This is a genomic window from Sphingomonas folli, from assembly GCF_019429525.1.
Classification (GTDB): Bacteria; Pseudomonadota; Alphaproteobacteria; order Sphingomonadales; family Sphingomonadaceae; genus Sphingomonas; species Sphingomonas folii.
Genome location: NZ_JAHXZL010000014.1, coordinates 111,504 through 161,498, shown reverse-complemented (window position 1 = coordinate 161,498; position 49,995 = coordinate 111,504). Strand labels below are relative to the sequence as shown.

Genomic DNA, 49,995 nt, shown 5'->3' with positions numbered 1-49,995 from the left:
GCAGACGCCGTGGCAGGAGCTGCAGCGCGCGGTGGTGGGGCAGATGAACACCGGCGCGATCCTGGAGGGCGCGGAGAAATACCAGCGCATCGCCCAGACCATGGGCCTGCCGCGCGACAACCACTGAGGGGGCGGCGTGGCGGGGGCTGGCGGCGCTCGGCCGCCAGCGCCGTGCGTGCCGGCTGGCACCATCCTCCACTGGCGTCATCCTGCGCTTGCCTCAGGATCCGCCGTGCCGCAGCCGCCGCGGCCGCTGGTCCCGCGGCACGGTGGATCCTGAGACGAGCCCAGGATGACGGCAGGAGGTGAGGGCGCCGGGCCGTCTCACGCGACAGCGCGCGGGGCGAGCGCGCCCTCTTCGCCTTCGCGCCTCCGCGTGAACATGATGGCTCACGCGAAGCCGCGAAGACGCGAAGCATGGAGACGCGGCACCGCCGCCGCAGGAGCAACAGCTTCGCGCCCTCGCGTCTTCGCGTGGGATGATCTCGCGAAGGCGCGGAGAGGGTCGTCTCGGGCCCGCGGCGTGCTGGTCACTCGCGAGGTGAGAGCGCCTAGAACGCGGGTGCTTCTCTCCTCCGCACCCGCCACCCACGAGAAGGGCGGCCGCGCAGGGCGGCCCTCCCACGTCTCAGCTCGATCCACGGCTTACCGCGGCGACGCCTCGCGCTTGCCGTCCAACCGGCGCGCCACACCCCAGGGGTTGGCGTCCGCGAGCGCCTCGGGCAGCAGCGACGCGGGCAGGTTCTGCAGGCTCACCGGGCGCAGGAAGCGGTAGATCGCCGCGCTGCCCACCGACGTGGAGCGGCCGTCGCTCGTCGCCGGGAAGGGGCCGCCGTGCACCATCGCGTGGCTCACCTCGACCCCGGTCGGCCAGCCGTTGACCAGGATGCGGCCGACGCGGTCGGCGAGCACCGGGATCAGCGTCCTGGCCTCGGCCTCGTCCGCGGCGTCGAGGTGGAGCGTCGCGGTGAGCTGGCCCTCGAGGCCGGCGATCACCTGGCGCACCTCGTCCATGTCGCGGCACGCCACCACGATCGAGGACGAGCCGAACACCTCATGCCCCAGCGCGCGGTCGGCGAGGAAGCTCGCCGCGTCGGCGCGGAACAGCGCGCCGACCGCCTGGTTGACCCCTTCGCCCACCTTGCCGCGGGCCACCGTCGTCACCGCATTGTGGCGTGCCAGCGCCTCGACACCCTGCTCGAAGCTGGCGTGGATCCCCGGCGACAGCATCGTCGCGGGCGCGCTCTCGGTCAGCGCGCGGCCTGCCGCGGCCACGAACGCGTCGAGCGCCTCGCCGGCGATCGCGAGCACGAGACCGGGGTTGGTGCAGAACTGGCCCGCGCCCATGGTCAGCGACTGGACATAGGCCGGCGCCAGCGCCTCACCCCGCGCTTCGAGCGCGTGCGGCATGATCACGACCGGGTTGATGCTCGACATCTCGGCGTAGACCGGGATCGGCTCGGCGCGGTCCGCCGCGATCTTCACCAGCGCCAGCCCGCCGCCGCGCGACCCGGTGAAGCCCACCGCTCTGATGCGGCGGTCGGCGACCAGCGCCTCGCCCAGCCGGTTGGTCTCGCCGGGCAGATAGGAGAAGACGCCCGCGGGCAGCCCGGCCTTGTCGACCGCCGCGCGGATCGCGCGCGCGACCAGCTCGCCCGTGCCGGGATGCGCCGGGTGGCCCTTGACCACCACCGGGCAGCCCGCGGCGAGCGCCGAGGCGGTGTCGCCGCCCGCGACCGAGAAAGCGAGCGGGAAGTTGGAGGCGCCGAACACCGCGACCGGGCCGACAGGGACGTTCATGCGGCGCAGGTCGGGGCGCGGCAGCGGCTGGCGGTCGGGCAGCGCGGGGTCGATCGTGGCGTCGAGCCAGTCGCCCTGGCGCACCACCTGCGCGAACAGCTTGAGCTGGCCGACGGTGCGGCCGCGCTCGCCCTCGAGACGCGCGCGCGGCAGCCCGCTCTCCTGCTGCGCGCGCTCGATCAGCTGATCGCCGAGCGCGACGATCTCCTCGGCGATGGCCTCGAGGAAGGCGGCGCGGTCCTCCGGCGCCGTCGCGGCATAGGACGGGAAGGCGGCGGCGGCGAGCTCGCACGCCTCGGCGACCGCGTCGGGGCCGGCCGAGGAGAAGGTCGGGGTGAGGGGGCTGCCCGCGGCCGGGTCGACCGCGGTGAACCGCGCCTCGGCCTGGCGCAGCTCGGCACCGATCAGCATCGCTCCGTCGATCATGGATATCCTCGGCTCTGGGGAATTAGTCGGACATATTTAGGCGGGGCGGGGAAGGGGCGCAACCCTGGTGGGTCCGCTGCCCTCCCCGCAGACCTTGTCCCCCGGCGAAAGCCGGGGCCTGGGCGGGGCGCTTTTTAGTCCCACCACGGCCTTCCCAGCTATTCCCCGGCCTCCGCCGGGGAACAGCTTGCTGGGGCAGCGGAGTCATCCCACCACGATGGTGGAGGAGCGAGGCAGCGCCTCCGCTTCAACCCCTCAGATGAAGCGGTTGAGCAGGTTCTCGATCCGCTCCTGCTGGCCCGAGCGCGGGCGCGGGTCGACGTTCTCGCGCTCGGCGAGGTCGGCGATCCCGGCGAGGTCGAGCGACGCCACCTGCTGGCCGAAGGCGCCGTCCCAGCCGGCGTAGCGGTCGCGCTTGATCGTGTCGAGCCGGCCGTCCTCGATCAGCTTGGCCGCGTTGAGCAGCCCCCGCGCCACGGTGTCGATGCCGCCGACATGGCCGTAGAACAGGTCGGCCGCGTCGATCGACTGACGCCGCACCTTGGCATCGAAGTTGAACCCGCCGGTGGTGAAGCCGCCGGCGCGCAGGATCTCGAGCATCGCCAGCGTCAGTTCCTCGACCGAGTTGGGGAATTGGTCGGTGTCCCAGCCGTTCTGCGGGTCGCCGCGGTTGGCGTCGATCGAGCCGAAGATGCCGAGCGCCGCGGCGGTGGCGATCTCATGCTCGAAGGTGTGGCCGGCCAGCGTGGCGTGGTTCGCCTCGATGTTGACCTTGACCTCGTTCTCGAGCCCGTAGCGCTTGAGGAAGCCGTACACCGTGGCGGTATCGAAGTCATATTGGTGCTTGGTCGGCTCGTGCGGCTTCGGCTCGATCAGGATCGTGCCCTGGAAGCCGATCTTGTGCTTGTGCTCGACGACGAGGCTGAGGAAGCGCCCGAGATTGTCGAGCTCGCGCTTGAGGTCGGTGTTGTGGAGCGACTCATAGCCCTCGCGCCCGCCCCACAGCACGTAGTTCTGGCCGCCGAGCCGATGCGTCGCCTCGAGCGCGTCGCGCACCTGCACCGCGCCGAAGGCGAAGACCTCGGGGTCGGGGTTGCTCGCGCCGCCCGCGGCAAAGCGCGGGTGGCTGAACAGGTTGGCGGTGCCCCACAGCAGCTTGCGGCCCGACGCGGCCTGGAGCTGCTCGAGATGGTCGACCGCCTCCGCGAAGAAGCGGCGATGCTCGGCGACCCCGTGCGCGTCCGCCATCACGTCGACGTCATGGAAGCAATAATACGGCACGTCGAGCTTGCCGAAGAAGTCGAACGCCACCTCGCGCTTCTGCGCCGCGGCGGCGCTGTCGTTGGCACCGGCGTGCCACGGGCGGCCGAAGGTGCCGCCGCCGAACACGTCCGAGCCGGGCCAGCAGAAGGTGTGCCAGAAGCAGGCGGCGAAGCGGAGATGGTCCTCCATCCGCTTGCCCAGCACGACCCGGTCCTTGTCGTAGAAACGATAGGCGAGCTCGTTGTCGCTGTCCGGCCCCTCATACTTGATCTGGGGGATGTCGGCGAAGAAGTCGGTGGCCATCGATAGCTCCTCTGGGGGGATATGAGAGTTCAGGGTCTGATGCGGGGATAAGCGTCGCGGAAGGCGGCGCGCTTGGGAGCGAGCCGGTCGACCAGCGCCGGGTCGGGTGCGACGACGTGGCTGACCGGCGGCGCGACGCAGATCTCGGCGGGCGTGCCGCCATCGACCGCGAGCTGCGCCAGCCGCGCCGCGCCCATCGCCGGGCCGACCTCGCCGCCCTTGAGATAGGCGAGCTCGACCTCGAGCGCGGCGGCGAGCGTCTCGCCCCAGTAGCGCGAGCGCGCCCCGCCGCCGATCACCGACAGCCGCTCGACCGCGGTGCCCGACTCGCGCAGCACGCGCACGCCGTCGGCCAGCGCGAAGGCGACGCCCTCGAGCACCGCCTGTGCCAGCCGCTCGGGCGTGGTGTCATGGTCGAGCCGCAGGAAGCCGCCGCGCACCTGCGCGTCATTGTGCGGTGTGCGCTCGCCCGAGAGATAGGGGAGGAACAGCTCGGGGCCGCTGCCGACGCCGGCCGATTCGGCGCGCGCGAACAGCTCGGCCGCCCCCGCGGCGCCGATCAGCCGCGCCGCCCAATCGACGCAGACCGCGGCGGAGAGATGCACCGCCATCTGGTGCCACAGGTCGGGCAGGCAGTGACAGAAGGCGTGGACCGCGGCCGCCGGGTTGGCGCGCAGCTCGGCGGTGGCGACGAAGATCACGCCGGAGGTGCCGAGCGACAGCAGCGCGTCGCCGTCCTTGACCACGCCGACGCCCGCCGCGCCCGCGGCATTGTCGCCGCCGCCGCCCGCCACCGGCACCTGATCCATGCCCCAGCGCTCGGCGATCTCGGCGCGCAGCGTGCCCGCGACGTCGCTGCCCTCGACTGCGCGCGGCATCTGCTCGCGGCTGAGCCCGGTCGCGGCGAGCAGGTCGTCGCTCCAGTCGCGCCTCGCCACGTCGAGCCACAGCGTGCCGGCGGCGTCGGACACGTCGCTCGCCTTCTCGCCGGTCATGCGCAGCCGGACATGGTCCTTCGGCAGCAGTACGGTGCGGATGGCGGCGAACACCTCGGGCTCGTGGTGCGCGACCCAGAGGAGCTTGGGCGCGGTGAAGCCGGGCATGGCGAGGTTGGCGGCGACCTCGTGCAGCGCGGGCGCCTTGGCCTCCAGCTCGGCGCACTCGGCGAAGGAGCGGCCGTCGTTCCACAGGATGGCGGGGCGCAGCGGGCGGTCGTCCGCGCCGAGCAAGGTCGCGCCGTGCATCTGGCCGGCGAGCCCGATGCCACGCACCGAGCGGCGCACCTCGGCGGGCAGCGCGCGGACCGCCGCCTCGGTCGCCTGCCACCAGGCCTCGGGGTCCTGCTCGGACCAGAGCGGGTGCGGGCGCTGCACGGTGAGCGCGGCGGTGCCCTGCGCGACGATCGCGCCCGCGGGGTCGATGACGACCGCCTTCACGCCCGAGGTGCCGATGTCGATGCCGAGGAACATGTTTCGCTTTCTGCCAGGTCGGATCGGTGAAGAGGATTACGCTTGCCCGTTCCACCTGCCACCCCGGCGAACGCCGGGGTCCAGGTGCGGGTCGGGCGTGGGATGCGGCGACGTCTCCCAACTGGACCCCGGCCTCCGCCGGGGTGGTGCTGGTGGTGCGCCGAGGGGGAGCACCGACTCACGCGCGCCGCCGCGCCTCACTTCACGAACGGGTCGATCGTCGGGATCGTGCCGTCGGGATTGAACTTGAGCTCGGTCATCTTGACGTTGCGCAGGTGGTTCTTCCCCGACAGCTGGGTGTCGGCGTAGAACAGCCACCACTTGCCCTTCCACTCGACGATCGAGTGGTGCGTGGTCCAACCCTGCACCGGCTCGAGGATGTGGCCCTTGTACGTGAACGGGCCGTAGGGCGTCTTGCCGATCGCGTAGTTGAGGAAGTGCGTGTCGCCGGTCGAGTAGGTGTAATAATATTGCCCGCCGCGCTTGAAGACCCAGGACGCCTCGAAGAAGCGCCGGTCGTGGTCGCCGCCCAGCACGGGCTTGCCCTTCTCGTCGAGGATCACCGCGTCGCGCGGAGTCTCGGCGAAGCTCTTCATGTCGGCGTTGAGCTTGGCGACCTTGCCGGTGAGCGCGGGCCGGTCGTCCTGCTTGAGGTCGGTGTCGCTGCCGTTGGGGTCGTATTTGCCGTCCTTCCAGCGCTGGAGCTGGCCGCCCCAGATGCCGCCGAAATACATGTACGCGGTGCCGTCGGTGTCGGTGAACACCGCCGGGTCCATCGAGTAGCTGCCCTTGATCGCCTCGGGCTCGGCCTTGAACGGCCCCATCGGGTTGGTCGAGGTGGCGACGCCGATGCGGAACGCGCCCAGGCCGTTGCGATCCTTGGTGCGGTCGCGCGCGGGGAAATAGAGGTAATAGGTGCCGTCCTTGAAGGCGGCGTCGGGGGCCCACATCTGCTGCGACGCCCAGGGTACGTCCTTCACGTCGAGCGCGACCGGGCCGACCGTGACCTTGCCGCCGGGCGCATCGAGCCGCAGCACCCGATAGTCGCGCATCGCATATTGGTTGCCGAGATCATCGTCCTTGGTCTCGGTCGGGATGTCGTGACTGGGATAGACGTACAGCTTGCCGTCACCCCAGACGTGCGCCGAGGGATCGGCGGTGTAGATCTCGCGCACCAGCGGCTGCGACAGATAGTGTCGCCCATCCGGCGCACGCTCCTGGTCCCAGCCGGCGGTCTCGGCGGTGGCGTTGTTGCCCGCGGCGGTGCTCTCACGCGACGAGCAGGCGATCAGCGGCAGCGGCGCGAGTGCGGCGAGCAGCAGCCGGCGGGCGAAGGGTAGGGGGCGGCGCATTCGGCAGGTCTCCTCTCGGTTCGCGACGGATCTTCGCCCGTGTCTCGGCAAGAGTTAGCGCTACCATGCGGCGGGCGCAACAGCTTTGATCGGGCGGTGTCATGATGATCGATCGGGCCGATGTCGATCCCCGCCGTGCAGTCCGCCGCGGCCGTCAGATGCCCGCGGCGTCGGAGAGCATGAGCCCGGCCGCGACGCCGCCCCGATCGACGCGGCGTCGCCGTCGACGAGGCGCCACCTTCGTCGTGTCAGCTCGCGGACGGTCAGGCCGCTCTTGCCGAACAGGCGCGCCCGGCCCGATAGGCGCGGGGTCGTCGGTGCGGCGGCGTGGCATAGGGGCGGACGCGATGGTAGCCGAGATCGGTGACGGGATGATCGGCAAGGGCGTGATGAGATTGGAGCACCTTCGCGACATCGCGCCGGCGGCGGGTGCGCGCGGCTCGGTCACTTCGACCGACGTCGCCGCCGAGACCGGCGCGCGCGACCATCGGGCCGCCGCGACGCGGGAGGGGGGGCTGTGAGCCTGGTCCAGCCCGGCGACCATGTCGCGATCGTCGGCGGCGGCTTCTCGGGGACGTTGCTCGCGATCAACCTCGTGCGCCACGACGGCCCGCGCGCGACGCTGATCGAGCGCCGTCCCGCGCAGGTGGCGCGCGGCGTCGCCTATAGTGCGGCGCACGACGAGCATCTGCTCAACGTCCGCGCCGGCAACATGAGCGCGCTGCCGGACGACCCCGACCATTTCGTGCGCTGGATGGAGCGCGCGGGCCTGGGCGACCGCACCACCTTCGTGCCGCGCAAGACCTACGGCCGATACCTGCGCGCCATGCTGGAGGAAGCGGCCGCCGCCAACCCCGAACGGCTGACCCTGGTGACGGGCGAGGTCAGCGCGCTCGACCGCGACGCCGACGGCTTCGCGCTGACGCTGGCCGATGGCGCGCGGATCGCGGCCGATGTCGCGGTGCTCGCACTCGGCAACCTGCCGCCGCACACGCCGCCGGGGCTCGACCCGGCGGCGCTGCCGGCGGGCTGCTACCGCGCCGACCCCTGGGCGGGGGACATCGCCGAGGGGCTGGGCGACGACGACGAGGTGGTGTTGGTCGGCACCGGGCTGACCGCGGTCGACGCCGCGCTGCTGCTCGACTCGGCGGGGTTCCGCGGTCGCATCCTCGCGCTGTCGCGGCGCGGGTTGGTGCCGCGTCCTCACGCCGACGGGGCGCCGCGCCCCGGGCTCAGCGAGCGACCCGGGGCGACGCTCTCGGCGTTGGTGCGCGCGGTGCGCGACCGCGCCGAGGGGATCGGATGGCGCGCCGCGGTCGACGAGCTGCGCCCGGTGACCCAGATGATGTGGGGCAGCGCCGACGTGGCGACGCGCGCGCGCTTCCTGCGCCACCTCCGGCCTTACTGGGACGTCCACCGCCACCGCCTCGCGCCCGCGGTCGCCGGGCGGATCGACGCGCTCGTCGCGGCGGGGCTTCTGCGCTTCGCCGCGGGTAAGCTCGCCGGCGCCGAGGCGGACGGCGGCCGCGCGCTGCTGCGCTGGCGCGCGCGGGGCGGCGATGCCGTGACGACGACGCGCGCGGCGCGGATCGTCAACTGCACCGGACCGCAGGGCGACCTGCTGCGATCGCGCGAGCCGCTGATCCGCCAGCTGCTCGCGGCGGGCATGATCCGCCCCGACGGCCTGCGCATCGGACTCGACGTCGACCGCCAGTCGCGGGTCCTCTCGGCCGACGGCACGATCGACGACCGACTCTATTGCATCGGGCCGATGACCCGCGGCGAGCTGTGGGAGGTGGTCGCAGTACCCGACATCCGCCAGCAGAACTGGACGCTCGCGCGCCGCCTCGCCAACGCGCAGTGGGTGGGCGGAGAGGGGCTGTGAGCGAGGCGGCCGTGCTCCCCGTGGGCCGGCGCGCAGGGTCGTGAGCGGGTCGCTCGATGTCCTGGGCTCCCGCCTCCGCGCGAGCATTGAGCCATACCCGCACGGCGCGGGTCGGCGAGCGCATTGTGCGGCGCGGCGGGATCACTTAGGCTGGCCGCTCGCCACCGGAAGACCGACTCATGACCGCGCACGCGCACGAATATCCCGTCCATGTCGCGGACGAGGACATCGACTTCATGGGCCACGTCAACAACGCGGTCTATCTCAAGTGGGTTCAGGCCGCGGTGATGGACTATTGGGAGCGCGTCGCGCCGCCCGAGGCGGTGGCACAGCACCTCTGGGTCGCGCTCAAGCATGAGATCACCTACCGCCGCCCGACCTTTCTCGAGGACGGGATCGTCGCCGAGGTGATCGCGGAGAAGGCGCAGGGCGCGCGCACCTTCTTCAGCACCCTGTTCAAGCGCGGCGAGGAGATCGTCGCCGAGGTGAGTAGCGTGTGGTGTTGCCTCGACGCCGCCACGCAGCGCCCGGCACGGCTCGCCAAGGACGTGATCGCTCGTTTCGTCGCGGAGCCCGGCGCCGCGCGCGGTTGACGCCGCCGCCCCCAGCCGCGACACACGGCGGCGACACGGGGGAGAGGAGAGCCATGGGCAGGCTGCTGGCGTTCGGCGAGGTGATGCTGCGGCTGTCGCCGCCCGGCCGCGAGCTGCTGCTCCAGTCGCCGCGGCTGGACGTGTGGGTCGCGGGCGCCGAGGCGAACGTCGTCACCCAGCTCGCCTGTCTCGGCCACGACGTCGCGTTCGCCAGCCGCGTGCCCGACAACGACCTGGGCCGCGCCGCGCTGCGCACCTTGCGCGCGCACGGCGTCGACGTGTCGCGAGTCACGCTCGGTGGGGAGCGGATCGGCCTCTATTTCGCCACGACCGGCGCGGGCCTGCGCGCGACCGAGGTGGTGTACGACCGCGCTTACTCGGCCTTCGCCGAGGCGCCGGCGGAGGCGTGGGACTGGGACTCGCTGCTCGCCGGCGTCGACCGGCTGCACCTCTCGGGCATCACTCCGGCGCTCGGCCCGGTGCCGGCGCGAAGCGCGGTGGCGGCTGCCGAGGCCGCGGCGATGCGCGGGATCGCGGTGTCGTTCGACGGCAACTGGCGCGGCAAGCTGTGGGCGCGTTGGGACGGCGAGCCGCGCGCGATCCTCGGCGAGATCGTCCGCCACGCCGACCTGATGTTCGGCAACCATCGTGACGTGGCGCTGCTGCTCGGCCGCGACGACCTCGCCGGCGATCCGCGCCGTGCTGCCGAGGCGGCGTTCGCGGCCTTCCCGTCGCTCCGGACGATCGCCTCGACCGCGCGCCACGTCGAGCACGTCGACCTCAACCGCCTATCGGCGCGGATCGACACGCGCGAGGGCGCGGTGGAGAGCGAGGAAGTGGTGCTTGCCGGCATCGTCGACCGGATCGGCGGCGGCGACGCCTTCGCCGCGGGCGTGCTCCACGCGCTGCGGCGGGGCGAGGGAGTGGAGGCGGCGGCGCGCAGCGGGCTGGCGCTCGCGGCGCTCAAACACTCGCTGCCGGGCGACGCCGGACTGTTCCGCCAGGCCGACCTCGACGCGTTCCTGGGCGGCGAGCTCGACGTGCGGCGGTGAGAGGATCCGTGCTCCTGCCTGTGCAGGGGCGCGGGCAGAGCGCCCACTCCTACCGGGGTCCTGGCGCCTTCTACCCTTGCCGCCGCCCGATCAGCGCCTCGGCGCGCGCCACCTCATGCGCGGCGACCTGGTGCGTCACGCGGAGGAACAATCGCTGGGCCTGCTGCCACGCGCCGCGCTCGTCCGCGACGCTGCGCGCTCGCCGTCCCGCGACGAGCGTGCTGCCCCAGGCGTCGAGCGTCGCGCGGATGGCGGCCTCGTCGTGCTGCGGCTGGATCACCACCGAGGGGAAGGGCAGCGGCGTGCCCGGCGAGGCGAACAGGCCGGGATCGCCGTCTGCCCCCGTCTCCTCGCCGCGCGGCGCGAACAGCAGCGCACCCGCGACTCGAGAGACATAGTCGGCGGGGGAGAGCCGCCCCCACCAGGCGCTGGCGGCACAGCCGAGCCCGTCGGCGATCAGCAGCACCGGCCGCTGCGTCGCGCACACCGCCTGGTCGACCTTGGCCGCCCAGATCTTGCGCTCGGCACGCGAGCGCACCGCCAGCGGCAGCGCGCGCGGGTCGTCGGCGGGCCAGCCGAACATCGTCTTCCAGGTCGGCACCGGGCGGGCCGAATCACGGATCGCGAGCACGGCGAAGGGGCCCGAGTCGGCGATGGCGAACATGATCGTCTCCCAGGATCGGTGTCCGCAGGCTAGGCTATCTGATCGGTGGCGCGAGTCCAGATGCGCTTGGCATCGCAGCAGTTCTTCTATCATCGCTCCCCTGCGTCACGATCCGCGCTTGAGCCATGATTGACGTTGACGTAAGCGGCATCCAACGAAGTCGGACTCGAGAGGAATGAGATGAGCAACGTCGTGATCGCCGGCTATGCCCGGTCGCCCTTCCAGCTCGCGGGCAAGGGCGAGCTGGCGCGGGTCCGTCCGGACGATCTCGCCGCGCAGGTGATCCGCGGGCTGCTGGCGAAGACCGAGGTTGACCCCGCCGCGATCGAGGACATCATCCTGGGCTGCGCCTTCCCCGAGGGCGAGCAGGGGCTCAACGTCGCGCGGCTGGTCGGGCTGCTCGCCGACCTGCCGTTGACGGTCGGCGGGATGACGGTGAACCGCTTCTGCGGCTCGTCGATGAGCGCGATCCACATCGCCATGGGGCAGATCCAGATCGGCGCGGGCGAGGCGTTCATCTGCGCCGGGCTCGAGTCGATGAGCCGCATCCCGATGGGCGGCTACAATCCGCTGCCCAGCCCCGAGCTCGCCGCCAAGAGCCCGGGCGCGTACATGGGGATGGGCCAGACCGCCGAGAACGTCGCGCAGCAATATCAGATCACCCGCGCCGAGCAGGAGGCGTTCGCGGTGAAGAGCCAGCGCAAGGCCGCCGCGGCGCGCGCCGAGGGCCGGCTCGCCGAGGAGATCGTGCCGATCCGCACGAAGAAGGGCGAGGTAACGCAGGACGGCATCATCCGCCCCGAGACCACCGCCGAGGTGCTCGCCGGGCTCAAGCCCGCCTTCAGCGCCGACGGCTCGGTGACCGCGGGGACCTCCTCGCCGCTCACCGACGGCGCCAGCGCGGTGCTGGTCACCTCGGAGGAGTTCGCCACCAAGCACGGGCTCAAGGTGCTGGCGCGGATCGTGTCGGTCGGTGTCGCGGGCTGCGCGCCCGAGACGATGGGGCTGGGGCCGATCGGCGCCTCGAAGAAGGCGCTGGAGCGCGCCGGCATCGCCGCGGGCGACCTCGACGTGGTCGAGATCAACGAGGCTTTCGCCAGCCAGGCGATCGCCTGCATCCGCGACATGGGGCTCAAAGAAGAGACGATCAACCTCGACGGCGGCGCGATCGCGATCGGCCACCCGCTCGGCGCGACGGGCGCGCGCATCGTCGGCAAGGCGGCGGCGCTGCTCGAGCGCGAGGGCGGCCGCTACGCGCTGGCGACGCAATGTATCGGCGGCGGGCAGGGCATCGCCACGGTGCTGGAGCGCGCGTGACATGAGCGAGGCTGTGAAGAAGGTCTGCGTGATCGGCGCGGGCGTGATGGGCGCGGGCATCGCCGCGCAGGTCGCCAACGCGGGCGTGCCCGTGCTGCTGCTCGACATCGTGCCGAGGGACGCGACCGACCGCGACGCGGTCGCCAAGGGCGCGGTGGCGAAGATGCTCAAGACCGAGCCCGCGGCGTTCATGTCCGCGGCCGCGGCGCGGCTGGTCGAGACCGGCAACATCGACGACCATCTCGACCGCGTCGCCGAATGCGACTGGATCGTCGAGGCGATCGTCGAGCGGCTCGACATCAAGCAGGCGCTCTACGCGCGGCTCGAGCAGCTCAAGCGCCCGGGCACCGCGATGTCGTCGAACACCTCGACGATCCCGCTCGGCCATCTCGTCGAGGGACGCTCCGAGCAGTTCCAGCGCGACTTCCTCATCACCCATTTCTTCAACCCGCCGCGCTACATGCGGCTGGTCGAGATCGTCCGCGGCGAGCACACCGACGCGGCGGTGGCGGAGAAGGTCGAGGCGTTCGTCGACCGCTTCATGGGCAAGCGCATCGTCCGCGCCAAGGACACGCCGGGCTTCATCGCCAACCGCATCGGCACCTATTGGCTCGCGGTCGCGGTGAACGCCGCGCTCGACCAGGGGCTGACGGTGGAGGAGGCGGACCGGATCGGCGGGCGCCCGATGGGCGTGCCCAAGACCGGCATCTTCGGCTTGATCGACCTGGTCGGGATCGACCTGATGCCGCTGCTGTCGAAGAGCCTGTCGGCCACCTTGCCTGCGGGCGACGCGTATTTCGCGACGGTGCGCGAGCTGCCGCTGGTCGATCGCATGATCGCGGAGGGGTATACCGGTCGCAAGGGCAAGGGCGGCTTCTACCGGCTCGACAAGCGGCCCGACGGCAGCCGCGCCAAGCTGGCGATCGATCTCGCCTCGGGCGAGTACCGCGCCGAGCAGAAGCCCGCGGCACTGCCGCCCGCGGCGGAGAAGGACCTCGCCGCGCTCGTCGCGGTGCCGGGCAAGGTCGGCGACTATGCCTGGACGATCCTCGGCAGCGTGCTGAGCTACGCGGCGATGCTGGTCGGCGAGGCGGCCGACGACGTCGTCGCGATCGATGACGCGATGAAGCTCGGCTACAATTGGAAGTTCGGCCCGTTCGAGCTGATCGATCGGCTCGGGCCGGGCGAGCTGGCGGAGCGGCTGCGCGCCGAGGGCCGCGCCGTGCCCGCCATCCTCGACACCGCGGGCGAGCGGCCGTTCTACCGCGTCGAGGACGGGGTGCGGCAGTATCTCGGCACCGACGGCGCGTACCACGACGTGGTGCGCGGCGAGGGCGTGCTGCTGCTCGAGGACGTCAAGCGCCGCTCGGCGCCGGTCGCGACCAGCGCCTCGGCCGCCCTGTGGGACGTCGGCGACGGCGTGCTGTGCCTCGAGTTCACCGCCAAGATGAACGCGCTCGACGGCGAGGTCGCCGCACTGATCGAGCAGGCGGTGGCGCTGGTGCCGGGGCGCTTCAAGGCGCTGGTGATCTACAACGAGGGCAGCAACTTCTCGGCCGGCGCCAATCTCGGCCTCGCCCTGTTCGCGGTGAAGGCGGGTGCCTGGGGCGAGGTGGAGAAGCTGGTGGCCGCCGGGCAGCGCGCGTTCAAGGCGCTGAAATACGCGCCCTTCCCGGTGGTGAGCGCGCCCTCCGGGCTGGCGCTGGGGGGCGGCTGCGAGGTGCTGCTCCACTCGGACGCGGTGCAGGCGCATGCCGAGAGCTATGTCGGGCTGGTCGAGTGCGGCGTCGGGCTGGTGCCGGGCTGGGGCGGGCACGGGGAACTGCTCGACCGGCTCGCCAAGCTGCCGACGATGCCGAGGGGACCGATGCCCGCGGTGACGAGGGCGTTCGAGCTGATCTCGACCGCGCAGGTCTCCAAGTCCGCGGCGCAGGCCAAGGAGATGGGCTTCCTGCGCGCGAGCGACGGCGTGACGATGAACCGCGACCGGCTGCTCGCCGACGCCAAGGCGCGCGCGTTGGCGCTGGTCGACGGCTATCGGCCACCCGAGCCGCCGGTCTACCGCCTGCCGGGCGAGAGCGGGCGCGTCGGCATCGCGGGCGCGGTCGCCGACTTCCACCGCAAGGGCGTGGCCACCGACTATGACGTGGTGGTGGCGGGCCGGCTCGCCGAGGTGCTCACCGGGGGCGACGCCGACCTGGTCGACACCGTCACCGAGGAGCAGCTGCTGACGCTCGAGCGCGCGGCGTTCCTGGCCAGCGCGCGCGACGAGCGCACCCACGCCCGGGTGGAGTCGATGCTGATGACCGGCAAGCCGCTGCGGAATTAGCTCGGGCGGGCGAGACGTTCTCCCGCTTGGCTCTGGGTTCCCGCATGGGCGGGAACACGGCGGCTCGTCGCCGGAGTCCGGCTGCCCGAGCAGACACTTGCCTTCATCCCGCGTTCAGTCGCGCGGGCCGCAGGCAGATCACAGAAACGTCACATAAGAGAGGTCGCACATGTCTCCGTCCCAGAAGATCGCTCTGTCGCTCACCGTCGTCGCGGGCGGTCTGGCGAGCGCCGGCGCCGCGCGCGCCCAGGCCTTCTACCTGCAGGAGCAGGCCGCGCGCGCCGCGGGCCGCGCCTTCTCGGGCGAGGCGGCGGACACCGGTGCGGCGTCGCTATGGTGGAACCCGGCGGCGATCGGCGGGCAGGAGCGCGCCGAGGCCACCGTCAGCGCCTCGGTGATCCTGCCAAAGGGCAAGGTGACCGACAGCAGCACGCTGATCCGCCGACCCGGAGGCACCTTCGCGCCGGTCGGCGGCGACTCCACCTCCGAGGACCCGATCAACAACGGCGTGCTGCCCTCGGGCGCGGTCGCGGTGCCGCTGACGGACCGGATCGCGGTCGGCCTCGCGGTGACCTCGCCCTACAGCTTCACCACCGACTACAGCGGCGACAGCTGGGCGCGCTACAGCGCCGACCGCACCTATCTGCGCACCTTCGACATCCAGCCTTCGGTCGCGGTCGCGGTGACCGACTGGCTGCGGGTGGGCGGCGCCGCCAACGTCGAGCACGCCGAGGCGAGCCTCACCAACGCTTTGCCCAATCTCGCCGCGGCGCTGCCCGACGGCAGCCAGAAGCTCGCCGGCGGCGGCTGGGACGTGGGTTGGAGCGCGGGCTTCCAGATGCACAACGACTGGGCGACCGTCGGCGTCAGCTACAAGTCGTCGATCAAGCACAATCTCAAGGGCGACCTGACCGTCAGCGGCCTGCTCGGCCCGCTCGCGGCGAACAACCGCGAGATCAACGGCGTCGACGCCAGCTTCTCCACGCCCGCGCAGGTGATCGTCGGCGGTCGCTTCCGCGTGACCCCGGCGCTGACGCTCAACGCGCAGACGATCCGCTACACCTGGGAGAAGTTCGACGCGATCCGGCTCGGCGCGCCGGTGAACGCCGCGCTCCCCGAGAATTACCGCAACACGTGGAGCTACGCCGGCGGCGTCGACTATGCGGTGTCGCCGCGGCTGACGCTGCGCGGCGGCGTGCAGCGCGCGCTGACCCCGACGCGCGACGGCGAGCGCGACGCGCGCGTGCCCGATTCGAACCGCTGGAACTACGCGCTGGGCGCCTCCTTCGACGTGACGCCGAGCTTCTCGCTCGACCTCGCGGGCAATTACGTCGACTTCGCCGACACCACGATCGACCGCACGACGGCCGCCTATGCCGGGACGGCGGCGCAGACGCCGGTGTTGGTCAACGGCACGCTCACCGACGCGCGCGCGCTGGTGTTCTCGGCGGGCGGGCGCGTGCGGTTCTGAGGGGAGGGGGGAGGCGGCGGTCAGACCGGCGCCAATCCCGCCACCCTTTCGTCATCCCCGCGAAGGCGGGGATCCAGACACGCCGTTGTTGCGCCTCGAGCCTCAAGGACAGCGTGTCTGGATTCCCGCCTCCGCGGGAATGACCGGTATGGGGCGGGGGTGGGGAAGGAGGCGGAGGCCGTTGGGCCACTCGCGAGACGAGTTGGCGCACCGCAGGCTCCCCTCACTCCCCCGCCAGCGCCCGCAACAATGCCCCCGCGCGCTCCAGCCGCGCGCGCGGGTCGTCGATCCGCTCGCGCAGCAGCAGCCGTCGCTCCTTCGCTTCCAGCCCGTGCGCGGCGGCGTCCACCTCCACGCCCGGGCACGGCGTCAGCGCGATCGCCGCCGGGCCGGCGGCCACCGCAGCGATCCCCGCCGCGCGCGCGTCGACTCGCAGCCGCGCCACCGCCAGCAGCGTCCGCGCCTCGTCGGGCAGCGCGCCGAACCGGTCCTCCAACTCCTCCTCCAGCGCGTCGAGCGTCTCGGCCTCGTCGATCCGCGCCAGCCGCGCGTAGATCGTCACGCGGATCTCCTCGTCGCGGATCCAGCTCTCCGGTAGCCGACCGCCCACCTCCAGCTGCAGCTCGGGCGTCCAGCGCTCCACCTCCTCGCCGCGGGCGCGGCGCAGCGCTCCCTCGAGCAATTGCTGATAGAGATCGATCCCGATGAGCTTCATGTGCCCGGCCTGGGTATCGCCGAGCAGGTCGCCCGCGCCGCGCATGTCGAGGTCGCGCGCGCTGATCGCAAAGCCGGCGCCGAGCCGGTCGAACGCCTCCAGCGTGCGCAGTCGCTTCAACGTGCGCGGCGCGATCTCATGCTCGGGGTCGGTGACGAGCAGCACGTGCCCGCGTCGCGTCCCGCGCCCGACCCGCCCGCGCAGCTGGTGGAGCTGCGACAGGCCGAAGCGATCGGCGCGCCAGATCACCATGGTGTTGGCGCGCGGCACGTCCAGCCCCGCCTCGATGATGTTGGTGGCGAGCAGCACGTCGCCGTCCCCGCCGGCGAAGCGCACCATCGCCTCGTCGATCTCGGCGGCGGGCATCTTCCCATGCGCCTGCACGAGCGACAGCTCGGGGACGAGCCGCTCGAGCCGGTCGGCGATCCCGGCCATGTCCTCGATCCGGGGCACCACGACGAAGCTCTGCCCACCGCGCGCTCGCTCGCGCAGCAGCGCCGCGCGCAGCGTCTCGGCGTCGAAATCGCCGACCGCGGTGCGGATCGGCTGGCGCCGCGCCGGCGGCGTGGCGATGATCGAGAGCTGCTGCAGCCCGACCAGCGCGCTCTGCAGGGTGCGTGGGATCGGTGTCGCGCTCAGCGTCAGCACGTGGCCCGCGGAGAGCGCGCGCAGCTTCTCCTTGTCCGCGGCGCCGAAGCGTTGCTCCTCGTCGATCACCACCAGCGCGAGTTCCGCATAGGTCACGCCCTTGCCCGCGATCGCGCCGGTGCCGATCACCACGCGGATCGAGCCGTCGGCGAGCCCCGCCTTGACGCGCTTCTTCTCCGCCGCCCCGCTGAGCCGCGACAGGCCCGCGACCGCGATCCCGAGCGGCTCGAAGCGACGCGCGAAGCTCTCCAGATGCTGGCGCGCGAGCACCGTCGTCGGCGCCGCGACCGCGACCTGCTTGCCCGCGAGCGCGGCGATCGCGGCGGCGCGCAGCGCCACCTCGGTCTTGCCGTAGCCGACGTCGCCGATGACCAGCCGATCCATCGGCTTGCCCGAGGCGAGATCGTGGCGCACCGCCTCGATCGCGCGCGCCTGGTCGGCGGTCTCGGTGAAGGCGAAGCCGGCGGCGAAGCGCTCATAGGCGGCGGCGTCGGCCTCGAGCACCGGTGCGTCGCGCGCCTCGCGCTCGCGCGCCACCGCGGTGAGCTGGCGCGCGCTCTCGGCGATCGTCGCGTCGATCTCGCCGCGGCGCTTCTGCCAGCTCGACCCGTCGAGCCGGTCGAGTGTCACGGCGTCGGCGTCGGCGCCGTAGCGCCAGATCCGGTCGGCCTCGGCGATCGGAACCAGTCGCACCCCGTCGGCGGCATAGCCGAGCTTGATCGCGTCGCCGTCCTCCTCACCGGGCAGGCGCTCGAGACCGAGCACCACGCCGATGCCGTGATCCTCGTGGACCACGACGTCGCCGACGCGGATCTCGCCGGTCTCGAACAGCGCGAGGTCGGCGGGGGCGGTGGCGAGGCTCTCGCGCTCGGCGCGGCTGCCGAGCAGGTCGGCGGCGGCGACCGCGACCACGCCCTCGCGGCGGAACCCGCGGTCGGCGGGCAGCGCGAGCGCGACCAGCGCGCCTTCCTTCGCCTCGGTGACCCCGTGCCAGGAGTCCACGGGCGCGATCTCGTCCTTGAGCGCCTTGGCGACGCGGCGGCGCAGGAAGCGCAGGTCGCGCTCGCTGCCGAGCAGCGCGACGCGATCACCCTCGTCGCGCGCGGCACGGGCGAGCTTGGCGAAGGCGCGGAGCGGTGCCTTCGCCTCGACGAAGCGCGGCGGCGGGTCGCCGGCGCGATCGACGCTGGCCTGGTCGCGCGCGGCGAGCGCCTCGTCCCACGTTGCCTCGTCGATCACGTCGGCGAGCGTGCGGTGCGGCGAGCGCCTCGCGGTGTCGGCGGCGAGCGCGAGGAAGCGGCGACGCCGCTCCTCCGCCGCCGGCCCGATCACGACCAGTGCGCCGGGGAGATGATCGAGCAGGGTGGTAGACGCGGGGGAGGGAGGTTTCCCCGCCTCGCCGCCGTGCTCCTGGGTCCGGAGGCGCATCGCGCCGACTTCCGGCTCTGCTACCCGCCCCAGCTCGCGCTCGTCCAGCTCCTCGGTCGTGCGCTGGTCCGCAGGGTCGTAGCTGCGCAGCCCGACGATCGTCCCGTCAGCCACCTCGATCCGCAGCGGCTGCGGCGCGTCGGCGGGAAAGACGTCGAGCACGTGACCGCGCAGCGCCACCTCCCCGGGCTCGTCGACGCGCTCGTCGGCGACATAGCCGATCGCGATCAGCTCGTCGTAGAGCGCGGCAAGGTCGAGCTCGGCGCCGCGCCTCACCGTCGGCGGCTCGGCCTCGAACGCCGCGGGGGTCGGGTAGGCGCGCGCCAGCGCCTCGCCGGTCGTCACGCACGCCACCCGCGGTCGCTTGCCCTTTGCCTTGGTGAGCAGCCGAAGCCGACGCAGCGCCGAGACGCGCTGGCCGACGTTGGCGGGAGAGGCGGCGGCCTTCTCGCCGGGCAGTGCGTCGCTGCCGGGGCAGAAGATCACGCAGGCGTCCGGCATGGCGGCGGCCAGAACGTGCGCGAGCGACAGCCCGCGCGCCTCATCGACGGTGGCCACGAACAGGTCGCGCTCTCCGAGCAGCTCGGCCAGCGCGGCGGCACTCTCGGCCGCGCCGAGCTGCGGCGTCGGCAACGGGTCGGTCAGCGCCGTGAGCGCCGCCGCCTCTGTCTCGGTCATTCGGCTAAACCCCTGAAGTTAGGGGGCGGAACGAGCCTGATAGGGCGGCGTTCCCACGAGGTGGTGATCGCGATGACGCGTGAGGTGTGACGATGCTGAAGGCAGGCGTGGCGATCGCGATGGTGGCGCTGCTCGCGGCGGCGCCGGCGACGGCGAAGCGCAAGACCCCCGACGCCGAACTGGCGGAGTTGCTCAAGGGCCGCATCGCCGAGCCGGCGGTGCGCTGCATCACGCCGACGACCAACGATTCGCAGCGGATCATCTCGGGCAAGGCGATCGTGTACGGCAACGGGCGACGCATCTGGGTCAACGTGCCGATCGGCCGGCTCGACACGATGCGCTGGGACGACGTGCTGGTCACCGAGCGGTTCGGCGGCCAGTTGTGCCGCAACGACCAGATCCGCGTCGTGGACCGTTTCTCGCGCGTGCCGCGGCCGATCCTGCGGCTGGGTGACTTCGTGCCCTATGTGAAGGGGCCGGCGCGACGGTGAGCGGGCCGGCGCCACCTCACCCGGGAACGGGAGGATGACGCCGCTCCGATCGCCAGCCTCGGCTCACCCCGCCTCGATCACCTGCACCCGGTGCTCCCGGCACGCGCGTCGCAGCTCCTCCGGCAGTGGCTGGTCGGTCACCAGATAGTCCACCATGTCGAGCTTCCCCACGCGCACCGGCGCGGCGCGGCCCATCTTGGAGGCGTCGATCACCAGGATCACCTGGCGCGCGTTGCGCGCGATCGTCTGAGTGACCTGCACCTCGTCCGCGGCGAAGTCGAGCAGGCTGCCGTCGGGATCCAGCGCGGAGGCGCCGATCAGCGCGACATCGACCTTGAAGCTCTCGATGAAGCGCATCGCCAGCGCGCCCACCACCGCGCGGTCGCCGCGCCTGACCTGACCGCCGACCACCACCAGCTCGATCCCGTCATGCCCGTCGAGCAGGTCGATCACGTTGAGGTTGTTCGAGATCACCAGCAGATCGCGATGCGCGACCAACTGCCCCGCGACCGCCTCGGTGGTGGTGCCGATGTTGATGAAGAGCGAGGCGCCGTCGGGGATCAGCGCGGCCGCGGCAGCGCCGATCGCGGCCTTGGCGCCGGTCGCGACGCCGCGCCGCTTGGCATAAGCGAGATTGTCGACGCCCGAGGTGACGATCGCCCCGCCATGGACCCGCGACAGCAGCGCGCGCCGCGCGAGGACGTTGAGGTCGCGCCGGATCGTCTGCGGGGTGACCTCGAAGCGCGCGGCGAGCTCGTCGACCTCCACGCGGCCCGCGCCGCGCGCCAGCGCGAGGATCCGGCGGTGGCGCTCGGCGGCGGGGTCGCCGCCGTCGGGCGCGTCCGTGCTCACGCCGGCGCCGCGGCGCGCGCGAGATAGGCGTCGACGCGCTCGGCGGTGCCCGGCGGGACGTGGAGCCCCAGCTTGCTGCGACGGTAGAGCACGTCCTCGGCGGTGCGCGCCCACTCGGTCGCGGCGAGATAGTCGAGCTCGCGCGCGGTCAGCCCGGCGCCGAAATCCTCGCCGAGGTCCTCGGCGGCCCGCGCGTCGCCCAGCAGCGCGCGCGCGCGCGTCCCGTAGGCGCGCGCCAGCCGGCGCAGCAGCGCGCGGTCGAGCGCCGGATAGTCGCGCGTCAGCGAGTCGACGAGCGTCTCGAACCCTTCGGCGGGGAAGTCGCCCCCGGGCAGCGTCGCGCCCGCGGTCCAGGCGCCGTGCGCCCGAGGGAAGAAGCGCGCCAGCTCGCCCATGGCGTGCTCGGCGAGCTTGCGATAGGTCGTGATCTTGCCGCCGAAGATGCTCAGCATCGGCGCGTTCTCGTTGGCACCCGCGGGGCCGCAGTCGAGGTCGAGAACATAGTCGCGGGTCACCGCCGAGGCGTCGGCCGCCTTGTCGTCGTACAAGGGGCGGATGCCGGCATAGCTCCACACGATCTGCCCGCGTGCCACCGGCGCGGCGAAGTAGCGCGCGATCGTCTCGAGCAGATAGTCGGTCTCGTGCGGGTCGATGGCGGCGCGGCCGGGCGCGCCCGCCCACGGCTCGTCCGTGGTCCCCACCAGGGTGAACGCGCCCTCATAGGGGATGGCGAAGACGATGCGTCGGTCGGGGTTCTGCAGCATGAAGGCGTGGTCGCCCTCGTACAGTCGCGGCACGACGATATGGCTGCCCTTGACCAGCCGCACCCCGCGGTCGTCGCGCGCGTGCGGCACGCGTGAGAGGATGTCGGCCACCCACGGCCCCGCGGCGTTGACCAGCGCGCGCGCGGTGACGATGCGCTCACCGTCCGTGCCGGCGACGGTCGCGCGCCAGCCGCCGCCCGCGCGCTCGGCGTCGACGAGCCGGGTGCGCGTGAGCACGGTGGCGCCGCGATCGGCGGCGTCGCGCGCGTTGAGCACCACCAGGCGGCTGTCCTCGACCCAGCAGTCCGAGTAGACGAAGGCGCGGCCGCGCTGGCGCAGGCCCTCACCGCGCGGGTCCTCCGCCAGCCGGATCGTCTCGGTCGCGGGCAGGCGCTCGCGCCCGCCGAGATGGTCGTAGAGGAACAGCCCCGCGCGCACCATCCAGGCCGGCCGCGGCGAGTTCGTCTGCGGCAGCACGAAGCGCAGCGGCCAGATGATGTGCGGCGCCATCGCCCACAGCCGCTCGCGCTCGATCAGCGCCTCGCGCACCAGCCGCACCTCGCCATATTCGAGGTAGCGAAGCCCGCCGTGGATCAGCTTGGTCGAGGCCGAGGAGGTGTGCGCGGCGAGGTCGTCCTGCTCGACCAAGGTCACACTCAGGCCGCGGCCGACGGCGTCCCGCGCGATCCCGGTGCCGTTGATCCCGCCGCCGACCACCAGCAGGTCCGTGTCGAACCCGTCGCGCCTCTCGTTCCCGCTCGCCATCGCGCGAATATGAGCCGAGCGCCCCGAGACTTCAAACGAAGATGTTGACGTTCGTTCGAACCCGGCGGACAAACGTCACGAGGGGCCGACAGGGCCCGGGGAGAGGGTTATGGCGGAGGAGGCGGCGCCGGGCGTAAGCACGCTGCGCGGCGAGCTGATCTCGGAGATGCTCGCGGTGGCGATCATCATCACGCTGGGCGACTCGGCCGCGGCGATGATCACGCTCTATGACCCCAGCCCCTATGCCACCGCTTACTGGGGCGTGTGCATCGCCTGGGGTTTGGCGGTGACGATCGCGATCTACGTCACCGGCGCGGTCTCGGGCACGCACGCTAACCCGGCGGTGACGCTCGCACTGACGCTGTTCCGCGACTTCCCGCGCCGCAAGGTGCTGCCGTACGTGGCGGCACAGGTGGCGGGCGCGATGATCGGCGCGGCGCTGGTCTACCAGCTCTTCGGCCCGGTGATCGACGCCTATAACGCCAGTCACGCGCTCACCCGCGCGCAGGGGGGCGCGGCCGGGGTGTTCTTCACCGCGCCGGGGCTCCACATCACCGCGGTCCACGCCTTCTGGGACGAGGTGGTGCTCACCGCCATCCTGCTGCTCGGCATCTTCGCGATCACCGACGAGTTCAACACCTCCGCCCCGATGGCCAACGCCAGCGCTCTGATCATCGGCCTGCTGGTGGCGTGCATCGGCGCCTCGGCGGGCTTCCTCGAGGGTTGGCCGATCAACCCCGCGCGCGACCTCGGCCCGCGGCTGTTCTGCTGGCTGCTCGGCTGGGGCGGATCGGCCTTCCCGGGGCCGGACCATTATTGGTGGGTGCCGATCGCGGGGCCGCTGGTGGGTGGCGTCGTCGGCGCGGGGCTCTATCAGTTCCTGGTCAAGCCGTACCTGCCGCGGCGCCGCTGAGGAGAGGAACCATGGCCGATACCAAGATCCACGTGCTGGCGATCGACCAGGGCACCACCTCGACTCGCGCGATCGTGTTCGACCGCGACGCGCGTCCCGTCGCCACCGCGCAGACCGAGTTCGCGCAGCATTATCCCGAGGGCGGCTGGGTCGAGCACGACCCCGAGGACATCTGGCGCGACACGCTCCAGGTCGCGCGCGACGCGGTCGCGCAGAGCGGCGTCGGCGCCCACGGCATCGCCGCGATCGGCATCACCAACCAGCGCGAGACCGTGGTGGTCTGGGACCGCGCCAGCGGCGCGCCGATCCACCGTGCCATCGTCTGGCAGGACCGACGCACCGCCAAGCTCTGCGCCGAGCTCAAGGCGGCGGGGCATGAACCCGCGGTGCGCGCCAAGACCGGGCTGCTGATCGACCCCTATTTCTCCGCCACCAAGCTCGCCTGGATCCTGGACCATGTCGAGGGCGCGCGCGCGCGGGCGGAGCGCGGCGAGCTGGCCTTCGGCACGATCGACAGCTTCCTGCTGTGGCGACTGACCGGCGGCCAGGTCCATGCCACCGACGTCACCAACGCCGGCCGCACGCTCCTCTACGACATCCGCGCGGAGCGCTGGGACGAGGAGCTGTGCCGGCTCTTCGATGTGCCGATGGCGCTGCTGCCCGAGGTGCACGACAACAGCCGGATCTTCGGCCACACCGCCGAGGGACTGTTCGACGTCGCGATCCCGATCGCGGGTATCGCGGGCGACCAGCAGGCGGCGCTGATCGGCCAGGCCTGTTTCGACACCGGCATGGCCAAGTCGACCTACGGCACCGGCTGCTTCCTGCTGCTCAACACCGGCGCGGAGGCGATCGAGTCGGAGCATCGGCTGCTCACCACCCCGGCCTATCGGCTGGACGGGCGGATGACCTACGCGCTGGAGGGCTCGATCTTCGTCGCCGGCGCGGCGGTGAAGTGGCTGCGCGACGGCATCGGCGTGATCACCCACGCGCGCGAGACCAACGACATGGCGACGCAGGTGCCCGACAGCCACGGCGTCTACATGGTCCCGGCGTTCGTCGGCCTGGGCGCGCCGCACTGGGACCCGGACGCGCGCGGCGCGATCTTCGGGCTGACGCTCGGCGCCACCCAGGCGCATCTCGCCCGCGCCGCGCTGGAGGCGGTCGGCTATCAGACGATGGACCTCACCGCGGCGATGATCGCCGACGGCGGCGCCGCGCCCGCGACGATCCGCGTCGACGGCGGCATGGCGGCGAACGACTGGCTGTGCCAGTTCCTCGCCGACCTGCTCGAGGTCGCGGTGGAGCGGCCGGTCCACCTCGAGACCACCGCGCTGGGCGCCGCCTTCCTCGCGGGGCTGGCGACGGGCGTGTGGGCCGACCTCGACGCGGTCCGCGCCACCTGGGCGCGGCGCGACTGTTTCGAGCCGCGGATGGCCGCGGCCGACCGCGAGCGGCTGGTGGCGGGCTGGCGCGTCGCGGTGGCCAAGACGCTGACGACGGGGTGAGCGGACGAAGGCCCTTCTCGCCTCAGAACAAGAGCGTCAGCGCATAGACCAGCGCGCCCACCGCGGCGGAGGCGGGGATGGTGATCACCCAGGCGATCACCACGTTCTTCGCCACGCCCCAGCGCACCGCTGACGCCCGGCGCGCCACGCCCGCGCCGATGATCGAGCCCGTGATCGTGTGGGTCGTCGATACCGGTATCCCCAGGGTCGACGCGCCGAACAGCACGATTGAGCCCGCCAATGACGCGCTGAAGCCCTGGTGCTGTGACAGCCGCGTGATGCGCGACCCCATCGTCTCGATGATCCGCCACCCGCCCGTCATCGTGCCGAGCCCGATCGCGATGTAGCAGCTGATCGCGACCCAGTGCGGCACCGCGAACGGCCCGGTGAGATGGCCGGTCGAGTAGAGCAGGACGGTGATGATCCCCATCGTCTTCTGCGCGTCGTTGAGCCCGTGGCTGAGCGAATAGGCCGCCGAGGAGAGGAGGTGCAGCGCGCGGAACGAGCGTTCCGCCTGGCGCGCGGTGCTGCGCCGCAGCGCCCAGCTCGACAGCAGCATCACCAGCATCGCCAGCATCATGCCGATCAGCGGCGACAGCACGATCGCGAGCAGGGTCTTGTTGAGCCCGCCCCATTGCACGCCGGTCAGCCCGGCATGCGCCACGCCCGCGCCGATCAGCCCGCCCACCAGCGCGTGGCTGCTCGACGAGGGGATGCCCTTCAGCCAGGTGACGACGTTCCACGTCATCGCCCCGCCCAGCGCGCCGAAGATCACCGCCGGCGTCACCACCTCCTGCGCGATCAGCCCCTTGCCGATCGTCTCGGCCACGGCATGGAGGCTCGGCACCGCCAGCGTCAGGAAATAGGCCGCGAAGTTGAAGAAGGCGGCGAAGATCACCGCCTGCACCGGTGACAGCAGCCGGGTGGCGACGACCGTGGCGATCGAGTTGGCGGCGTCGTGCAGCCCGTTCAGATAATCGAACGCCAGCGCGACCAGGATGAGGCCGACCAGCAGCGGAAAGGCGAGCTCGTGCATGACCGCGGCTCAGGCGTGATCGATGACGATGCCATCGATCTCGTCGGCGACGTCCTCGAAGGCGTCGAGCACGCGCTCGAGATGCTTGTACAATTCGCGCTCCACCACGAAGCGCAGCGTGTCGGTGCGGCCGAACGCGCCCAGCGAGCGCTTCAGCCCGGCGGCGTGCATCTCGTCGGCGCGGCCCTCGATCCGGACCAGCTGCTCGGTGAAGTCGTGCAGCTTCTGCCCGTTGCGGCTGACGTCGCGCAGCAGCGGCATCGCCGCCGCGGCGAGCTCGGCGGCCTCGACCGCGGCGGCGGCCATCGCGCGCATCTCGGGGGCGAAGTCGCGCACCTGGTAGAGGTCGATCGCGGCGGCGGCGGCGTGCATCTCGTCGACCGTGTCGTCGAGCGCGCCGATCAGCGCGGCGATCGCGCTGCGATCGAACGGGGTGAGGAAGGTCGAGCGCACCGTCTTGAGCACGTCGCGGGTGATGTCGTCGGCGGCATGCTCGTGCGCGGCGATCTTGGCGATCATCGCGGTCGCGTCGCTCGCGCCGTCGACCAGCTGGGCGAGCGCGCGCGCGCCCGCCAGGTCGATCGCGGCGTGCGCCTCGAACAGCTCGAAGAAATTACCCGTCCTCGGCAGAAGACGCTGGAACCAAGCGAACATCGAACTCCCATCCCCACCCGTAGGTGCTCATATCCCGGTAGCCCGAAGCACGAGTTGCGCGCGGCGCCAAGCGAAACCGAGCCGGGCCATGGCCGAGTCGTGTGACACTTGGGTTGCAGCAGCTCGCGCCGGTCGTCGGCCAAAGCCTGTGATCTGCGGCGAAGTCACTGTTGGCAAAGGAACATCTGTGATTGTGCCGGCCTGGTCGGGGCTGCGGCGGGAGGCGGGTGGCGCGCTGTCTCGATGACGTGGCGGGGTCGACATCGGTGGCCGCGCGCGCGATCGGGCACGGAGTCGAGCACCGGGCGTCGGGGCGGACCGCCGCACTCGGCGAGGCGCCGGCGGCGGCGGCCCGCCTCGACGGGGGAAGGCCGAGGCGGCGCTGAGATCGCCCGCGCGCCGTGTGGAAGAGGGTGCGACGGTGGGATCCCCATGAATCAACATCGGCGCCGCGCCGCCGTGTTCGACTAAGTGGCTGCTTTTAGGATATTTCGCCGTCTCGGGTCGAGCGGCCTACGGCGCGAATGTTGCGAATGTTGAGTCGCTGGCGCGGTTCGCGGGAACGTTGAGTCCGTCGCGGCCGGCTGGACGAGCGTGCGTGATGGGCGTCGCCGCACGCGATCGCGGCCGGCGACGATGAGACAGAGCCGGCGAGAGTGTGGCAGACCGTCGCGGTGTAGGACATCGCCGCAGTCGGGATATCGCCGCCGCCCGCAGATCCTCCCCGGCACGGGGAGGGGACCGCCGGTGGAGGACCGGTGGTGGAGGGGGGGATCCACGACGTGTATCGCTCTCGGAAGCCCCCCTCCACCAGCCTGCGGCTGGTCCCCCTCCCCGCGAGCGGGGAGGATCTGGGGTGAGATCTCTCGGAGCTGAACGGTGCTCCGGCGGACGCCGGAGCCCAGGGCCGCGGGCGTGACGCTCGTGGCTCCCTGCTCCTGCGCCCGCGCGAGCACCCCGCTGCTCCACCTCAGATGGATCAGCCTCTAGGTCCAGCGGGGGAAGCGTCGGCGACGGCCCTCAAACCACCGCGACCGACACCGGCCCCGCCGCGAGCAGCGCACTCGCCGCGATCTCCTCGCCCGAGGCGAAGCGGACCCGCGTGTCGCCCCAGTCCCGCGCACCGTGCAGCGCTGCCGCGCAGCGCAGCGTGCGCCCGTCGCCGCGCCGCTCGAACGCGAGCAGGTGCGACGCGCCCGTGCCGCTCACCTCGGCCGCGGCATAGTCGCCGTCGCGGAACAGCGCGGGATGCGCGCGCCGTAGCGCCAGCAGCTCGGCGATCAGCCGCAGCTTGGCGGGCGTCCCGGCCGCCAGCAGCCGCGCGCGCGCGTCATAGTCGACCGGGCGGCGATTGTCGGGGTCGACCAGCGAGAGGTCGGCCAGCTCGGTGCCCTGGTAGAGGTCGGGGACGCCCGGGACGGTGTAGCGCAGCAGCACCTGGGCCAGCGCGTTCGCCTCGGCGATCGGGCGCAGCTCGGCGAGCAGCGCCTCCGCCGCGGACACGAACGCCGCGTCGGCGAGCCAGCGGTCGAGCAGCGCGTCGGCGGCGGCCTCATAGGTCTCGTCGGGCGCCTCCCACGACGAGCGCAGCTTGGCCTCGCGCAGCGCCTTCTGCTGCCAGCCCTTCACGCGCTCGGCGAAGTCGCCGCCGGGGCCGTCGTCGGGCCAGGCGCCGACCAGCGTCTGGAGCAGCATATAGGCGTCGGCCGGGTCGACCGCCTCGTCCTCGGCCACCCAGCGCAGCGCGAAGGCACGCCACGCCTGAGGGCGCGCGCTGATCGCGGCCAGCCGCGCGCGCACGTCCTCGCCGCGCTTGTGGTCGTGCGTCGCGGTGGTGAGCATCGCGTGCGGCACCGCGCGCGCGCGCTCGGCCATCGCGGCGTGGAAGGCCGCGGGGGGCAGCGCGAAGGTCTCGGCGTCGAAGCCGACGTCGTTGCGCGAGAGCAGCCGGCCGTAGCGGTAGAAGGCCGTGTCCTCGACCGCTTTGGCCGCGATCGGCGCGGAGAGCTGCTGGAAGCGCCGCACCGCCTCGGCGGCGAGCGCCGCGTCGCCGAGCCCGTCGCCGGCGAGCCATGCCAGGACCATGTCGGTGATCGGCGCCTCGCCCGGCGGGATCAGCTCGGCGACGCGGCCGCGCACGCGCTCGCGCACCGCGGCATCGGCCGCAGGGGCGGCGTCGCCGGTGCCGTAGGTGCGATAGACCGGGAAGACCCACAATAATCGCTCGATCGCGCGGCGCAGCGCGGCGGGAGTGACGCCGTCGCCGCCGGGCGCGCTCGCGGCGAGCGCGGCGAAGGCGGCGACGCAGCCGTCGAGCTGGCCGGCGAACTGCCAGGAGAGCAGGTCCTGCCGCGCCTGGAACTCCTCGGGCTCGAAGGTCGCGCTGCGCCCGCTGATCTCCTCCCACAGCGCGCCGAGCGGTTCCTCGCCGGTGGGATCGTGGAGCAGCGCGGCGACCTGTTCCATGAAGTCGTAGCCGCTGGTGCCGTCGATCGCCCAGCCGTGCGGCTGCGGCTCGCCCGCGCCGAGGATTTTCTCGACGATGATCCAGGCCTGATCGCCGAGCCGCTCGCGCAGCCGGTGGCAGTAGCCGATCGGGTCGGTCAGCCCGTCGACATGGTCGACGCGGACGCCGTCGATCAGCCCCTCGTCGTGGAGGCGGAAGTAGAGCGCGTGGGTCGCCTCGAACACCGCGGGATCCTCGGCGCGCACGCCGGCGAGCTCGTTGATCGTGAAGAAGCGGCGCCAGTTGAGCTGGTCGTTGGCGGTGCGCCAGTAAGCGAGGCGATAATGCTGGCGCTCGAGCAGCTGGGCGAGCGGGGTCGCATCGGCGCCGTCCTGGTCCTCGTCGCGGATCGGGAAGCGATGCTCGCCATAGGCTACCACCTCCCAGCGGTCGCCGTCGCGCTCGACCGCGATGTCGCCGTCGGCGAGTGCCTGAGACAGCGGCGCGCCGAGCACGGGCAGGACGATCCGCTCGCGCCAGTCGACGTCGAAGACGCGCGCGTGCGGGCTGTCGGGGCCGCGCCGGAGGACGTCGCTCCACCACGCGTTGTGGCCGCCGGCCACGCCCATATGGTTGGGGACGATGTCGATGATCACGCCCATGTCGCGCGCGCGCAGCGCCGCGACCAGCGCGCGGAAGCCGTCCTCGCCGCCCAGCTCGGGGCTGATCCGCGTCGGGTCGGTGACGTCATAGCCGTGGGTCGAGCCCGGCGTCGCGACCGTGATCGGCGAGGCATAGACGTGGCTGATTCCCAGCCGGTCGAGATAGGGCACCAGCGCCTCGGCGTCGGCGAAGGTGAAGGCCTCGTGGAACTGGAGGCGATAGGTGGCGCGGGGGGTCATCCGTGTCTCTCGGCGGTGAGCAGGTCGGTGCGGCGCGCGACGTCGCGACGGGCGAGCAGCTGCTCGGTGGGGGCGGGGAGGCGACGGCGCCAGTTGGGGTGCTCGTCGACCGTGCCGGGCAGGTTGGGCTGCTCCTCCTCGCCGAGCAGGTCCTCGACCGGCACGATGGCGAGCGGCGCGGGCGCGGCGGCGACGTGCGCGAGCACGCGGTCGAGCGGCGGCTCCGCCGGCGGCGCGCCGGTCTCGCCCATCGCCTGCCACAAAGCGGCGCGTTCCTCGTCGCGGTGCGACTTGTCCGCGGCGATGTCGGCGTGGCGCGAGCGGCGGCCGAGCCGCCACGCCCAGTCGATGTCGCGGCCCTTCCACCAGCCCGCCACGGTGGGCGTGTCGTGCGTCCCGGTCATCGCCACCGCGGTCTCGTCCCAGCCGGCGGGGTCGGTGAAGCCGCCCGCGGCGTCGCGCTCGAACGGCAGCACGCGCATGCCGAGCATGCGGCGCCGCGCGAGCTCGTCGCGGAAGCCGGGCGGCACGGTGCCGAGATCCTCCGCGATCACCAGCGCGCCGGCGCGCTGCGCCTCGATCGCGACGATGCGGCGGAGGTGGTCGCCGGGCATATTGAGATAGGCGCCGCGGTCGGCGCTCTCGCCCTCCGGGATCACCCAGAGCCGCTGGAGCCCGAGCGCGTGGTCGATGCGGATGCCGCCGGCATGCGCCAGCGTCGCGCGCAGCGTCTCGATGAAGGGGCGGAAGCCGGTGCGCTCGAGCGCGAAGGGGTCGAGCGCGGTGATCCCCCAGTTCTGCCCGTCAGGGCCGAGCGGGTCGGGCGGCGCGCCGACGGTGAGGCCGGTGAGCAGCTCGTCGCGCGCGCCCCAGGCGTGGCTGCCGCCCGCGTCCATCCCGACCGCGAGGTCGGCGATCAGCCCGACGCGCATCCGCTCGCGCGCGGCGCGCTGCGCGGCGGCGAGGCCGAGGTCGGCGAGCCACTGGAGGAAGGCGTAGAAGGCGACGTCGTCGGCCTGCTCGGCGGCGAAGCGGATCACCGCCTCGGACGTCGGATCCTGATAGTCGGCTGGCCAGTCCTGCCAGCCGCGGCCGCCGAGACGCGCGTGCAGCGCGTCGAAACGCGCGTGCGCCTCGAGCGCGGCGCCGCGCTGGCGGCGGAAGGCGAGCGCGGCCGAGCGCGCCGCCTCGCCGGCGAGGTCGTAGGCGGCGCGTAGCTGCTGAAGCCGCTCTCGCGCGGCGCTCTCCCACTCGATCAGCGTCGGCGCGGGGGCGGGGGGCAGCGGCACGCCGACGAGGCCGGGATCGGCGAGCAGCACGTTGTGGAAAAGCCGCGTCGACGGGGAATATGGGCTGAACCGCGTGGGGTCGGCGGGGAAGAGCGCGTGGGTCGGGCTGATCGCGAGCGCGTGCGCGCCGGCGCGGCCGAACGCCTCGGCCGCCTCGGCGAGCGCGCCGGCGTCGCCGAAGGCGCGCGGCGCGCGCGACTGGAGCGCGGGGATCTGCACCGCGACGCCCCAGTCGCGCGGTGGCGGCGCGGGGCAGCGGCTCGGGGCGAGCGCGAGCGTGTAGGCGCGCTCGCCGACCAGCAGGCGGTGGTAGCCGGGTCGGTCGAGCGGGGGCAGGCGGCCGCGCGAGTCGCGCGCCGGGGCGGCGCGGCCGCCGTCCTCGAAGTGGAGCTCGACCGCGCCGGCGGCGTCGGCGGGGAGGTCGATCGGCGCGCCCGCGTCGGCGGAGAGGAACGGGGTCTCTGGCGGCGTCGGGTCGAGCCGGCCGAGGATCGCGGCGAGCACGTCGTCGGGCACGCGCTGGGCGTTGCCGTCGGCGTCCTCCCAGTCGCGGACGAGTCCGGCGGCGGCGGCGCGGGCGGCGGGCTCGCTCATTCCTCCACCCAGGCCACGAGGCGCTCGCCCTCGCGCCACAGCACGCGCTCGGGTGTCGGCAGCGGCGCGGGCGCGTCGCCGAGGTCGAGCGCGATCGCCAGCGTGGTGCCGTCGCCGAGCCGCCAGCGCGCCTCCACCGCCGCCGCGCCCGTGGCGCGCGCGCCGAGCGCGACCGCCGCCTCCAGCCCGGGCACGATCCGTTCGGCGCGCAGCGCGAGCAGGTCGGCGTAGAGCGCGCGCCACGCCGCCGCGTGCGGCCCCGGCGCGGGGCGCGAGCGCTCGAACGTGCTCGCCGCGTTGGGATCGGGGATGCGCGCGCGCGCCGCCGCGTCGGCGAAGGCGTCGAACTTGGCGAACTCCTTGCGCCGGCCCTCGCGCACCGCGTCGGCGAGCTCGTCGTGGAAGTCGGTGAAGAACAGGAAGGGCGTCTCGCTGCCGTCCAGGTCGCCCATGAACAGCAGCGGCACCTGCGGGCACAGCAGCAGCAGCGCGGTCGCCGCGCGCAGTTTATCGGGCGCGGTCAGCGACGTCAGCCGCTCGCCCAGCGCGCGGTTGCCGACCTGGTCGTGGTTCTGGAGGAAGGCGACGAAGCGGGTTGGCGGCAGGCCCCGGCTCGGCGTGCCGCGAGGCTTGCCGTCGTGGTTCTGCGACGGCTCGCCCTGGTAGATGAAGCCCTCGGCGAGGCAGCGCGCCAGCCGCTCGGCGGGGCGATCGGCGAAGTCGCCGTAATAGGCGCTGCTCTCGCCGGTGAGCAGCACGTGGAGGACGTTGTGGAAATCGTCGTTCCACTGCGCGTCATAGCCGCCCTCGCCGAGCCGCGCGGCGTCGTTGCGCTCGTTCTCGAGCACGAGGTGGACGTGGCGCCCCGGCAGCGTGGCGCGCAGCTCGGCCGCCATGGCGTCGAGGAAATCGTCGTCGGCGATGGCGTGGACGGCGTCGAAGCGCAGCCCGTCGACGCGATAGTCGCGCAGCCACATCAGCGCGTTGTCGACGAAATAGCAGGCCACCGGCGGTGCCGACACGTTCACCGCGCCGCCCCAGGGGGTGTGGACGGCTTCGTCGAAGAAGCTCTTGGCGTAGAGCCCGAGGTAGTTCCCGTCGGGGCCGAAGTGATTGTAGACCACGTCGACGAAGACGCTCAGCCCGAGCCCGTGCGCGGCGTCGACCAGCGTGCGCAGCTCGTCGGGGGTGCCATAGGCCTCGTGCAGCGCGTAGGGCAGCACCCCGTCATAGCCCCAGCCGCGCTCCCCGCCATAGGCGCCCAGCGGCATCAGCTCGATCGCGGTGGCGCCGCTCGCGGCGATGGCGGCGAGCCGCTCGGTCACGCCGGCGAGGCCGCCGAGCGCGCCGGCGTGGAGCTCGACGATCACCATCTCGTGCCATGGGCGCCCGCGCCAGTGCGGGTGCTGCCAGTCGAAGCGGGTGTCGGTGACCACGCTCCAGCCGTGTACGCCGCCGTCCTGGCGCCGCGACGCCGGATCGGGCACCGCCTGGTCGCCGACGCGGAAGCGGTAGCGCGCGCCCGCGCCGACCGGCGCCTCGGCGGCGTACCAACCGTCCTCGCCCGCGATCATCTCGACCGGCGCACCGTCGGCGAGCTCGAGCGTCACCGCCGCGGCGTCGGGCGCCCACAGGCGGAAGCGCGTGCCGCCCTCGATCGGCTCGGGACCCCAGGCCATCATGACGGGAACGCGCTCCGCCAGGTGATCAGAACCGCACCCTGCGGTGCGACCTCGTAGCGGTCGCCGATCTCCAGCTCGCCCTGCTCGGGCTTGGCACTGTCGAGCAGCACCACGCGCTGCACCTGCGGCGCGGGCAGCTGGAAGGTGATCGCGTCGGCGCTGGCATTGAGCAGCAGCGACACCGCCTCGACCTCGTCGTCCTCGGTGCGCGAGGCGCGGCGCATCATCAGCGCGCGACCCTCGGGATTGTCCCAATCCTCGGGAGTCATGCGCTCGCCGCGCTCGTTCCACCACTCGACGTCGTTGACGCCCTCGCCGGGCGAGTCCTGGCCGTAGAGGAACGCCGCCGCGCGCAGCACGGGGTAGCGCCGGCGCAACTCGGTGAGCCGCGCGGTGAAGTCGATCTGGCGCTGACCGTCCTCGCTCGCCGCCGCCTTCCAGTCGAGCCAGCTGATCTCATTGTCCTGGCAATAGGCGTTGTTGTTGCCGCCCTGCGTGCGCCCGAACTCGTCGCCCGCGACCAGCATCGGCGTGCCGAGCGAGGCGAGCAGCGTCGTCAGCATCGAGCGCATCACGCGGCCGCGCGCGTCGTTGATCGACGCATCCTCGGTCGGCCCCTCGGCGCCCCAGTTGCGCGAGTAATTCTCCGAGTGGCCGTCGCGATTGTCCTCGCCGTTGGCCTCGTTGTGGCGGCCCTCGTACATCACCGTGTCGGCCAGCGTGTAGCCGTCGTGCGCGGAGAGCAGGTTGACGGTCGCCCAGGGCCGCCGCGCGCGCCGGTCGAACAGGTCTCCCGAGCCGGACAGCCGCGCCGCGAGGTCGCCGCGCTGCGACGGGTCGCCGCGCCAGTATTTCCGCACCGTGTCGCGATATTTGTCGTTCCACTCGGCGAAACCCGGCGGGAAGTTGCCGAGCTGGTAGCCGCCGGGGCCGATATCCCACGGCTCGGCGATCAGCTTGAGCCGGCCGAGCACCGGGTCCTGTCGGAGCACGTCGAAGAAGGCCGCGCCGGGATCGAAGCCATAGTCCTCGCGCCCCAGCGTGAGGCCGAGGTCGAAGCGGAAGCCGTCGACGCCGAAGCTCGTCGCCCAGTAGCGCAGCGAGTCGGCGACCATCTGGATCACGCGCGCCTTGCTCATGTTGAGCGTGTTGCCGGTGCCGGTGTCGTTGATCGTGTAGCGCGGGTTGTCCTTGACCAGCCGATAGTAGCTGGCGTTGTCGAGCCCGCGCCACGACAGGGTCGGGCCGCGCTCGGAGCCCTCGCAGGTGTGGTTGTAGACGACGTCGAGGATCACCTCGATCCCGGCCTTGTGGAGCCGGTGGACCGCGCGGCGCAGCTCGTCCTGATGATCGGATGCCATGTAGGACTGTTCGGGCGCGAAGAAGCCGAGCGTGTTATAGCCCCAATAGTTGCGCAGCCCCTTCTCCTGCAGGAAGCGGTCCTGGGTGAAACTGTGGATCGGCAGCAGCTCGATCGCGGTGACGCCGATCCGCTGGAGATGCCTGATCACCGCGGGATGGCCGAGCGCGGCGTAGCTGCCGCGCTCGCGCGCGGGGACCAGCTCCATCAGCTTGGTCAGGCCCTTGACGTGTGCCTCGTAGATCACCGTCTCGGACCAGGGCGTGTTGGGCCGGCGATCGCGCGACCAGTCCCAGTGATCGTCCACCACCATCGCCTTGGGCATGGCGGGGGCGCTGTCGCGCCGGTCGAACGACAGGTCCTCGCGGCGATGGCCGATGCGATAGCCGTGGAGCGCGTCGGTCCATTTGATCTGCCCCTGGATCCGGCGCGCATAGGGGTCGAGCAGCAGCTTGTTGGGGTTGAAGCGGTGGCCTTCCTCGGGTGCGTAGCGGCCGTGCGCGCGATAGCCGTAGACCAGTCCCGGCCCGACATCGGGGAGATAGCCGTGCCATACCTCGTCGGTGCACTCGGGCAGCATCAGCTTGCGGAGCTCGCGCTTGCCCGCGGGATCGAACACGCAGAGCTCGATCGCGTCGGCATTGGCGGAGAAGACCGCGAAATTGACGCCCTCCCCGTCGAACGTGGCGCCGAGCGGATAGGGCGATCCCGGCAGCAGCCGGTCCGGCAAGTCGTTCAATGTCGTGCTCCCGACAGGAGAGGGGCCGCGCCCGGGCGGCCGGTCAGATAGGATGTCTCGCGCCGGGGAGGGGCGCCGCGGCGCGCCTCAGGCGCGCTTGGTGCGGGGCCCCGGACGCTTGGATGCGGTCTCGCCGCCCGGCGCCTTGGCCTCGGCGGACTTGCCGGAGCGCGCGCGCGGCGCCTTGCTCGGGGCGGCGGCGGTGCCGCCCGTCTCGGGGCTGCCCGAGGGGATGGTGGTGGCGGGCGAGTCCGCGGGCTCGTTGGCGAGCGGCTTGGTCAGCGCGGCGCCGGTGGTCTCGTCACCCGAGGTGGCGGCGGGCGTGTCGCTGCCGTCCTGCGGCTCGGCGGTGTCGGCGGGCTGTTCGCCCGGGAATTCCTGCTGCGCGCGGTGCCAATGCTCGTCGTGCTTGCCGTGCGGCTCGCCCTCGTCCTGCCAGAGGCGATAAGCGCGCTCGCGGATCCGTCCCTCGCGATCGTCCGACATGCCCGTTCCCTTTTTCCCGGTTTTCCGCGCCTGTAACTCCCGAACCGCTGGTTTGTCTCAGGAGCGCGCAGAAAATCGTTGGGGGAAAGAGGTAATCCTCCCCGCATGACGGGGAGGGGGACCAGCCGTAGGCTGGTGGAGGGGGCTCTCCACCGGCGCTCCGCTGCGTGGAGAGCCCCCTCCACCACCGGCCTGCGGCCGGCGGTCCCCCTCCCCGTGCCGGGGAGGATCCTAACCGTTACGCCTCGGCCAGCGTGGCGTTGTCGATCACGAAGCGGTATTTCACGTCGCTGCGCTGCATGCGGTCATAGGCCTCGTCGATCTGCTGCATGCGGATCATCTCGATGTCGGCGGTGACTCCCTTCTCGGCGCAGAAGTCGAGCATCTCCTGGGTCTCGGCGATGCCGCCGATCAGCGAGCCCGCGATCGAGCGACGGCCGAAGATCAGCGTGCCGACGCTCGGCGAGGGGTGCGGATGCTCGGGGACGCCGACCAGCACCAACGTGCCGTCGCGCTTGAGCAGCCCGGTGAAGGCGTCGAGGTCGTGGCTCGCCGCGACGGTGTTGAGGATCATGTCGAAGCTGCCCGCGTGCGCCTCCATCTCCTCGCTCTCGCGCGAGTTGATCACCTCGTCGGCGCCGAGCGCCCTGGCGTCCGCGCGCTTCGACTCCGAGGTGGTGAAGGCGATCACGTGCGCGCCCATCGCGTGCGCGATCTTGACGCCCATGTGGCCCAGCCCGCCGATCCCGACGATGCCGACCTTCTTGCCCGGCCCGACGCCCCAGTGGCGCAGCGGCGAGTAGGTGGTGATGCCCGCGCATAGCAGCGGCGCGACGGCCGCGAGCTGCTCCTCGGGGTGCGAGATCTTGAGGACGAACTTGTCCGAGACGGTGATCCGCTGCGAGTAGCCGCCGAGCGTGTGGCCGGGCGCGTCGGCGGTCGGGCCGTTATAGGTGCCGACGAAGCCGCCGCCGGTGCAATATTGCTCCAGCCCCTCGTCGCACGAGGCGCAATGCTGGCAGCTGTCGACCATGCAGCCGACCCCGACGGTGTCGCCGACTTTGAACTTGCTCACCTCGGCGCCGACCGCGGTGACGTGGCCGACGATCTCGTGGCCGGGGACGCAGGGGTAGAGCGTGCCGCCCCACTCGCCGCGCACCTGGTGGAGGTCGGAGTGGCAGACGCCGCAATAAGCGATGTCGATCTGGACGTCGTGCGCGCCGGGCTCGCGCCGCGTGATCTCCATCGGCTCGAGCGGCTTGTCGCCCGCGGTCGCGCCATAGGCTTTGGTGGCCATGCATGTTCCCCTTGGCAGATGTGGGCACGCCGATCGGCGTGCGTGCCACAGATAGGCGCGGGGCCGGGCGGGCGCAGGTCGGGGTGGCCTCAACGCGGTGATGAAGGAACTTCAGTGCTCGACCGCGAAGGCGCGCATCGTGGCGGCAGGGCGGGCGCATGCGGGTACGGCGGCCGCGGGGTGCCCCGCGACCGCCTATCCCTACATGCGCCGCGCGGGGCGGCGACGAGATCAGACGATGCGGCGGTCCGTCGGATGCGCCGGCGCCGCCGAGGAACGCGGTACCACGCCTTCGGCGCGGAGGTCCCGGTCGTCGCGATAGTCGCGCTCGTCACGTGCCCCGCGCTCGTCGTAGGGCGCCCGGTCGTCCAGGATCGGGCGCTCGTTGTGGAGCCGCTCGGCCACGACCGGTGGTGCCGCGCGCAGCCGCTCGTTCTCGCGCTCGAGTTCGGCGATGCGCGCGTTCTCGCGCTCCAGGTCGCCGATCCGCGCGTTGTCACGCTCCAGCTCGGCCAGGCGGCCGTGGTCGCGCTCCAGCTCGGCCACGCGCTTGGCCGTGGCGGCGTGCGCGTCGCGCTCGGCGGTGTAGCGCGCCTTCCACTTGCGCCCGCCCGGATGGCTCGCCAGCCCGAACAGCCAGCCCGCGATCAGCGCGACCGCGAGCGCGATATATTGCGTCGACGTCGTGAAGAGCATGGCATCCTCCCTGCCGCCAGAGACGCCCTCGGCGCCTCCATAACGTCATAGCAACGACCGGCGTCGACGCGGTGTTCCGGCGCGACGAACCGCGCCCGAACACCGCGCCGGATCACTTGGCGTTGATGAAGGAGTCGTTGAGCGAGCAGGCCGCCGGCCCGAGGATCACGACGAACAGCACCGGCAGGATGAAGAGGATCAGCGGCACCGTCATGATCGCGGGCAGGCGCGCGGCTTTCTCCTCGGCGCGCATCATCCGCTCGTTGCGGAACTCGGCCGAGAGCACGCGCAGCGCGCTCGCCAACGGGGTGCCGTATTTCTCGGTCTGGATCATCGTCGTCACCACGCCGCGCACCGCGTCGAGGTCGACCCGCATCGCCAGATTCTCGAACGCCTGGCGGCGATCGGTGAGGAAGCCCAGCTCGATCGCGGTGAGCGCGAACTCCTCGCCCAGCTCGGGATAGGCCTTGCCGAGCTCGCGCGAGACGCGGTGGAAGGCGGCGTCGACGGTCAGGCCCGCCTCGGCGCAGATCACCAGCAGGTCGAGCGCGTCGGGCAGCCCCTTGCGGATCGCGTCGCTGCGCTTGTTGATCTTGTTCTTCAGGAACAGGTCGGGGGCCTTGTAGGCGAGCACCAGGGTCGAGGCGACCAGGCCGTAGCGCTTGAGCGGGCTCCAGTCGGGGAAGGAGTCGAGCAGGTAGACGTAGACGATCATCAGCCCGCCGAAGACGATCGGCAGCACCAGGCGGCCGAAGATCACCGCGACCGCCCATTCCTTCTTGCGGATGCCGGCCTGCATCAACTTGTGCTGCGCGACCTTGAGCTGCTCGTCCTGGAGCACGCGGAGCGACGACAGGAAGGCGCGCAGCCGGTCGGCGGTCTCGTTCTTCTGCACCAGCTTGGCGCGGCGCTTGCTGGTGGAGGCGGTGATGCCCGCCTTGAGCTGCTCGCGCCGATCGTTGAGCGCGCGGACGCGCTTGCTCATCGGGTCGCGCACGCCGAGCGCGGCGTAGATCGCGACGAACACCGCCGCGGCGGCGATGCCGGAGAGCAAGGTCGCGGCCCAGACCACGTCGATGCCGAGGAAGGTGGCGTGCGCAGGTTCCATGTCAGATCTCGAAGCTCACCATCTTGGCCATGATGAAGGCGCCGATCCCCATCCAGATCAGCCCGCCGCCGCCCGCCACCATCAGCCGCGGGTCGGCGAAGAAGTTCAGCATGTACGGCGCGTTGATCGTGTAGATCACGCCGAAGACGATGAAGGGCAGCGATCCGACGATATAGGCCGAGGCCTTGGACTCGGACGACATCGCCTTGATCTTCAGCTTCATCTGGCCGCGCTGGCGCAGCACCGTGGCGAGGTTCTGCAGCGTCTCGGCGAGGTTGCCGCCGGTCTCGCGCTGGATCGCGATGGTGATGACGAAGAACTGGAACTCGGGCGTGCCGAGCCGGTCGGCGGTCTCCTGCAGTGCGACGTCCATCGAGCGGCCGATCTTCATCTTGTCGGAGACCGAGCGGAACTCGTCGCCGACGGGGCCGGGCACCTCGGCGCCGACCACCTGCATCGTCTCCGAGATCGGCAGGCCCGAGCGCAGGCCGCGCACCAGCAGCTCGATCGCGTCGGGGAATTTGGCGGTGAAGGCGGCGATGCGGCGCTTGATCAGGAAGCCGACCGCGAGATGCGGCACCAGCCCGCCGAGACCGACGCCGAGGAACAGCGCCAGCAGCAGCGGCATGCCCTTGAGCAGCAGCAGCAGCGCGACGACCAGCGCGACTCCCACCGTGGCGCCGCCGTAATGGCCGACCGTCCAGCTCTTGCCCGTCATCGACAGCCGCTTCTGCAGCTGCGCCACGTTGGGCAGCAGCCGCATCGCCGCGAGGTCGGCGCGGGTCGCGCTCTTGCCGGTGATGCGGCGCATCTGCGCCTCGATCGCGTTGGTCGGCGAGGCGGTGTGGCGCTCGCGCAGCGCGGCGAGGCGGCGCGTCGTCGCCTTGCTCGTCGACGGTCCGGCGAGCGCGGTGACGAGCAGCAGCAGCGTCAGCGCGGCGCCGGCGAAGAGCAGGATCAGCGGCAGGATCGGCATGGCGGCTCCGGGGCGATCGGGCGGGCGGTCACTTCGCCTTGGCCGGCTTCTTGGGGATCAGCCCCTTGAGGTCGGCGAACTTCGACAGCAGTGAGCCGCCGCGCGACTTGCCGGCGGGCATCTCGCCGTCGTCGGCGCTGCGCAGCAGCTGGTCGGCCAGCTCGGTGAGCGGCGCGATCGTCTTGCTCGCCTTGCCCGCCTCGGCGAGCGGCTTGCCCAGCTTGGCCGCCTGCGCCGCCAGCTTCTGGTCGAACGGCACGATCAGGTCGATCTTGCGCTCGATCGAGCCCTCGAAGTCCTTGCGCGAGATCTCCGGCTGCGCGCCGGCGTGGACGCGGTTGGCCAGCACGGTGACCTGCACCTGCGGCGCGTTGCTGCGCAGGTAGGATAGCAGCCGGATCGAGTCGCGCGCCGAGGCGAGCGTCAGCTCGGTCACCAGCACCGCGGCGTTGACGTCGGCGAGCAGGTGCGGGTGCTGCACCAGCATCGACCGCGGCAGGTCGATCACGGTCGCCTCGAAGGCGGCGCGCATCTCCTCCTGCAGCTGGTAGAAGGCCGCGCCATCGGTGATCACCGGCGCGCTGATCGGCGCCTCGGCCGACAGCACCGACAGCTTGTCCGACGCGCGCACCATCGCGCGCTCGATGAACAGCCCGTCGATGCGGCTCGGATTCTCGATCGCGTCGGTGAGGCCGCGGCCGGGCTCGAGGTCGAGCGCGAGCGCGCCCGTGCCGAAATGCACGTCGAGGTCGAGCAGAGCGGCGGCGCGCTGGCCGCGCTCGCTCATCAGCCACGCCAGCGAGGTGGCGATGGTGGAGGCGCCCGCGCCGCCGCGGCTGCCGATCACCGCCACCGAGCAGTGCGGGCGATCGAGCGACGCCTCGACCGGCTTGGGCGCGTTGAGCATCGCCTGGGCCTGGCCGAGCGCGTCGCGCACCGCGTCGGGATGGAGCGGCTTGAGCAGATAGTCCTGGATCCCGCTGGCGAGCAGGTCGCGGTACAGCCGCACGTCGTTGACCTGGCCCGCCGCGATCACGATCGTGCCCGGCTCGCACACCTCGGCGAGGCCGTTGATGTCGCCCAGCGGGTCGCTCGACTCGGCGAGGTCGACGAACAGCACGTGCGGGCTCGACGTCACCGACAGCGTCTGCACCGCGTTGCGCAGGCCGCCCTTGTAGACGTTCTCGGTCGGCCAGCCGAGCTCGGCCGCGATCGGGCGCAGCGCCTCGACCGAGCCGTCGTCGCAGGCGAAGGCGAGGAAGGGCGCGCGGCTGCCGGCGACGCCGGGTTTCCAGGGTGCGTTCATCTCACTTGCCTCCCGTCGACTCGGATTTCACCGCGGCGCCACCGCCCCCGGTGAGGGCGGCGCGGCGGCGCGCCGCGACGGCCTTGACGCCGGTCGCACTGTCATAGTTGCCGTCGCTCGCGACGCCGCGCACGAGGTCGGTCGGGTTCGCCACCATCGCGGCGAGGTTGCCGTTGACCGCGCAGCCGTAGTCGCCGCTGGTATGCTCGTCGAAGTTGAAGAGGCCGCGATTGCTCTGCGCGGTGCAGCTGGTCACCGCGGCGGTCGTCCGGCTCACCGTCACGCGGGCGGTACCCGGCGCGATCGCGGCGCCCACGATCGGCGCCGCCTCGGCGAGCCGCAGCCCGTAGCGGCCGGTGATCGCGGCGACGTCGGCGCGCGCGCCGGCGCTCTCGCTGTCGCCCTGATCGAGCGCGACGGTGTCACCATAAGCGAGGTGCAGCGCGTCGAGCCAGCCGCGCAGCCGCTGCGGCTCGCCGGGGGCGAGACCGTCGGGGGTGGTCTGGACGTCGAGCGCATAGTCGCTGCGCGACACCACCGGCTGGTGGATCGACTCGACGCCGCGATAGCTGTTGCAGCCGGTGAGCGGCACCGTCAGCGCGAGCGCGGCGAGGAGGAGCGGGCGGTTGGGCATCGTCTGTGACCTCAGTTGATCGAGAAGCCGGGCGCGGGCGCCGCGGCCTTGCGGTTCGACGGCTTGACCGCCTTGCGGTCGGTGGGCGCCTCGGCCGGGGCCGGCGCGGCAGGGGCTGGGGCCGGGGCGACCGGGGCGGGCGCGACCGCGCCCACCGCCGGCGCCGCCGACGGCGCCGGGGTCTGCATCACCGGCTTAGGACGGTCGGCGGCGCGGTTGCCGCCCTCCAGCGAGCCGACGAAGATCCGCTCGAGGTCGCTCGGCGCGCGATAGCTGTCGGTCGGCAGCTTGATGTCGTTGCCGTTGACCGGCTTCACCAGATAGGGCGTGATCACGATCACCAGCTCGGTCTCGTTGCGCTGGAAGCCGTTCGACTTGAACAGCGCGCCGATCACCGGGAGGTCGGCGACGCCGGGCGTCTTGTCGTACGTGTTGTTGTGCGTGTTCTGCATCAGCCCGGCGATCATGAAGCTCTGGCCCGAGCCGAGCTCCACCGTCGTCTCGGCGCGGCGCGTGGTGAGCGCCGGCACGCGCCCGCTGCCCACCGTGACCGCGTTGGCATAGTCGAGCTGGGACACCTCGGGGCGGACGCGCAGCGAGATGCGGCCGTCGGACATCACCGTCGGCGTGTAGGCGAGGCTGACGCCGAACTGCTTGTACTCGATCGTGGTGGTGCCGAGCGCCTGGCTGACCGGGATCGGGATCTCGCCGCCGGCGAGGAAGGTGCCCGTCTCGCCCGACAGCGCGGTGAGGTTCGGGTTGGCGAGCGTCGTCACCTGGCCCATCGTCTCGCCGAGGTCGATCGCGGACAGCACGTCCATGCCGAGCAGCCGGCCGGCGAGGCCGAGCGTCGTGCGCGTGCCGCTATTGTCCTTGGTCGTGGTGAACTGCGTGCCGCCCGTGACGAACTGGCGCTTGACCGGGTCGAACGGGAGCGAGATCGAGCCGGCCGGCAGACCGTAGAGCGAGGAGGCGTCGAGCGTCGGCAGCTTGGACGTGTCCAGGTCGGCGATGGTGCCCGGGTTGCGACCCGACTGGCCGACGAAGGTAAAACCGCCGCTGTTGTCGCGGTTGATGAAATTGTTGCCGATATTCTTGAGGAACGAGCGGCTCACCTCGGCGAACTTGACCTGCAGGTTGACCTGCAGCGGCGTCGCGGTGCGCAGACGGTTGACCACGCCGACCTTGAGCACGGCATTGTCGGCACTGGCGTCGACCCCGGGGTTGAGCAGCGACACAACCAGCCGCTGCGCCTGCTCGGCGTCCGCGGGTGAGTCGACGGTGCCGTTGAGCACCGCGATCTGGCCGACCTGGGTGACGTGGATGTCCGCGCCCGGCATCGCCGCCTTCATCATGCGGTCGATCGAGGTCGAGTTCTGCGCGACGTGCACGCTCGCCGCGAAGACCACCGCGCCGCTGCGATCGGTGGCGAACACGGTCGACTCGCCGGATGCCTTGCCGAACAGGTGGATCTGGCGCGGGTTGGCAACATAGACGTCGGCCGTCTCGGGGTTGGAGGTCCACACCTCGCTGACGGTCGAGGGCAGCGTGATCAGCTCGCCCTCGCCGATCGAGAACCACTTCTCGATCGTCGGCTTGGTGACGCCGACCGGCGGCAGGCCGGTCCGCGCGGTGCGGGCGGTCGCCGGGGCGGCGGCGTTGCGGCGGGTCGCGGGGGCGGCACCCGCCGGGGGCAGCGCGACACCGGCCAGCGCGGCCAGCGCGACGCCGCGCGCGAGGAGGGAGTGGAGGCGCATCTCAGTTCTTCCCTGCGACGGAGACTTCGGTGACGTTGTTGCCGCGCGCGATCCGCACCATCGGCGTGGCGGGCGTCGGCGCGACGCCGGCGACGACAGGGGCGCCCGGAACGACCGGTCCGGCGGGCGCGGTCGACTTGGCGGGCATGGTGCGACGCTGGAAGCGCGACACGTCGGCGCCGACGGCATAGGTGCTGTCGCCCGCCTGCGGCGTGTTGGCGAGGCGGCTGAGCATCGCCTCCTCGGCCTTGGGGTCCTTGGCGTCGCCGGGGCTGATCGCGCCCGAGGCGATCGCCTGGTCCAGCTCCGAGGCATTGTCCGCGATCGAGCGCAGCGAGAGCGACAGCGTGCCGATCGTCTGGGCCACCGCGATCTGCTCGGCGATCTTGGGGGTGGCTTCGACCGTGACGTTCGAGAAGGTCTGGACGATCGTGTTGCCGTGCTCGTCCTTCTGGTCGCCGGTGCGCTGGTCGGTGGCGAGCACGCGCAGGTTGCGGATCACCGTCTCGCTCGCCTTGAGCGGGGGACCGTCGCCGCCGCCGTCGACCGACTGGGTGAGGATCAGGTCGATATGGTCGCCCGGGAAGACGAAGCCCGCGACCGAGGTCTGTGCCGACACGGGCACGGTGACCGCGCGCATGCCCGCGCCCAGCGCGGCGGCGAGGAAGCCGCGGTCGCCGGGCTTGACCAGCTGGCCCTGCGTCACCGGCTGGCCTGCGGTGACCGGCAGCCGCACGACGGTGCCGATCAGCTTGGCCAGATCGGTCTGGTCCTTTTGGAAATAGGCGTTCTCGACCAGCTCCTTGGGCCAGGGCTGGAACTTCAGCGCGGTGGCATCGAGGATGGTGCCGACGGGCAGGGAGCGGGTGGCGACCAGCACCTCGGGGCCGTCGACCACGGGCGCGGCCGGCGCGGCGACCGCGGCCGCCTCGGGCGCCGCGGCGCCGGCGACCAGCGTCCGCGCGGCGACCGCGGTCACCACCGCGACCACCAGCGCGCCGACCAGCATGATGAGCTTGCGACTGTCCATCGGGGAGAGCATCCTCTGAGTGCGCCAGCCGGCGCCAACTTGACGTAAATTATGGGCGGAATTGGTTAAGAAGCGGTTCGGCTAACGTGATCAGCCCGGCCACCGCGATGGCGACGCCGTAGGGCACCTCGACCGCGGCCTCGCTCGGCTTCCAGCGCCGCTCGATCACGAAGAGGAGCGTGAGCACGCCGCCCAGCACCGACATCACCAGCAGCGTGTCGAGCAGGCGCATCGGCGGCAGCCACAATGCCAGCGCGCCGATCAGCTTGACGTCGCCGCCGCCCATCTGCCCGATCGCGAAGGCGCCGACGAACAGCGCGAACACCGCGAGCGCGACGCCGAGCTGCAGCGCCATCTCGGGCCAGGGCGACAGGCCGATCGCACACCACCATACCGGCGCGAGCAGCGCGATCGCCGCGTTCTTCCAGTTGGCGATCTCGCGCGTGCGCGCGTCCTCGACGCCGGCAGAGACGAGCAGCGCCCCCATGATCGCGGGGAGCAGCCAGGCGAGGAGAGAATGACCCATATCGGCGGTGCTAGACGACAGGGTTTGAGAAACCGTAACCATGATCGGGATGATGCTGGACCCCGTGAACCGCCGCCTGATCCCCGCCGCGGCGCGAGTCGCCACCGCGCCCGCGGCGGACGGCTGGCCGCTGCGCCGCCTCGAGTGGCCGGGCGGCGGGCGCGGCACGATCCTGTTCCAGACCGGGCGCGCCGACGTGTTCGAGAAATATCTCGAGTCGTTCGCGCACTGGCATGCCGCGGGGTGGAGTGTCGCGGCGTTCGACTGGCGCGGGCAGGGGGGCTCGGGGCGGCTGTGCGCCGACGCGCAGGTCGGCCATAGCGACGATTTCGCGCCGTGGCTGAGCGATCTCGCCGAGCAGTGGCGCGACTGGGTCGCGGCGATGCCCGGGCCGCACGTGATCGTCGGCCACTCCATGGGGGGCTATCTCGCGCTGCGCGCCCTGCTCGACGGCGCGGTGCGGCCGCGCGCGGCGGTGCTGGTGGCGCCGATGCTCGGGCTGGCCTCGCCGGTCGGCGCCTGGCTGGGCGGCCGGGTCGCGCGCCTGATGCGGCGGCTGGGCGACCCCGCGCGCGCGGCGTGGAAGAGCGAGCGGCCGGGGTTCGCCGAGCGCCAGACGCTCCTCACCGGCGACGCGGCGCGCTACGCCGACGAGGCCTGGTGGTACGAGCAGGACCCGACGCTGCGGCTCGGCCCGCCGAGCTGGGCGTGGCTCGACGAGGCCTTCGCCGCGACCGCGCGGCTCCGGCGCGACCCTGCGCTGGGACGGCTCGACGTGCCGGTGCTGCTGCTGGTGGCGGACGGCGACCGGCTGGTCGACCCGCGCGCGGCCGTGCGCGTGGCAGGGCGGCTGAAGCGCGCCACGCTGGTGCGCTTCGGCGACGGCGCGGCGCACGAGCTGCTGCGCGAGCGCGACGCGGTGCGCGACCGCGCGCTCGCCGCGATCGACTCCTTCCTCGCCGAGCAGGCGGCGTGAGCGTCGCCGCGCTCACCGCCGACATCGCCGTCGTCGGCGCGGGTATCGCGGGGGCGAGCCTCGCCGCGGCGATCGGCGAGCGCGCGCGCGTGCTGCTGCTGGAGGGCGAGGACCTGCCGGGCTATCACGCCACCGGCCGCTCCGCGGCTTTCTGGTCGGAGACCTACGGCGGCCCGCTCATCCAGCCGCTCACCACCGGGTCGGAGGCGGCGCTGCGCGCGGGCGGCTACCTCGACCCGCTCGGCGCGGTCCATGTCGGGCGCGCCGAGGACGCGCGCGCGATCGACGCTCTGCTCGCCGAGTTCGCGGGGAGCAGCGTCGCGCTCACCGCGGTCGACCCGCGCCCGCTGGTGCCGGGGCTGCGCGACGACTGGTCGCTCGGCGTGCGCGAGCCGAGCTGCGCCTATATCGACGTCGCGCGGCTCCACGCCGACTATCTCGGCGCGGCGCGGCGCGCGGGCGCGACGCTGATGACCGCGGCCCGGCTCGCCGCGGCCGAGCGCGTCGGCGGCGGCTGGCGACTCACGCTGGCGGACGGGCGCGCGGTCCGCGCCGCGGTGCTGGTCGACGCCGCGGGCGCCTGGGCCGACCCGGTCGCGGGGCTGGCGGGCGCGCGGCCGCTCGGCATCCGGCCGTATCGCCGCACCGTCGCGCAGCTCGCCATCGACCCGCCGGTGCCCGCGACGACGCCCTTCGTGATCCACGCCGGCGGCGGTTTCTACTTCAAGCCCGAGGCGGGCGGCAGGCTGTGGCTGAGCCCGCACGACGAGCATCCGGTGGTGCCGCACGACGTCGCCGCGGAGGAGCTCGACGTGGCGGTGGCGATCGACCGCTTCGAGGCGGCGGTCGACTGGCGCGTGCGCCGCGTCGAGCGCAGCTGGGCGGGGCTGCGCTCGTTCGCGCCCGACCGGCTGCCGGTGTACGGCTTCGCCGAGCCGGGCTTCTTCTGGTTCGCGGGGCAGGGCGGCTTCGGCATCCAGACCGCGCCGGCGGCGGCAGCGGTCGGCGCCGCGCTGCTGCTCGGTGACACGCCCCCGTCAACGATCGACGCGGCGCGCTACGCGCCGGGGCGGTTCGCGCGATGAGCGGGGCGTGGCGGCAGACGCGGATTATCTGGCGTGGCTGGTAGCGGCGGTGGGGTGATGCGGCCTTCGAGCTTGCCGAAACACTGATACTGAGCGTCATCCTGCCCCCGTCCCAGGATCCACTTCACCGCAGGCGCCGCACGTCTCGAGCGTGAGCCACGATGGATCCTGAGACGAGTCCGGGATGACGCCGGCGGGAGGAGCAGGGCGCCCGCCCGCCCCGAACCTCACCCCGCCGGGCAGGTGTCCGCCGCGCCGGCGTCGAGGTCGAGGCAGCGGCCGTCGAGCCCGCTCACCCTCAGCCCGATCGTGGCCGCCAGCGTCGGCGCGATGTCGACCGTCTCCACCGACAGCGGCTGCTCGAAGCCGGCCAGCCCCTTGCGCCAGAACAGGATCGGCACGCGGCGGTCATAGTCCCACGGGCTGCCGTGGGTCTCGACATAGCCTGGGGCCGGCGCCGCGACGGTGGTGACGCGCGGGCGCAGCAGCACGATGAGGTCGCCCGACCGCTCCGGGTCGAACGAGGCGCGCGCGCGCTCGATCAGCGTCCACGTCTCGGGCGGGGTGGTCGCCATGCGGGTGGCGGCGAGCTCGTCGCGGGTGAAGGCGGCGGCGACCTGCGGCTGCGCGGTGAAGCGCCTCTTCGCCTCGGTCAGCACCTGCGCGCGCCTCGCCGCGGGCACCGAGTCGGCGAGATAGACGTCGGTCTCGGGCCCGAGCAGCACCGGGCCGGCGATGCCGAGGTCGTGCCCGATCGCGGCGCCGATGATCTTCGCGGTGGCCGCGGGCGCGACATGCTGCTCCATCGGCATCGCGCGCTGCTGCTGGCGCTCGGTCATGTCGTGCGCGCCGTGATCGGCGGTGAGCATCACCTCATAGTCGATCCCGGTGCGGTCGAGCTCGGCGAGGAAGCCGCCGAGCGACTCGTCGAGCTGCGCCATCTGGATGCACATCTCCGATCCCTGCGTGCCATCGGCGTGGCCGACATAGTCGGTCGCCGAGGCGCCGACCGCGATCAGGTCGGTGGCGGGGCCGCGGCCGAGCTTCATGTCCTCGATCATCGCCGCCGCGAGCGCGAATACCGCGCCGTCCAGCGCGGGCGAGGCGCGGAACGCCTTGGCGTCGCCCGCGGCGCGCTCGAACCGCCCGGTGCCGAGCGTCTGCTCGCCCACCGCGATCGGGCGCGACAGCGCCGTGCAATAGCCCGGCAGCGGCAGCGCCTCCTGCGGACGGGCGAGCAGCGCGCCCACCGCGGCATTGGCGCGGGTGACCACCGCGGGCTCCTGCCGCGCCGCGAGCGAGATGAAGTTCTGCCCGCCCCAGAACCAGATCTGGTCGGTGGTGTGGCCACCCATCATGATCGCGGCGCGATCCTTGCCCGCCACCGCGACGACGCGCGACCGCGGGTCGGCGCGCTTCATCATGTCGCCGAGCGTCGGCACCTTCAGGTGGAGGTCCGAGGGCGTGTAATGCTCGTGGTCGCCGCCGGCGCGCTCGTCCTCGGCGCAATAGACCGTCTTGTCCGCGCGGCCGACCTTCTGGTCGAGCCAGTTGTTGGCGATGATCCCGGTATGCGCCGGCCGCATGCCGGTCAGGATGGTGGAGTGGCCCGGGCAGGTCTCGGTCGCGGCGTGGCTCTGATAGCCCGAGGGGAACACCACGCCAGTCAGCAGCCGCGCCATGCCGTCGGTGAAATGGTTGCGATATTGCGCGAACAGGTCGGCGGAGAACTGATCGACCGAGATCGCCACGACCAGCTTGGGCGGCGTGCGCGGTGCGGCGGCGGGCGTCGCCGGGGCGGGCGTCGCGGTCTGCGCGGCCGCTGGCACGGCGGCGGCGGTGGCGAGCAGGGCGAGGAGGAGCGATTTCATGGCCAACCTTGATGCATGCGGGAGCGACCGCGGCTATGGTCCGCGTCCGATGGTCAGGCAAGCAGTGCGCGCGGCGCTTTTCATCCTCGTGACACTGCTGGCCGCGGGCGGCGCGCTCGCGCAGCCCGCGCGCCACGTCGCGCTGACGCTGGTGGCGGAGAGCGACCGGCCCGCCGCGGGGAGCGACGTGGCGCTGGCGTTCCGCGCGGTGCCGCAGCCGGGATGGCACGGTTATTGGCGCAACCCCGGCGACGCGGGCGTGCCGAGCCGCGTGACCTGGACGCTGCCCGCCGGCGCGCGCGCGGGCGGGCTCGACTATCCGGTGCCGTCGCGGCTGCTGATCGCGGGGCTGATGAACTATGTCTACGAGAAGCCTTGGGCGCTGCTGACGACGCTGCGCGTGCCCGCGGGACTGGCGCCGGGGACGCGGCTGCCGCTCGTCGCCAAGCTCGACTATCTCGTCTGCACCGCGGAGATCTGCGTCCCCGAGACGCAGACGCTGACGCTCGACCTCACCGTCGGCGACGGCGCGATCGATCCCGCGCGGCGCGCCGCGTTCGACGGCTGGCGTCGCGCGCTGCCGCGCCCGCTGTCGACGCGCGCGACCTGGCAGCGCGCGGGCGACCGTTTCCGGCTCGCGGTGCCGTATCCCGCCGACGCGTCCCTGGGCGAAGCGTGGTTCTACCCGGCCGCCGGCGGCGCGATCGACTATGCCGCGCCGCAGACGGTCACGCGCGACGGCGACACGCTGGTGATCGAGACCAAGGCGGCGGCGGAGCCCGCCGCGGGGGAGGTCGCGGGCGTGCTCGCCACCGGCGGCGGTACCGGGCTGGCGCTCACCGCGCGGCCGGGCGACGTC

The 49,995-nt window shown here is 72.4% G+C and carries 38 protein-coding genes (1 of these 38 cut by a window edge); 13 read left to right on the top strand and 25 right to left on the bottom strand.

The features are described from left to right. Positions 1 to 645: 645 nt before the first annotated feature. The 4 genes from KZ813_RS19070 to KZ813_RS19055 form a co-directional block, all read right to left on the bottom strand. On the bottom strand, positions 646 to 2,226 hold the full coding sequence (locus tag KZ813_RS19070) for an aldehyde dehydrogenase (NADP(+)) (protein WP_219756573.1): 1,581 nt from the start codon (positions 2,224 to 2,226) through the stop codon (positions 646 to 648). A 255-nt stretch (positions 2,227 to 2,481) separates the two neighbouring features. After that, positions 2,482 to 3,792, bottom strand: a complete 1,311-nt coding sequence (xylA, locus tag KZ813_RS19065) for a xylose isomerase (protein WP_219756572.1) — start codon at positions 3,790 to 3,792, stop codon at positions 2,482 to 2,484. A 29-nt stretch (positions 3,793 to 3,821) separates the two neighbouring features. After that, the gene (xylB, locus tag KZ813_RS19060) at positions 3,822 to 5,261 is read right to left on the bottom strand and encodes a xylulokinase (protein WP_219756571.1); all 1,440 of its coding nucleotides are present in this window, start codon (positions 5,259 to 5,261) and stop codon (positions 3,822 to 3,824) included. Positions 5,262 to 5,458: 197 nt separating this feature from the next. Continuing rightward, positions 5,459 to 6,613 (bottom strand): glycoside hydrolase family 43 protein, encoded by a 1,155-nt coding sequence (locus tag KZ813_RS19055; protein WP_219756570.1) that lies wholly within the window; start codon positions 6,611 to 6,613, stop codon positions 5,459 to 5,461. Positions 6,614 to 6,960: 347 nt separating this feature from the next. On the opposite strand from KZ813_RS19055, the gene KZ813_RS19050 reads away from it, so the two are divergent. From KZ813_RS19050 to KZ813_RS19035, 4 genes are all read left to right on the top strand, one after another. After that, a complete protein-coding gene (locus KZ813_RS19050; RefSeq protein WP_219756569.1) occupies positions 6,961 to 7,134 on the top strand; it encodes a hypothetical protein in 174 nt (57 codons plus the stop codon). Beyond that, the gene (locus KZ813_RS19045) at positions 7,131 to 8,498 is read left to right on the top strand and encodes an FAD/NAD(P)-binding protein (protein ID WP_308461937.1); all 1,368 of its coding nucleotides are present in this window, start codon (positions 7,131 to 7,133) and stop codon (positions 8,496 to 8,498) included. The genes KZ813_RS19050 and KZ813_RS19045 overlap by 4 nt, the downstream gene beginning before the upstream one ends. 179 nt (positions 8,499 to 8,677) lie before the next feature. Beyond that, on the top strand, positions 8,678 to 9,091 hold the full coding sequence (locus KZ813_RS19040; RefSeq protein ID WP_219756568.1) for an acyl-CoA thioesterase: 414 nt from the start codon (positions 8,678 to 8,680) through the stop codon (positions 9,089 to 9,091). A 53-nt stretch (positions 9,092 to 9,144) separates the two neighbouring features. Then, the gene (locus KZ813_RS19035) at positions 9,145 to 10,143 is read left to right on the top strand and encodes a sugar kinase (RefSeq protein ID WP_219756567.1); all 999 of its coding nucleotides are present in this window, start codon (positions 9,145 to 9,147) and stop codon (positions 10,141 to 10,143) included. Positions 10,144 to 10,213: 70 nt separating this feature from the next. Here the strand turns inward: KZ813_RS19035 and KZ813_RS19030 are convergent, their stop codons facing one another. Continuing rightward, the gene (locus tag KZ813_RS19030; protein ID WP_219756566.1) at positions 10,214 to 10,807 is read right to left on the bottom strand and encodes an alpha/beta hydrolase; all 594 of its coding nucleotides are present in this window, start codon (positions 10,805 to 10,807) and stop codon (positions 10,214 to 10,216) included. 180 nt (positions 10,808 to 10,987) lie between these two features. On the opposite strand from KZ813_RS19030, the gene KZ813_RS19025 reads away from it, so the two are divergent. The 3 genes from KZ813_RS19025 (at position 10,988) to KZ813_RS19015 (ending at position 15,924) form a co-directional block, all read left to right on the top strand. Then, entirely contained in the window at positions 10,988 to 12,124 is a 1,137-nt protein-coding gene (locus KZ813_RS19025) for a thiolase family protein (RefSeq protein ID WP_219756565.1), read from the top strand. Between the two features lies 1 nt (position 12,125). Next, positions 12,126 to 14,453 carry a 3-hydroxyacyl-CoA dehydrogenase/enoyl-CoA hydratase family protein gene (locus tag KZ813_RS19020; RefSeq protein WP_219756564.1) on the top strand — a complete coding sequence of 776 codons (2,328 nt, stop codon included), beginning with the start codon at positions 12,126 to 12,128 and terminating at the stop codon, positions 14,451 to 14,453. A 169-nt stretch (positions 14,454 to 14,622) separates the two neighbouring features. After that, a complete protein-coding gene (locus tag KZ813_RS19015; protein ID WP_219756563.1) occupies positions 14,623 to 15,924 on the top strand; it encodes an OmpP1/FadL family transporter in 1,302 nt (433 codons plus the stop codon). Positions 15,925 to 16,147: 223 nt separating this feature from the next. On the opposite strand, the gene KZ813_RS19010 is transcribed toward KZ813_RS19015, so the two are convergent. Continuing rightward, the gene (locus KZ813_RS19010) at positions 16,148 to 19,393 is read right to left on the bottom strand and encodes a helicase-related protein (RefSeq protein ID WP_219756562.1); all 3,246 of its coding nucleotides are present in this window, start codon (positions 19,391 to 19,393) and stop codon (positions 16,148 to 16,150) included. Between the two features lie 92 nt (positions 19,394 to 19,485). Between KZ813_RS19010 and KZ813_RS19005 the strand changes: the two genes are divergently transcribed. Continuing rightward, positions 19,486 to 19,884 carry a hypothetical protein gene (locus KZ813_RS19005; RefSeq protein WP_219756561.1) on the top strand — a complete coding sequence of 133 codons (399 nt, stop codon included), beginning with the start codon at positions 19,486 to 19,488 and terminating at the stop codon, positions 19,882 to 19,884. 63 nt (positions 19,885 to 19,947) lie between these two features. Here KZ813_RS19005 and KZ813_RS19000 read toward each other — a convergent pair whose 3' ends face one another. Then, a complete protein-coding gene (locus KZ813_RS19000) occupies positions 19,948 to 20,736 on the bottom strand; it encodes a DeoR/GlpR family DNA-binding transcription regulator (RefSeq protein ID WP_219756560.1) in 789 nt (262 codons plus the stop codon). Beyond that, positions 20,733 to 22,265, bottom strand: a complete 1,533-nt coding sequence (locus tag KZ813_RS18995) for a glycerol-3-phosphate dehydrogenase (protein ID WP_219756559.1) — start codon at positions 22,263 to 22,265, stop codon at positions 20,733 to 20,735. Before KZ813_RS18995 ends, KZ813_RS19000 begins: the two co-directional genes overlap by 4 nt. A gap of 109 nt (positions 22,266 to 22,374) precedes the next feature. Between KZ813_RS18995 and KZ813_RS18990 the strand changes: the two genes are divergently transcribed. Together KZ813_RS18990 and glpK are read left to right on the top strand one after the other, a co-directional pair. Further along, positions 22,375 to 23,178, top strand: a complete 804-nt coding sequence (locus KZ813_RS18990) for an MIP/aquaporin family protein (RefSeq protein ID WP_219756558.1) — start codon at positions 22,375 to 22,377, stop codon at positions 23,176 to 23,178. Positions 23,179 to 23,189: 11 nt separating this feature from the next. Next, entirely contained in the window at positions 23,190 to 24,686 is a 1,497-nt protein-coding gene (gene glpK, locus KZ813_RS18985) for a glycerol kinase GlpK (protein ID WP_219756557.1), read from the top strand. Positions 24,687 to 24,708: 22 nt separating this feature from the next. Here the strand turns inward: glpK and KZ813_RS18980 are convergent, their stop codons facing one another. The 16 genes from KZ813_RS18980 to KZ813_RS18905 all read right to left on the bottom strand — a co-directional run bounded on the left by KZ813_RS18980 (position 24,709) and on the right by KZ813_RS18905 (position 45,204). Next, on the bottom strand, positions 24,709 to 25,722 hold the full coding sequence (locus KZ813_RS18980) for an inorganic phosphate transporter (protein WP_219756556.1): 1,014 nt from the start codon (positions 25,720 to 25,722) through the stop codon (positions 24,709 to 24,711). 9 nt (positions 25,723 to 25,731) lie between these two features. Beyond that, positions 25,732 to 26,376 carry a DUF47 domain-containing protein gene (locus KZ813_RS18975; RefSeq protein ID WP_219756555.1) on the bottom strand — a complete coding sequence of 215 codons (645 nt, stop codon included), beginning with the start codon at positions 26,374 to 26,376 and terminating at the stop codon, positions 25,732 to 25,734. 1,020 nt (positions 26,377 to 27,396) lie between these two features. Beyond that, positions 27,397 to 29,724, bottom strand: coding sequence for a malto-oligosyltrehalose synthase (gene treY / locus KZ813_RS18970; protein WP_219756554.1), 2,328 nt, complete (start codon positions 29,722 to 29,724; stop codon positions 27,397 to 27,399). Further along, positions 29,721 to 31,607: a 4-alpha-glucanotransferase gene (malQ, locus tag KZ813_RS18965; RefSeq protein WP_219756553.1), complete on the bottom strand. Its 1,887-nt coding sequence runs from the start codon at positions 31,605 to 31,607 to the stop codon at positions 29,721 to 29,723. The genes treY and malQ overlap by 4 nt, the downstream gene beginning before the upstream one ends. After that, entirely contained in the window at positions 31,604 to 33,286 is a 1,683-nt protein-coding gene (gene treZ, locus KZ813_RS18960) for a malto-oligosyltrehalose trehalohydrolase (protein ID WP_258046950.1), read from the bottom strand. Before treZ ends, malQ begins: the two co-directional genes overlap by 4 nt. Continuing rightward, on the bottom strand, positions 33,286 to 35,388 hold the full coding sequence (gene glgX, locus KZ813_RS18955) for a glycogen debranching protein GlgX (RefSeq protein WP_258046949.1): 2,103 nt from the start codon (positions 35,386 to 35,388) through the stop codon (positions 33,286 to 33,288). Before glgX ends, treZ begins: the two co-directional genes overlap by 1 nt. Positions 35,389 to 35,475: 87 nt before the next feature. After that, complete coding sequence (locus KZ813_RS18950; protein ID WP_219756551.1) at positions 35,476 to 35,874, bottom strand: DUF2934 domain-containing protein; 399 nt, start codon at positions 35,872 to 35,874, stop codon at positions 35,476 to 35,478. 238 nt (positions 35,875 to 36,112) lie between these two features. Continuing rightward, a complete protein-coding gene (locus KZ813_RS18945) occupies positions 36,113 to 37,171 on the bottom strand; it encodes an NAD(P)-dependent alcohol dehydrogenase (protein WP_219756550.1) in 1,059 nt (352 codons plus the stop codon). A 231-nt stretch (positions 37,172 to 37,402) separates the two neighbouring features. Further along, positions 37,403 to 37,867 carry a lysis system spanin subunit gene (locus KZ813_RS18940; protein ID WP_219756549.1) on the bottom strand — a complete coding sequence of 155 codons (465 nt, stop codon included), beginning with the start codon at positions 37,865 to 37,867 and terminating at the stop codon, positions 37,403 to 37,405. Between the two features lie 112 nt (positions 37,868 to 37,979). After that, entirely contained in the window at positions 37,980 to 38,975 is a 996-nt protein-coding gene (locus KZ813_RS18935; RefSeq protein WP_219756548.1) for a type II secretion system F family protein, read from the bottom strand. A gap of 1 nt (position 38,976) precedes the next feature. Next, positions 38,977 to 39,951, bottom strand: coding sequence for a type II secretion system F family protein (locus KZ813_RS18930; RefSeq protein WP_219756547.1), 975 nt, complete (start codon positions 39,949 to 39,951; stop codon positions 38,977 to 38,979). 28 nt (positions 39,952 to 39,979) lie between these two features. Next, positions 39,980 to 41,257, bottom strand: coding sequence for a CpaE/TadZ family protein (locus KZ813_RS18925; protein ID WP_219756546.1), 1,278 nt, complete (start codon positions 41,255 to 41,257; stop codon positions 39,980 to 39,982). 1 nt (position 41,258) lies between these two features. Continuing rightward, the gene (locus KZ813_RS18920) at positions 41,259 to 41,891 is read right to left on the bottom strand and encodes a CpaD family pilus assembly lipoprotein (protein WP_219756545.1); all 633 of its coding nucleotides are present in this window, start codon (positions 41,889 to 41,891) and stop codon (positions 41,259 to 41,261) included. Positions 41,892 to 41,902: 11 nt separating this feature from the next. Next, complete coding sequence (locus KZ813_RS18915) at positions 41,903 to 43,648, bottom strand: type II and III secretion system protein family protein (RefSeq protein WP_219756544.1); 1,746 nt, start codon at positions 43,646 to 43,648, stop codon at positions 41,903 to 41,905. Position 43,649: 1 nt separating this feature from the next. Further along, positions 43,650 to 44,678, bottom strand: a complete 1,029-nt coding sequence (cpaB, locus tag KZ813_RS18910; RefSeq protein ID WP_219756543.1) for a Flp pilus assembly protein CpaB — start codon at positions 44,676 to 44,678, stop codon at positions 43,650 to 43,652. Positions 44,679 to 44,727: 49 nt separating this feature from the next. After that, positions 44,728 to 45,204: an A24 family peptidase gene (locus KZ813_RS18905; RefSeq protein WP_219756542.1), complete on the bottom strand. Its 477-nt coding sequence runs from the start codon at positions 45,202 to 45,204 to the stop codon at positions 44,728 to 44,730. Between the two features lie 52 nt (positions 45,205 to 45,256). Here KZ813_RS18905 and KZ813_RS18900 point away from each other — a divergent pair, with 52 nt between their 5' ends. Continuing rightward, positions 45,257 to 46,180, top strand: coding sequence for an alpha/beta fold hydrolase (locus tag KZ813_RS18900; RefSeq protein ID WP_308461936.1), 924 nt, complete (start codon positions 45,257 to 45,259; stop codon positions 46,178 to 46,180). After that, on the top strand, positions 46,177 to 47,265 hold the full coding sequence (locus KZ813_RS18895) for an NAD(P)/FAD-dependent oxidoreductase (RefSeq protein WP_219756540.1): 1,089 nt from the start codon (positions 46,177 to 46,179) through the stop codon (positions 47,263 to 47,265). The genes KZ813_RS18900 and KZ813_RS18895 overlap by 4 nt, the downstream gene beginning before the upstream one ends. A gap of 227 nt (positions 47,266 to 47,492) precedes the next feature. On the opposite strand, the gene KZ813_RS18890 is transcribed toward KZ813_RS18895, so the two are convergent. Next, a complete protein-coding gene (locus tag KZ813_RS18890; protein ID WP_219756539.1) occupies positions 47,493 to 49,136 on the bottom strand; it encodes an alkaline phosphatase family protein in 1,644 nt (547 codons plus the stop codon). A gap of 49 nt (positions 49,137 to 49,185) precedes the next feature. On the opposite strand from KZ813_RS18890, the gene KZ813_RS18885 reads away from it, so the two are divergent. Beyond that, positions 49,186 to 49,995, top strand: the 5' portion of a protein-coding gene (locus KZ813_RS18885) for a protein-disulfide reductase DsbD family protein (RefSeq protein WP_219756538.1). The gene runs 1,218 nt beyond the window's last position; the window shows 810 of its 2,028 coding nt (coding positions 1-810); it begins with the start codon at positions 49,186 to 49,188; the stop codon falls past the right edge of the window.

Coding starts and splice junctions, on each gene's coding strand:
- xylB (WP_219756571.1), bottom strand. CDS start 5,261: ATGTTCCTCGGCATCGACATCGGCACCTCGGGCGTGAAGGCGGTCGTC.
- KZ813_RS19010 (WP_219756562.1), bottom strand. CDS start 19,393: ATGACCGAGACAGAGGCGGCGGCGCTCACGGCGCTGACCGACCCGTTG.
- treY (WP_219756554.1), bottom strand. CDS start 29,724: ATGACCCCCCGCGCCACCTATCGCCTCCAGTTCCACGAGGCCTTCACC.
- KZ813_RS19040 (WP_219756568.1), top strand. CDS start 8,678: ATGACCGCGCACGCGCACGAATATCCCGTCCATGTCGCGGACGAGGAC.
- treZ (WP_258046950.1), bottom strand. CDS start 33,286: ATGGCCTGGGGTCCCGAGCCGATCGAGGGCGGCACGCGCTTCCGCCTG.
- glpK (WP_219756557.1), top strand. CDS start 23,190: ATGGCCGATACCAAGATCCACGTGCTGGCGATCGACCAGGGCACCACC.
- KZ813_RS18925 (WP_219756546.1), bottom strand. CDS start 41,257: ATGAACGCACCCTGGAAACCCGGCGTCGCCGGCAGCCGCGCGCCCTTC.
- KZ813_RS18980 (WP_219756556.1), bottom strand. CDS start 25,722: ATGCACGAGCTCGCCTTTCCGCTGCTGGTCGGCCTCATCCTGGTCGCG.
- KZ813_RS19050 (WP_219756569.1), top strand. CDS start 6,961: ATGGTAGCCGAGATCGGTGACGGGATGATCGGCAAGGGCGTGATGAGA.
- KZ813_RS18890 (WP_219756539.1), bottom strand. CDS start 49,136: ATGAAATCGCTCCTCCTCGCCCTGCTCGCCACCGCCGCCGCCGTGCCA.
- KZ813_RS18940 (WP_219756549.1), bottom strand. CDS start 37,867: ATGCTCTTCACGACGTCGACGCAATATATCGCGCTCGCGGTCGCGCTG.
- KZ813_RS18915 (WP_219756544.1), bottom strand. CDS start 43,648: ATGCGCCTCCACTCCCTCCTCGCGCGCGGCGTCGCGCTGGCCGCGCTG.
- KZ813_RS19055 (WP_219756570.1), bottom strand. CDS start 6,613: ATGCGCCGCCCCCTACCCTTCGCCCGCCGGCTGCTGCTCGCCGCACTC.
- KZ813_RS19030 (WP_219756566.1), bottom strand. CDS start 10,807: ATGTTCGCCATCGCCGACTCGGGCCCCTTCGCCGTGCTCGCGATCCGT.
- KZ813_RS18900 (WP_308461936.1), top strand. CDS start 45,257: ATGCTGGACCCCGTGAACCGCCGCCTGATCCCCGCCGCGGCGCGAGTC.
- KZ813_RS19015 (WP_219756563.1), top strand. CDS start 14,623: ATGTCTCCGTCCCAGAAGATCGCTCTGTCGCTCACCGTCGTCGCGGGC.
- KZ813_RS19020 (WP_219756564.1), top strand. CDS start 12,126: ATGAGCGAGGCTGTGAAGAAGGTCTGCGTGATCGGCGCGGGCGTGATG.
- KZ813_RS18995 (WP_219756559.1), bottom strand. CDS start 22,265: ATGGCGAGCGGGAACGAGAGGCGCGACGGGTTCGACACGGACCTGCTG.
- KZ813_RS18920 (WP_219756545.1), bottom strand. CDS start 41,891: ATGCCCAACCGCCCGCTCCTCCTCGCCGCGCTCGCGCTGACGGTGCCG.
- KZ813_RS18950 (WP_219756551.1), bottom strand. CDS start 35,874: ATGTCGGACGATCGCGAGGGACGGATCCGCGAGCGCGCTTATCGCCTC.
- KZ813_RS18945 (WP_219756550.1), bottom strand. CDS start 37,171: ATGGCCACCAAAGCCTATGGCGCGACCGCGGGCGACAAGCCGCTCGAG.
- cpaB (WP_219756543.1), bottom strand. CDS start 44,678: ATGGACAGTCGCAAGCTCATCATGCTGGTCGGCGCGCTGGTGGTCGCG.
- malQ (WP_219756553.1), bottom strand. CDS start 31,607: ATGAGCGAGCCCGCCGCCCGCGCCGCCGCCGCCGGACTCGTCCGCGAC.
- KZ813_RS18990 (WP_219756558.1), top strand. CDS start 22,375: ATGGCGGAGGAGGCGGCGCCGGGCGTAAGCACGCTGCGCGGCGAGCTG.
- KZ813_RS19070 (WP_219756573.1), bottom strand. CDS start 2,226: ATGATCGACGGAGCGATGCTGATCGGTGCCGAGCTGCGCCAGGCCGAG.
- KZ813_RS18975 (WP_219756555.1), bottom strand. CDS start 26,376: ATGTTCGCTTGGTTCCAGCGTCTTCTGCCGAGGACGGGTAATTTCTTC.
- KZ813_RS19005 (WP_219756561.1), top strand. CDS start 19,486: ATGCTGAAGGCAGGCGTGGCGATCGCGATGGTGGCGCTGCTCGCGGCG.
- xylA (WP_219756572.1), bottom strand. CDS start 3,792: ATGGCCACCGACTTCTTCGCCGACATCCCCCAGATCAAGTATGAGGGG.
- KZ813_RS18930 (WP_219756547.1), bottom strand. CDS start 39,951: ATGCCGATCCTGCCGCTGATCCTGCTCTTCGCCGGCGCCGCGCTGACG.
- KZ813_RS18935 (WP_219756548.1), bottom strand. CDS start 38,975: ATGGAACCTGCGCACGCCACCTTCCTCGGCATCGACGTGGTCTGGGCC.
- KZ813_RS19035 (WP_219756567.1), top strand. CDS start 9,145: ATGGGCAGGCTGCTGGCGTTCGGCGAGGTGATGCTGCGGCTGTCGCCG.
- KZ813_RS19025 (WP_219756565.1), top strand. CDS start 10,988: ATGAGCAACGTCGTGATCGCCGGCTATGCCCGGTCGCCCTTCCAGCTC.
- KZ813_RS18905 (WP_219756542.1), bottom strand. CDS start 45,204: ATGGGTCATTCTCTCCTCGCCTGGCTGCTCCCCGCGATCATGGGGGCG.